The following is a 48,746-nucleotide window of genomic DNA, read 5'->3' as shown; positions in this document are numbered from 1 at the left end:
ACGATAAGTACCTTGCGCTTCCTTAGTGGTTGGTCGATGTGTACCCCCACAGTGGACTTTCACCACCTAGATAGTTGCCATGCCTGGCACACTAAGAAAAAGCCGCCTTAAAGACAGCTCCGATCAAAAGCTAACGCACCCGTTAGTTTAAGTAGAATGTTTCACAATCTTTCTCGAGGATAAAGTTTATGCGTCATAAAATATTCTTCTCCACAGAAAATTTAAAGTTTTAAGTTCCTCAATAGCAGTGAATAAGAAATGCAGTTTTTCAATAAGTACATCCCTAATCATCAATCACTATTTAGCTAAATGATTACTTAGTAACATCACAACGGAGTAGGAGTATTAATTTGTTCGTCAAAATTTAATTCTAAAAGTTGTCCAGCATGAACCAATCCAGATCCAAATCCGTACATAAGAACTCGGTCTCCATTTTTGACTTTTCCCTTACGGATACCAAGATCAAGAGCTAAAGGAATGGTTGCAGCAGAGGTATTTCCAAAGTTGACTAAGCTATAAAGCGTTTTTTCCATTGGGTATGCTAATTTTTCACAAATTGGCTCTATCAACCTTAAGTTAGCACTATGAGGTATAAACCAATCAACTTGGTCTAAACTCGTTTGCGTTTTTTCTAATATCTGTCTTATACTCTCAGGAACATTCCTTACAACCCATCGAAAAACTTCTCTACCATTTTGTACAAGGTATTGAGTATCTATTAACTCAATCCCATTGATTTTTTTTGATAGTCCAGGCCGATATACATGTTGTGCTCCTCTCCCATCACTTCCTAAATGGAATCCAATGAAACTTTTTGATTGTTCATCTCTTTCAACTAATACCGCACCAGCACCATCACCAAATAAAACACATGTATTTCTATCTGTATAATCTGTAATTTTCGAGAGTGTGTCTGCTCCAATAACTAGTACCTTTTTGTGGAGCCCAGAAGAAATTAAACTGTGTGCTGTATGTACTGCATAAACAAACCCTGCGCACGCTGCACTTAAATCTATGGCACCTGTTTGGGATATATTTAATTGGTCCTGTATGATACTTGAGACAGACGGGAATGGTAAATCTGGTGTGCTTGTTGCCACAATAATCATATCTACATCTTTGACTTTTTTATTATATCTGTGCATTAAATCTTTTACTGCAGATACGCATAAATCACTGGTAAATTCATCAGGACGGGTTATTCTTCGTTCATGAATCCCTGTTCTTTGAATAATCCATTCATTATTTGTTTCGACCATTTGCTCAAGTTCAAAGTTTGTTAATTTTTTTTCTGGAACATATGTCCCGATAGCTGTTATTCTCGCCCCTATCATACGCTCACCCCATATATTTATTAGAAGTTAGTATTAATACCTGGTACTAATTATAACAATTTATATTGTTAATAATCAATTGAAATTCCTTTTTTTTCTAAAAAAACACTTACTCCATATTGAAGTAAACTGCCCCGTTAGTCCATTAGAAAAGGAGCTGCTGATCAGCTCCTGGTAATGAAGTAAAGCTCCTAGTTGAACAAGGAACTATTATTTTTCATTCCCATTCCTCAGCGAGTTTTGCGTAAATAATATGGTCTACATAATGATCATATAGCCATTCTGCTTGTCTTAATTTTCCTTCTTCTATAAAACCCTGCCGTTCTGCAAGTGCTCGGCTTTTTTTGTTCTCAACAGCTATGCTAACCTCAATTCGATTTAGCCCAAGTTCTCTAAATCCGTAATCAATAAAAGCCTTAAACGCTTTTGTCATTATGCCCTTTCCCTGAAAACTTTCTCCCAGCCAGTAGCCGATGCTCCCAATCTTACTTGCCTTGTTTATTTCATTAAATCCGATAGTTCCTGCTATTTCACCTCTATAAATGATGGCAACTGACTTTGGATACCCTCCAGTTTCTACTAAGCTCTGTAGTCGAGATTTTATGTTCTCAACAGTGTCCTCTACCTTTTCTACGTAATCAAGCCATCCAAGCCATTCTTTGAGATAAGGTTTTGAACTAATGATCAAATTGAAAAACTCTTCAGCGTCACCCTCATTGAATAACCTCAAAGATACTTCGTCATCGATTTGATGTATTAACAAAAATTCTCCCCCTGACATTGCCTCTATTAATTTCACACAATAATTCCATTTTCCTTCTTCAACTAAACTGCCCCGATAGATTTCTTTCATTTTTTCATTGGATACTTAAATAAATGTCAAATGTATAATAAGTAATGATAAATGATACCCTCAAATTAACTATAAATTTATGCTTTTCTCTTTTATAAATATAATTCAATATTAGAACATTATTTCCTTCTAGAACTGCTCATTGCTCTCCGGCGGTCGTGCAGTACCATCAGGATAATTATTCCCATCATCACTCCCAAGACGCTACCTAACTCGGTGGTTAGTACATATGAAAGTGGGTACTCTAGAGCAGGTTGTGCAAACTGTTTTAGTTTTAATGAATCAGAGGACTTTTCACGAAGATAGATAATCATTTCCCCCATTACGCTCACCATCAATACCCTAAAAACAGCTCTGCTCGCTTTAACTTTAACATAATATTCCAATTGTAAATCACTTATTCTAAAAAATTGCCTCAAAAACACCTCGCAAAACCAAATTTATCGATAAATAAAAAGAATCCATTTTGAAAAAAGCTTGATCAAAATGGATTCATTACTTACAAATTGCTATAGCGATTAAAAAAAGTTTGATGGTTTTGATGATGCTTTTTGTGCTAAGGCACCACTTCAATGGAACTATCATTTTTTCTACTTGTACTATTATTTAGGTATGCCAATTTCTTTTAATGGATAAAATCGAAATTTCACTTCTCCAACAATCGAGTCGTAGGAAATTAATCCGAAACTCCTGCTATCATTACTCTTTAAACGATTATCCCCCATCACAAATAACATGTTTTTAGGCACTTTGGATTCTCCTGTTTTTTCTTGCAATGAAAAGTCCTCTGTCAGTTTAATAAATGGATTATCTTCTTTATTTGCAATTAAATACGGTTCTTCTACGGCTTTTCCATTAATATAGAGCACATCATCTTTCATATCAATACTATCTCCAGGAAGACCTATAACCCTCTTAATATAGTCTTTACCATCAATATCTGGCGCATCGAATACAATCACATCAGATCGTTGAATTTCAGTCGTTTTGCTTATTACTACTCTATCTTTGTCTTGAAAGGTAGGCGACATTGATGCTCCCAATACAGTTGTAGGTGTAAAAAGAAATTGTCTACAAATAAAAGTGATGATGAAAGCAAAGGCAATTGATTTTACCCAAGAATAAATTTCTTTTTTTGTACTTTCTTTCATGGTTTCCCTCCTAATATAATCTTGTATTAATATATTAATTCTATCCTATATCAAGGAACATTAACAAAATTTGGTTTCTTATACAACTATTCTTCCCCGATAGTTGCATAAAGAAAAAGCTTCCATAAAGACAGCTCTAATCTTCAGCCAACGCACCCGTTAGTTATTAAGCCTTTTTTTCTTTACTTCCAGTCTGTCACTTAATTCGTTAAAGGTCTGAACTACCTCCGGCATTGATAACTTTTTTGCTAATAAACTCCCTTTTTCGATTGATTTAGAAGCTTCTTCAAATAAAATTGCTTTAATTTGAGCATCTGCAAGGCAATACCAGTAAAACCACGCATTCATTTTTGAAATTTTATTGTTATAAAACTTTTCGATAACAGGATAGTATTTAGAATATAATTCTTTATCATGAACTAATTTTTCACTATTCCATTTTAATACATCTACTAAATAACTATCAGCAAGATACCTTCGCCAAACCGCCAAACCTTCTTTTTGATTACCATTCAAAAGGTCGATTTTATGATAAAGAACATCTGCAATATTTTTGAATGAGTTATCACTAAACTGAAAAATTTCAAGTTTGTTTCCTGCAGCTGCACCTATTGTAACACCGAATAAATATTCTTTTGTACCATCACCAGTAATATCAGCTAAACCTGAAAAATCCAAACCAACTCCTTGAGCTTTTGTTTCCCAAACTTTTTGCCAATCATCATTAACCTTCTTTAGCACCATTACTCCAAACTGGGAAGGATTAGGTTGTTCTTTTGCTTTGATTTCAAAAGTAGCGATTATTTCTTTTTGCTCATCGTGGTTAAAATCATAAAGTTGAATTGACTGAGTGGAGAAAGGTTTTTCAGGGTTTACAAGTAAAGCATTCGACGGAGTAAATTCTTTAACAATTTTCATAAGCTCATCATTTAGTTTTTCGTCAGCTTGAACAAATATCGGTGAAAGATTTAATGTCGCCAATAGTAAGGTAAATTGCATTATTTTCTTCATCAACTATGTCCCCTTATACGGTATGGAATTATAATTCCCTATTATCGATTTGTATATTATGGACTTTATTTATAAAACAATTATTAAAATAACCTGCCCCTTTAGTTCATTTAAGCATACTTTTTCACTTCAATTTTTGAATGAATAATAATGTAAAGAATCGGACGTTCAAAAGGCCGCCAAATGGCGGCCTTCTTATGGCGATAACGCACCCGTTAGTTTAAGTACATTCCTTCACAATCTCTTTAAATTTAAAACAGACAACCAATTTACTTTAAGGGTGTTGTTCCACAACCTGACCCCAAAAAGAAAATAAGCACTTTGTTACAGGAAAGTGCTAAATAGTTGAACATTAAAACTATTATTATCTCCTACCGATCTTTCTCAACTTATTCACTCGATATAAATATCCCAAATAAGGCATTCCTGTAAAAACCAATCCAATCAATGAAATGCAATACAGAATAGTCAACACAATATCCATAGTTGCCTGAATTCCGTTAAACAAGGTAATTTTGTTAACAAGATAATTGGCGGCTATAAATAAGAGGGAGACAAGAATCATGATGAAAGCTCCCTTTCCCATTGCCTTTTTCTCGGTTTCATATTTTTCGATCGTTGTTTCCCTGTCTGAGTAAATAGGAGCTATTCCTGGAGGTGCACTAAATAAATGTATATAGTCTGCTGAAGAACCAACACGTGTCCAGCCCGCTTCTTCAAAGTATGCGAAGTAATCGCTATCAGCATTTTTGCGGTAATCCAGCGAATACTGAACTTCCTGACTCTCTGCTTTTCTAAGTGTATAGCCCATAAATGCAAAACGGTCAAAAATCCATCCTTTACGAGCCAGTCTTTCCAGCTTTGCCATATCCTTTTCTTCATCAAATGCCAAACCACCGCTCATCACATACTTTGTCTTTTTCATCATGCACCTTCCCCTCTCTGATCCAAAATTTTTTTCGCATGGCTGATCATTGCTTCACGGCGCTGAACATCCTTTCTTAATAAATCAATGCCTTGCTTTGTCGCGATATACGTTTTGCGTTTGTCTTTCTCTTCCCCTAGCTGCTCAATCATTCCTGCAGATAAAAGTTTCTTAATCGTGGTATACATAGAAGCCGGACCAACCGTAAATTGCTGATTTGTCATTTCCTCAATGTTTTTCATAATTAAATAACCGTGTCTCGCCTCCATCAAAGAAAGCAGAATGTAATATGACGCATCCGTTAATTCACCTGTCTCAAGCGAATCATTTCTTGCCATTTTATCACCTACATTTCATTATATCGTTTAATGATATATCATTAAATATAATATATCGTTTAATGATATACACGTCAATAAAAAATGAATTTATGAATGATGAAAATTGTATAACTGATAAATGCAATCTCTTTTCATTAAATCCTTCTTGTTTTTGTATTCTGTTCTCTCTCAACCGTCCTATTGCTTATTATCTTGTACTACACAATCATTTGCCCCATAAAAAAAGACACTTTCCTTATGACGGATAAGCGCCTGATTGCTTAAAATCATTATTTTGTCTTAATGAACTAACGCACCTGTTAGTTTAAGTACAATATTTCACAAACTATTAGTAAAGGAACCATTCAGGGCTACGTTATCTTGATGGTAATTCATTCGATGTTTTCTAAAAATATCTAAATCTGCTGATTTTACTTAACTTGGGTTTAGTCTTTTCCTTATATTCACTAAAAACCAAAAAATGGTAGAACCCCAAAGAGGTGAAATCACTGAAATTTAAGAAGTTTATTATCGACCTATCATCATTATATAATTAAAAAACTACTAGATGCAGGATTTATTCAGTTATTTGAAAATAAGAATGACCGTCGAAAAACATACATAGCAACCCAAAAAGGCAAAATGATGCTAATGAATAAAATTGAAAGAAGAAGAAGAAAAATGGTAGAACATCGAAAATCACCTTTTAGGTGGAGACAGATGATGTTAAAGAATATTAAAAAATTGTAGAAGTTTATTTCTACAATTTTTTATGTAAGTAGAAAAAGAATAATACTCCATCTTCTGTATTGGATACGCCATACTGTACACCATGGAGTTCTAAAATATTCTTAGAAATGGCTAGACCTAATCCTGTTCCACCTTTTGAACGCTGACGAGAAGTGTCCATACGATAAAAGCGTTCCCATATTTTATCTAATAGTTCCGCCTGGATATGAGTACCTTTATTTTCTACACATATCCTTACTTTATCATTTTCCTCTATTGTCGAAATGATAATATCCTCTTTTTCTGGAGTATAACGAATTGCATTGGTAATAAAGTTTATGATAACTTGATCAATGCGATGTTGATTGGCAACTACTTCAATCTGAGAAAGATGTTTGTATACATTTAGTTCCTTTTTAGCTATTTCCAATGATAATTGTTCACATATATTATCAATTATTTGATCAATATAAAAAACATCCATTTGCATTTTATATGTACCAGACTCAAATTTGGCTAGCTCAAGCATATCAACAATTAACATATCCATCTTGTCTACTTCTTTTTCCATTGCCTGAAAGTAATATTCTTTCTTATGGCTAGCAACACCATCTTTTAAAATTGAAATACAACCTTTCATAATACTTAGAGGTGTTTTTAATTCATGCGATACACCTGAAATAAATTCTTTTCGTGTATTTTCCAACCTCCTTTCTTTCTCTATGTCCAGTCTTAGTTGGCCAATATGTGAATGTAATGTGTTGGAAAGCATATTAATATTTTGTGATAAATCACCAATCTCATCTTTTGAAGTAATTGGAATTCTTTCCGAGAAATCTAAATTTGCAATTTTTTTCGTTGTATTGTTTATTTGTAACAAAGGTCTCGCAATTTGTTTGGAATAATAAAAAGAAGCAAGAAAAATAAGCAGCAATACAAATGCAATAATATATACATAATAATCCTGTACCATTTGTATGGCTTCATCAACTGGCTGCAACGATGTCATTGAAAAAATATAGGCTGTCGTACCATTTTTTTCTTTTATCGGCAGTATCAATAATTTATACTTAATATCATTTTGCTCATAATTAAGCTCTTGTAATTGCGAGCTTTTACTTCCTTTATTTAACAACAAATTCACCTGAAATTCTTTGATTCTTTCAATAAATAAATCGTTTGTATACATGAAGTTCGTTAATCCATTCCCTTGAGGAAGTTGCACCTTAGAAACGGTTCCATTTCTTACAACCACATGCGATTCAGCACTAAGTCCTTTTGAATATTTTACTTTCAGATCAATATCGCCTAATTTTTTCTTAATTTGCTTATTTTCCCAATATGAAGTGCCTTCTTCCATCTGAACCTCAAACGGAACGATTGCAGAATCTTTTTCTATTCCGAAAATACGAATTCGCACTCCTGAAGCTAAAGGTAACTTTTGACTTCCAACATCCTCTATATGCATAAGATAGTACAAGGGAACGGTGATGGTAGTATCAGAGAAGTTGTTTTCTTTAACACGATCCAACTTTACTTTTACATAAAAATCTTGTGCGTGCTTTAAGTTCCCATTACTATCTAATGTTGTAATCCATGTATTATGCTCTCGATAAAAATCTTGTTCAAGCTTTTGAATTGCTTCTGTGTTACCTCCGCTATTTAAATAACCTTTTTCAAAAGATTTTATACTTGTTTTAATATCATTCACTTTCCGATTGGCATAATATTGTTTGAAAAATATTGTTTGGCCAATGAAAATGGTTGCTAAGATCAACATACATAAAGCTGTTGTTAGTATAAATAATTTTAATACAATTCCTTTTTTCATACCTAACCCTCAAATTTATAACCAGCTCGAACAACTGTTATAATATATTTTGATTTATCTCGTAATTTATTTCGTAAATTACGGATATGACTATTTACTGTGCGATCATCACCAAAGAATTCATAGCCCCAAACCTTTGTAATTAATTGCTCTCTTGTAATGACAATCCCCTGATTTTTCATTAAATACGTTAAGATTTCAAATTCTGTATGTGTTAGATTAATATCCGCTCCTTCTACTGTGACTGTCCGTGAAGGAAAATGTACTCGAATACCATTACAGAATAACTTATCATCACTTGCTTGTTCACTTAAAGAATATCGACTATCAAGTAATCTTTTCGCTCTTGCTAATAAAATGGGTGGGCTATATGGTTTTGTTACATAATCATCCGCACCTAACTCAAATCCAAGTAATGTATCATCTTCATCCACACGAGCTGTTAACATAATAATAGGCACATTAGATGTCTTACGAATTCGCCGACAAACAGACCAACCATCTACTTCTGGTAACATAATATCAAGAATAACTAAGTGTACCTCTTGTTCTTCGAATAAGGATAGTGCCTCTTTCCCATCTCTTGCTTCGAGTACTTCATATTTTTCATTTAAAAAATAATCTTTAATAATTTCACGCAAAATATCTTCATCTTCAACGATTAGAATTGTTCTTTTCATGTTTACCCCCCAATATATTCAGTATTGCTATAAAAATATAAAACCATAAGGGAAAATAAGGTATCTTTTAACTTAATCGACATGGAGAGTATGATAATGAAAGTCCGTTTTTAATCAGTAGAAATTAACCTAGCTTCAATAATATATCTATTTGGAGCATCGCCTATATAATCAAATGGGTAACAGGTTGTAAGTGTTACTGTAGGTGCATCTTTGTGTACAATGACTGTGCGATCATCGGCATTCGTAATCCATTTTTTCGTGATTTGATATGTGTAAACCTTTTTATCATATTCCACAAGAAGGTTATCATTTCCTTTCAACTTTCCTAGTTCTGTAAATACAGTATCACGATGTCCACTCAGCACTGTATGTCCATGTTCAGAAGGAACTGTTGTAACATTACTGACAAACATACCCACTCCTTTTTTTAAAACGGTATCATCAGCTCCCCAATATACAGAAAACTTTTTTTTCATTTTTGGTATATTTAACGTCGCTACTTTCTCTCCATTTTTATACTGCATTTGGGAAGAAGGAACTTGTGGCTGAACAGAGGCTTTTGTTTCATTTGAAGTATGTTTCTGTAGTATCTTCTCAAAATATTTTACTTCTTCCGTAGTTAAGGATTGGGCAGAACTTTTCCCCTTATACCATTCGGAGAAATGGTATATGCCAATAAAAACACCTATTATAATACAACAGTATCCGAAGCGATTCAGAAGTTTCATTTTTAAATTCCTCCATATAAAAAATGGCAGGAATACCCTGCCATTTTAAATCTATTAGCTTATGCTTTGATTTTACGACGGGTAAATCCAAATACTGAACCTAATGCTACAAGGCATGCACTTACAAGCATCATTGTTACTCCGTTCGATGCGGTATTTGGTAGTTTTTCACCTTGCTGTTGTTTAATTGCCGCTTCTTTTTTCGCTAAATCGCTATCTTGTTGTTGTTTGATTGCTGCTTCTTTTTTCGCTAAATCGTTACTCTGTTGTTCTTTTAGAGCTTCTTCTTTCGTTACTGTTCCAGTAGATGCACTTGCTGTTGATGAATATCCTACAGATAAAAATACTAATGCACAAATTGGTAAAATTACTTTTTTCATTTTGCTTCTCTCCTTAAATATCTTTTACTACCTTTTTGGGTGCATCCATAGGATATAACAATTGTGTAAAGATTAAATGCAGATAAAATGCAGTTTTTTTAAAGATTAGTATGTAAAAAACTAAACTAACATCTTAAACATTAAGCAACTAAGTAATCAGAAGGTGTTATCGTTATTTTTCTTGCTTAGATTTTAAATTATTAAAATTATATATTTTTTTGCCAAGCTACCCCTTCGTTTTAGATCCCCATACTGAAAGAATAGCGCCTTTTCTGTTTTGGGATAGTTTCTTGTTCATTAAAGTGTACTTTTACGAATGGTGGAAACAATGCTATACCGCCCATTTAGGAAATTTTATACGCTAAGAGAACTCCAATCTAAAAAGTCGATCTCAACTACGTTAATGAATCGATTTTTTTTCTTCTTCGCACATTACCTTTACACTACGCTTCTTGAACTATCCTGCCCCTTTAGTTCATTAAGGTTCGTGTAATTATAAATTTTTCTTCATAACTATCCTATGTTCATTAACTACATAATCGTTTTTTCGATAAAATGCTTCTGCAGGCCCACCATTTGCAGTTAATAAATAAAGACTTTTAATCTCTCTCTTTTGTAGTTCGTCTTCTAAAGAATGAAGTATTTTCGAACCATAACCTTTACCTTGTATTTCACTATTCACACAAAGTTCTGCTATATAAAAAGTTAAACCTTGATAAGTCTTCTTACTATTTCCAGCAATAAAACCAACTAGATTGTTATCAATATGAAATAAAAAACCAAGAAATTTAGGAGTATGTAATAAGTCAGTAAGTCTCTCTTTAGCAGTTTCGTAAGCCCAACTTTCATTCCATGGTTCACTATTAAAAATGTTCAAGTAGAGTTCGATACATTGCTCTAAATTCTCTGGTGTAATGGGTAACATTATTTCTGTCATAATCATGCTTCCTTTCAGTTTTTTATAAATTTTTTACTCCGTTATATCTTAATTTTGTTGAGCTGCTGATCAGCTCCTGGTAATGAAGTAAAGCACCCGTTAGTTCATGAAGGATTATTGTAGAGTTGACACAAACTGTGCATTAAAAAAGATAGAGAATAATTACTCTATCTAATAAGCCTATACTATTTAGTAGCATTTTCAGGTTGATTATAATAATTATTTGCAATCTTAATTCCAAATAATTGAAGAAGAATACTAATTGTAATAGCTAAAACCCATAGCTCATTATCAAAAACAGCAAGAAAGATAGCTATCAGAGAGAGAATGAAACTCGGAAGAAAACCTAGTCCAGCTTTATAATGTTTAAAAAAATTCATAATAGTCCCACCCAAATAAAATGTTTAAGTAAATCATAACACAAATTTAATCATTTTTTTCCATTTAACTATGATGAACAGTGCGAAGACACTATGCTTGTTGAACTATCCTGCCCCTTTACATAAGAAAAAGAGCTGATCGTGATCGTCACAGCTCATTAAAGCTATAGCACCTTTTAGTCAAGTAACCTTCTATTGATAAAAACATACACAATTGTTAATAAAAGCAACATAGCAATTATAAGAAGTGTTAATTCATAAGGATAGTCAATAAAACTATTGAAAACTACTAACAATCCTAACGGTTAAATCCTGCTAACAACCATGTTTGTTTTTTTACAGCTACTAAGTACGATACAAGTAAAAGTGCTATACCAATAACCCTGATCAGCTCCTGGTAATGGAAGTAAAGCACCCGTTATTTCATTATTGTTTTTTCCATACCCCACCTGAACAGGGAGTAAAGCCAGAAGTTTCATAAAAGTTTTTATGTTTGGAGTCATACGTCAAAGTAACTATCTCCAATCCATACCGTTTAGATTCTCTTAATAATTCTCTTACTAACTCCATACCAATCCCTATTTTTTGATAATTAGGATGAACAATTATGTCTTCCATATAACCATGTTCTAATCCCATGCCTGCAACATAACCAAATGATATAAGTTTATTAGTTTCGTCTCTTACTCCAGCCCAAAAATTACAACGCTCAAACAATTTAGGGTAATCTTTATCGCGTCTTCCCCATCCAACAAGCTCTCTTAATTCAGGTACTTCATGATTAGATATTGGCATGTTTATTATGACTTTATAATTCATTTAGTTCCCCTTTTCTTCATCTAAATTAGAATTCAAGGTACTAATTTCTATAGGATGAAGTCTAATTCCTTGTTGAACTATCCTGCCCCGTTAGTGCCATAAGAAAAGCGAACCTTATTCAAGAATCCCGCCCGATTGTTGAAGAACAATTAGACGATATTGTTGTTCTCCTTTTTTCCGAATAGTACGGATGTAAAGTAAGTAAATATAGCTGTTAGTAGACCTGCACTAAACAGTATGCTTCCAGTAATTACAAAGTTATTTATATAAGTCTTAACAATCATGTTGTATTGGCCAGTATCAGCGACACCATTTCCTTGGTTAAGAAGCCAAGAATCCCCTAGAGCAGTTCCAAAAGAAATACTTGAAAACATCAGAACTAATCCTGCTATTGCTAATAAAGATGAAATAATACTTAATCCTTTAGTATGTTCATTTAACAAAACAGATCCCCCCTAAACTTTATAAATCCTTAAAGCCGCCTTTTAATGGAATAACTGAGAACTTCCATTAGCTGGTTAGGTTTAAGTACATTTCTTCACAAAACTCACACCTATATTAACATAAATATCCAGTTTTGTTTTGAAGTGTTATTCCATTAAATGGCCCAATTGTTGAACAACTCCATATGTACTCTTAAACTATCCTTTCCCGATAGTTGCATAAAAAAGCTATCTTAAAGATCTTCAGCTAAAGCACCTGTTAGTTTAAGTACAAACCTTCACAATCTCATTTTTCTACTATAGGTAAAATAAGGAGTTGCCTCAACAACTCCTTGTTCAATTCATACACCCTTTAGTTCAATTTTAGATTGTCTTTCCATATCTCACTAAAACGTGCCACAATAGTTTTAATTCCTGAAGTATCTCCTTATAAGTTCCGCGATCACGCCAAGATACTGGATTGCGTTTCAAGTCCATTACAGCAGATCCAATTATGTTCGCATCGATAAAATTATTTTGTGCAATGCGTTTTGCCAAGGAAGTCATTGATGGACCCCTAAAATCCGCAGGAACCTCGTCTACCATAAGTACAAAACCCATGTGCCAATATAGATCAATAGAATACTTAAGGCATATTTGTTCCATTGTTCTCCCTACATGAGTGTCCTTGAATGAAGGATCTGCAACAAGCACTTCCACGTCTTCTTTAAGTGAAATATCCCCATGAACTTGGGCTTCAAGATAGTGGTTAAGATTGCGGTTTGGCTCTTTGTTTGCTGGGTCCGTAAACGGGTTTTCTAGGTTAACCAGTAAATGATTGATTAATCTTGCTGGCGTCAGATTTCTTTCACCGATTGCAAAATCTCTTAAGAACGCCTCTTCCAAGAGTGCAGCCAAAATGATGTCAAACTCTTCATAAGTACCCTTTTCTTTTGGGTCTTGATGCGAATCCAAATACGTGTAGGTGGAACGATATGAGACCTCAGGGGAAAGAATAAAATAGCATGATCCAAAACGTGGAGCAGGCCCATCTGGATGTAACATCAAATTAAGTGCCCCATATTTAGGCCGTTGGTTATTAGTTGTGCCCTCCAATTGATATGCTCCTCCAAAAATTCTCTTCTCCCAAATGTCGCGTTCACCACCAGAGTATGCGGATACGCTGCCATTAGATAAAAATGTTTCAAACTGGCTCTTATATATTCCCTGCTCAAGCAGTGCTTCAGCAACGCTTTTCATAGTCGAATCTGGTCTATCTGGATGAAAATGTAGGCCAATCTTTGCGTGAGTCTTTAAATTAACAACAGCATTTTCAAATACCTTATCCGAGATATTAGACATTTTTAATATGTGATTAATGGTTGCTTTAGCTTGATATTTATGGTTCCTTGCATACTTTGTAAAATGCTCTAAAGCAAATAGTTGTGACATTGATAATTCCATGAACAGATGAGTCTCTCCTTTTATTAAATTGATCCTAATTAATTCAATGAAAAGTTTGTTTTTCCCTTCTAATTCAAATTATCCCCTTTAGTTCATTATTGGTAGTTTTTCACTTGAATATGAATGTATTATTATTGAAAGAATCATACATTTAACTCACTCCCCCCTAAAACGGCAGGCTTTGAAAAAGAGAAATGGTTATAACTAATGTCAATAAAGTTCCTACAGACAGTAAGGTTTTCATTTTTCGCCAATTTATCTCTTTTGAAGGTTTTACAGCCTCTCGGGAAACCGCAATCCATACCACAATAGAAACTATGGCTATTATGGCAATAGCCTCTTTAGACATATTTAATCCCCCCTAATTTGTATTTCATTTAAATTTTAATACGTATTATTTCGTGAAAAGTAAATACACCTTTAATAAAAATTACCACAAATTGGTATGCCAACACTAAACTAGACAACTTTTTTAAGGTGTTCAAGTTTGTAATCAATCGGACTTACATAACCCAGTGTCCCATGAATTCGTATGTGATTAAACCAGTGGACATAATCCTGTAATTCCCTTGTTAATTCTTCTAAACTATCAAAATGTTGACCTTTCACAAACTCCGTTTTGATGATTTTAAACGTTGCTTCAGCTACGGCATTGTCATACGGACAGCCCTTCATGCTTAAAGATCGTTGAATGTTAAAGGTATTTAAAGCATCGTCCATGAGCTTATTTTTAAACTCATTTCCACGATCCGTATGGAAGATCTGGATCTTACGAAGGTCAACATTGATGGAGGCGAATGCACGATAGACAAGTAAAGCATCTTTGTTTGTTCCTGTACTGAAGCCCACGATTTCCCGATTAAAGAGATCGACAAATACACATACGTAATGCCATTTTTTATTGACTCATACGTATGTCAAATCGCTGACGACCACTGTCATTTCTTCTTCCTGGTCGAACGCGCGGTTCAGTTCATTTTTCTGTTCGGATTCATTACATGATTTGGTATGAGGCTTAAATTGAGCTACAGTGTACGATGAGATAAGGCCCTGCTCTTGCATTATACGGCCAATTCTTCGTCTAGAAACGATGAGACCACGTTTCTTTAGTTCTACTTTTATTTTACATGTTCCATAATTTTGACGGCTCGTATGGAAAATATCGATTATATCCGAAGTAATATCATCCTCTGTTGATCTTTCTTTCGCCTCATGATAATAGGTGCTTCTAGGGATTTGCAGGACTTTACACATTGCTGATATCGAGTATTTATGCTGATTATTCTTAATCACATTTACTTTCGTACTAGTATCAGCGCGGCTTGCTTTAAAATGTCATTTTCCATTTCGAGTTGCTTATTTCGCTTTCGGAGTTCCATGAGTTCCTTTTGTTCATCGGTTAGATTATCTTTTTCCTTAAAAGAACCCGAGTTCTGACTCTGACCCACCCACTTATCTAAAGAAGAAGGAGTCAGATCATACTCACGAATAATCTCTTTTCTTGACTTCCCATTTTGGTACAGCTGCACCATCTGTTGTTTGAACTCTTCGGTAAATGTTCGGCGTTCTCTTTTGGTCATGTAGATTCTCCTCAAATGTAGTATCTGTAGTCTACTTGACCTTAAAAATTCTGTCCAACTAAGTGTAGCCTATCCAAATATACTTTTTAACCAATAAGGGTATTTTTTATCTGAATTTGAATGCATGATTCTGGGAAGAATCACACGTTCAAAAGGCCGCCAAATGGCGGCCTTTTTATGGAACTAACGCACCCGTTAGTTGAAGAAGAAAAGTGGCGCTTATTCAACAATCGCGCCCTATAATTGAATATCAACGAATAGCAAAGTGAAGGAAATTAAAAAATCTCATGTAAATAGTCTATTAGTAACCTAAATTCTTGCTCTTGGTTTATTTATGCGATCATTAAAATGATGAGTTAAAGTTTACCACAATGCTTGCATCGTCCTCGTCTCTTTAAATAATAAGCTAGAATTGCTATCCCTAGGGATATTCCCCATGGTAACCAGAACAAAAAAGGAACAAATTGTCCCCAATTTTCACGAGTAATTGAACCATTAACTATCATATATATGATTTGTGGACTGAGCTTTATCCCCGTTATCGTGATAATAGCCGACATCAATGTAGCAGGTACCACAACAAACCAGATTGGAATTTGTTTACCTGCTAGAAATAAACACCACCTTGGAAAAATCACTCCCCATCTCTGAATAAGTACAAGGGTCAGAATTCCACCGCCAATACATAATCCACCCAGTATAGTTTCAACTAATACAATGTCTTCATTCCCAACCACTGATAAGTTGGTTGTCCCTAGAGGAATACCTAAGGCCCACGCCCATCGGACAATACCGTATGGCAACGCCATAACGACGGCTATATAGGTAAACCACTTTCCCCATTCTGCTCCTTTCACTAATGATACTTCGTTAGCGTCATTTCTGCCGCAATTACCGCAAGCATCTTGTGTAAAACGAAAGTATGCTATTGCAGTAGCTCCCCAAATGAACCCACCAACTATACAAAAAACTTGATTAAAAACTTTCCAGTCCAGCAGATCAAAGTGAAGTAGAAACAAATAAGCAAAATTCTGTACAATTCTAGAATCTGGAACTACAAATATAAGTGTCACACTCATTATCCACGCAAAGGAGAGTAATATTGTACGAGGAAAACGACTCCTCCATGTCATTACCATCGCTAGAGCTACTACCGTTCCTACCAATCCAGCTATGGCAATGACTGGACCCCCGACATTAACATTAAAATTGGATAAAAATGATCCCATCATTTCTGCCCTTGGATCGTTTTTACCGTAAGGAAATCCGTTTCCTCCTAATAACCAGTACAACCCGAGTAACCCGTATATTAGGGACCATAGAGCAGCTACATACCCAGTCCACTGGGGCCAGCGTGAAAGCCAGGAAAAATGTGTTGAATTATTGATATTTATTTTCGTTTCCATTTTACCCTCCCTAAAGCTAGTTCATATTTAAAATTAATTAACACTCTAAAAACCATAACTAGCTTTACCATTATATTCCTGACGAATTAACCTCATTATAAGAAAATAGCTTTATTCCTTACTCCAGAATCTGCCCGATTGTTGAACACGGAGTTAAACAACACTCTTCAACTAACCTGCCCCGTTAGTTGATTAAGACAAGCTAACCTTATTCAAGAATCGCGCCCGATTGTTGAAAATTGTCCCGGAACCCAACACTGACCTCATATGTTTCTCATGTTTTAAGCTCAAAAGACATTCTCCCTTCTCGTTTAAGAAATGAAGCCTATTAGTTTTAAAAATTACCTAAAAGTACAAAGTTTCAAAAATCTTCAAATAAGTTCCTCCCTTTATATTCTTATTCAATATTAGAGCCTTTTTATTCTTTATATTTAAGTGAATTACATAATAGGCACGTACAGGTTGGGCTATATATTTGTACCTTATTCAACAACGATGACTTTTCTGGAATAAATTACAATTTCAAGATTTTTCATTCCTTTCTTATTCAAGAATATGGCCCAAGTGTTGAATAAAGATCAAACAGCACTCTTCAACTAAACTGCCCCGTTAGTTGATTAAGAAAAAAGAGACGCTTATTAAACAATTGCACCCGATTCTAGGAGATTAACTTTTACATCACAAAATTAGATTTCTTTTCTTTTTCTTATTGTTCGTGTTATACCCCAAAATAGAAAACGGTATAAAAGTGCAATAAGAAAAAGCATATAAACAAACTCGAAAAGAGAGAAGGGCTCATAATCGATTAAATATGAATTAATAAAAATTAACACTAAAGACAATAGCTCCATTAAAGAGTCTTTAAATCCATTTTTTTCGTACAAGTACCTAATTCTTATGAGGTTAAAGATATCTTTTGGTTCCTCGCTTAAAAACCCTTTGACAAGGCCCAAACCTATTAAATAAATTCCCATAACAGGTCCATACGATATATTCAAAACCTGTGTTATTACACAATAAATTATGGTGAATAAAAGTAAATACACTTTGCCATTCCCCCTTTTTTTATGCCATTAAATGGCCCGATTGTTGAACGCAAGTTAAACAACTCTCTTCAACTAACCTGCCCCGTTAGTGCCATAAGAAAAAGCTGCCTTAGAGACAGCTCCGATATTCAGCTAACGCACCCGTTAGTTCAACAAGAACATTCACAAAGCCCCTCAACGTAGGGGATTAACATAAAAAGAGGAAGTAAAATTATAAGTTTTATTAAACTCTCCAAAATTGTGAACAAATTTAAGCGAACGTTAAGTTCTTGATAATCACCATGATAGATAATATTAAACAGATCATTGCAGGAATAATCATTACAATAGATTGATGCGCTCGCAAAATATGAGAATGTAGGGCTCCTATCATGATAAGTACAAACAATACACCTGATCCAATAGCCAAGTATCTATTCCAGATACCCCCCATCATTCCTATTGCTCCAATAAGTTCAATAAATCCAATTACAGACATGAACCATAATGGATATTGATAATGCTGCCAATGTTCAACCTGAAACGGGATACGTAAAAGTTTTATGAAACCTCCGACTAAAATAAAAACTGCTAAAATTACTTGCATAACAATAGCAATCATCTAACCTCACTCCTTTTAAAAACCTATTTAAGGGTATTCTCTTTTAACGATTGTATGGATATATTTGTATATAATGATTCTATCATTATTAGAATCATTAATAATGCAATAAGGAAGATAAAACCTAAAAAAATTTTGGAGAGATGTAAAAGGACTTTATTCAACCTACACACCACCAATTTGATTTTAGTTATAATTCTAATTTTATTATATTTGGTTACTGCGCAGTACGAATACACTACACTTATTAAACTAAACTGCCCCTTTAGTTCCACAAGAAAAAGGTTGCCGCAGCAACCCTTTGTTAAACTAACGCACCCATTAGTTTCGATTCACATATTTCTTGTATATTCTGGAGTATCACAGAGTGGATATTCTTCATATTGCTTTTCCTTTGCTAGAATAAAGTAAATCCCAAGAACAAAAGTAATTATTAAAGTGACACAAATTACCCAATACATCAAAGGATATTGATATAGTACTGTTTCTGTTGTAACTCCTGAATTCATATCTGTTCTTGTTATTTTTGTCTTAACAGGATCATAAAGCATGTCCACAATTAAGTCTGTTAGTAAAGATGAAAGAGTAAGAAATACTCCTATCGCACGTTTCAGTATTTTCACCTCCTAAAAGAAGAAAATATCATTCTTATATATGGTAGCTAAGAAGATTTTGCTCACAAAAATACTCACTGTTTTTTCCTTTTTGAGTTCCCAAAGAAACCAAATGCAACACCTATTGCAATAGCTATAATGATCCAGATATTTGTACTCACCATTCCCACCACCTTATTTAGACTTCTGCCTCCTATACGATATACAATAATAATGTTTCATTAAACCACCGATAATACTTAGAAAAAAGCCATCCCACTTAAAAATGAGTGTCCGTTAAACTGTATACAGTTTAACTAAAAACAAAATCCTTCTTCCACTATCCTGCCCCGATAGTTCCATTAGAAAAAGCTGCCTAAATGACAGCTCTGATCTTCAGCTAAACTAGCTAATAGGATGTCAATACCTTTCTCTAAAATTTTCATTTCCCTTATACAGGCAGCGATTACCACTTTGGCAGTTCTGGTTATTAATGATTTATTAAAGAGAAAAGAAATGTTCCTAGATTTAGACTAATTAACGGTTTTGGGACACAGGGAAAAAATTCCTTCTAAAAGGGTTTTGGAGAGTTATTTGGCATGGCCAAAGCCCATCAAGTCATACAATTATAAAACCCCTTTTTATAATTAACCAATCGTCTTCAGAACATTTTTTAATTGTACGATATTGTTCTGTTCGCCGTCGTTCATCTTAAAAACGAAAACGGTATTAATGACATTTTTAAAGCTTAAATTGTAGTAGTGAATGTTTGTATAGTTATATAAGTCAATAAGCTTAGTATTCAATACTGCAATGGTATTGCTGATTTGCAAAAAATCTTGGATACTGCTGATTGATTTTATTTCCTTTAATTTATATGGTATTTGATTATTCATAAGCCATTCGGTCACAGCTCTTGTATACATACAGCCTATACTCAATACGAGCAATGTAATAGGTGTTTTCCAATCAAAATTGATGATATGGTCTTTACTTGAAATGATCTCGAATGTTTCAGTTGCAACGATGTCATAAGTTAAGTCGGGATATTTCTTAATAGGTTCACTAATAAGTGCACAATCTAATTCGGAATTGTGCACTTTTTGGTTTATGGCATTACTGGAATCTACAGCGAAATCCACATCCATTTGAATGTCGTTCATATTCAAAGTGTTCGCGATGTGGGCACCATAGATTTTCAAGGTTGTATGTGATGTGCCAAAATCCACTTTAGAGTTAGTTTGAAAGGCACCAATTTTTTGTAAAAATTCTTCGTACTCTTTTAAAATAAGTTGAAGATAGTTTTTATACTGTAATCCTACACTAGTGATTTTCAATCCTTGGGGCGTGCGTTTAAAAACAAGTTTGCCAATTTCCGACTCTATTTTTTTCACTTTAGCCGTAAGGGCGGATTGAGTATAGTTCGTGATTTCTGCAGACTTACTTAAATTTTGACGGTTTAATATTTCAATTTTCAATGCTATTTCTTTGATGTTCATATTGTTGGCACACCCTATAAAAAATTTTTATGAACCCTATCATTTTCCTCCATTTTACGCTTCTGGGCAGGCAGAGTAAACTCTAGTTAGCTTAATAAGTAAGGGAGACTAAATAATGTTAGAAGCTAATAATAAGAATATACCCCACCGAATTCTTATTGAACGATACATCAAACATAGGGGGAGCATTAATGCATACATATTATAAATGGTTAATCGTATTGGTGGCCACGTTATCCCAAACTGCAGCAACCTTTGTGACATATGGCATGGGACCCATCGCTGCATTTTATCAAATTGAATGGAATCTAACACCGCTTCAAACAGGCTTCATTGTTTCAGCGGTCAATATTGGTCCGATGTTTTCAATGCTGGCGTTCGGCTACTTGATGGATAAAAAAGGGGAAAAACACATTATCGGGTGGGGGACCATTTTATTGGGGCTCTCAGCTTTAACGCTAGTTTTTGTTAATGATTATATTGTATTGCTGCTTTTATTATTGTTGGTTGGTATATGGTATGGAAGTGCTCAAACCGGTGGAAGCACGGCCATCGTAAAATGGTTTCCAAACGAACATAGAGGGCTGGCTCTAGGGATAAGACAGACGGGAATACCGATTGGAGGATCTTTAGCCTCTGCAGTTTTATCCTATACATATTATCATTACAATTTGTCATCAGTTCATTTAGTACAAGGGGTCGTAGCGATAGTGGGAGGACTGATCTTCCTATTATTATATAACGAACCAAAAAGAACGAGTGAAACGGGATCAACCTCGGTCGGGTTCAAGGAGAAAATGAATGTCATCAAAAATAATAAAGAGTTATATCCGATGTATATAGTAGGTATTGTGATGATGTCATTACAGATGATTATCATTGCGCATTTTATGAGTTATTTACATAACGAAGGTAGCTATCCATTAACAGAGGCAGGAAAATATTTAAGCGTCGTTTTAATAGGTGGTATGGTTGGACGGGTAGTCATCGCATGGGCGAGTGATCAATTCTTTGAAGGTAAAAGGGAAAGATTATTGCTTATTGTGATGGCTGTCACCGTAATTCTTACAGTGATGCTCCCACTCATCATAACTGTTGAAATGGAAATCCTGATGCTATTATTTTGTTTTATTTTGGGTTTTGTAGCCATTGGTTGGTATTCCATTTTTATTGCTTGTATCACAGAGCAATCGGATTCAAGTTTTATAGGCTTAACGGTGAGTTCAGCATTGACATTAAATCAATTATTCATTGTCATAGCACCTTCTTTATTCGGATTAGTCGTTAATCTATTGAACAGTTATCAACAAGCCCTAAATTTGGTCGGACTATCTGTAGCTTTGGGAGCGATTAATTTATACAGAGCAAAAATAAAAAAAAAGACTGGATCATGGACTCACCAAAAAGTTTGATCAAATTAATACAAGAAACCTTGATAAATGAATAAATAGAAAGGGCATGTTTTAAAAAAAGATGAAACAACACATGCCCTTATACTATTTAATGGATGATTCTTTTATAAAAAGATTGATCATTTTTGTGTTCCTTAATCAATTAACGTAAAAGCTGCCTAAAAAAGACAACTCTGATCTTAAGTTAACTCACCCGTTACTTTAAATTTCACAATCTGTTCTTTGTCCAAAATGATATTTTCCTTTTTAAGACTATTTTAGCCATAATAATCGACGGAGTTTAAGATTATAACGCCAATGATGGTAAAAATTAATCCTCCAGCTATTATTAAGACGAATGTTCTGATTTTTTTCGTATCAAACCACGCAATTAACCCCGTTAGAATTGTGAAAATAATTCCGAAAAATATTGATGCATAAGGATTAGTTGGTTGAATCCAATCATACCAATTTAAAAAATCCATTAAATCTCCCCTATTTAGGTTACGTTTCGTATTAAAAGCACTACATTCCTAGATTAATTCAGTTCTAAAAACAACCTGGATTTCCTCTCTGATCATTTGATAAGCAGACATTTCGCCTTGAATGTAACCACTTCTAAAATCTATTTCATCTTCTTTAAATTTATTTTTTAACATTCCAGAAATTTTTTTATATTTTGCTAAGTTTCTTTCTATTTGAGCTATCTTGTCATTATCGGTAGATTCCAACAGTAATTCCAAGTCAATAACAATTTTTTCATAACCAAGAGCCATTCCTTCAAATAAACCTCTTTGTAAATCTTGAGGAACTTTAGCTATTTCTTCCTTAGCTTCTTCAGGTATATCGTCATAGTACATTCCATTTACTAGGTCCAAGACGTTATTTTTACTTTGCTCTTTTGCTTCGGAAGCTCTTCTTTTTAACGAACTAATTAAATCTTTTACTTTTGTATTCACAATATCTCCTCCTTTGAAATAATCAAATTCTCTTACTAGTCGATTAACAATCAGACGATACGCTTTACTCATCCCTAACAATAATTGTCTTTCCTGCTCATCAGCAGTTTCAAGCGTTCTACTAAGTTCTTTTTCCATATCTATAAAATCTAAAATGCAATCTTCAATCTTTGCTCCTCGAAACATTTTCTTTCTATAATCAGACACTTTAAACACCCCTTAAAATAAAACTACCATTTTTGTAAACAAATGTATACAATAATTGTTTACATTTGTTTACAAAAAAACGACTGAAATTTTTATCAGTCGTTTAAACTTATATTCATCTTCAACTATCCTGCGATAGTTCCATAAAGAAAAAGCTTCCTTAAAAACAGCTCTGATCTTCAGCTATACGTTAGTTCCATAAAAATATTTAAGTTCATTTTTTTCTACCTATATAAAGCAAGTGAGTTGATATTCCGAGAATATAAGGGTCTGCTGCTCTTTCTTTAATTAATTTTATAATTTTCCCTACCTCTTGTTCGCCTTTGCCTCTCCAATAATTCCAACTTTCATTGTTTAAAATAGCTCCTACATTTGAACCTATTAATTTCAAACTTTCAAATCCTTGTTCTTCCATAAAAGGATTAATGTCTTCAATATTAAAATAATACGCACCTGTAAAACGCCCTTCATCTGCGTGGTTAAAGCAACCTGATTGAGAAAATTGCAGAATTGTATCCATACTATCATTTGGTTTCCAATTTTCAGGAGATAAAAGCGATGTAAATATGTGTCTAATTCTAGGCATAAAGGCTACAAAAACAAGACCATTCTTTTTTGTAACTCTATGTAATTCTTTAACAGCCTTAATACGATCTTTTTCTTCCTGTAAATGATACATAGGACCAAGCATTAATGATGCATCGTACTGTTCATCTTTAATCATATTAAGTTCTCTTGCATCAGCTGCATAAAAACCATTAAATTGTCCTTCTAAATGAAGTTCATTTGCCTTATTTTCTGCAATCTCAACTAATTTTGGCGTTAAATCGGTTAATGTTACCTTATAGCCTTCTTTAGCAAGCTCCATAGAGTATTTTCCTGGTCCAGCACCATTATCCAGCACATATCCCGTTTTTGGGATATATTTTTTTATATAGTACCAATTTACTTGGAATTCTATCGGTTCACGATCAAGCCTTCCCCACTCATCAAATTGATTGTAATAGCTAATTATCTCACTCATTAATTCCACCTATATTTCTATGTTTTTTACTCCTTAAACTCGATTAAAAAATCTTTAAATCCTTCTTAAACTCCCTCGATAGTTGAAGAAGAGTTAAGTATTTTGCAAAATAAATAGAGAGAATTCAAAATCAATCACGGTTTTTCAGCTTATATATAGTATTTTTCTTTAATGTTAGTGTTACTTTACCTAATTTAACTCCCACAATTAAAAGAAGCAAAGGTATTAAAAATAGCAGATGCCCGATTCCAGAAGCAAATAATGTTACCGTAGACAAAGGGCCAATTAATATAGGGAATCCAATTAAAATAATCAACGGCAGCAGCCAGTTAAATACTAATATAGACAACCTATTTACTATCCTACGGAATGTTGTTACTTTACGATTTCTAGGTTTGAAAATTCTGTAAGCTGACCCAACAATTAAAGCAACGATTGCCAGTAAAATCAAATCAATAATTATATATTTCATAAATGGATTGCTATCATATATAGAAGGTTCTTCATTATGTAGCAGCTCGTTTATCCCACTTATGATGGCATCATATTCATTAAGATTGAAATAATCCATTGAATTGATCTGCAGGCTGATGCCATACTCCCCATCTAACACAACTTTTGAGTATGTGTTTTCTGTCCATCCATTATGGGAGATTCCTTCAATCCCTTCAACCATTTGGCTTTCGGCCCGCCATCTAACTGTCTACGCTTAAAGACTAGAGTTACCTTTAGTCCTCCAAGACTCGCTACGAGCGAATAGCTAGTTCTTACTCGGCGGGAATCCCACCCGCTATATGATACGACCTAGGCTCGGCCGCACACCTGCCACGTTAGTTACGTAAGAAAAAAAGGTTGCCGTAGCAACCTTAATTATTAAAAAAGCACCAGGTAGTTGAAAAACTCATATCCTTCCTTAGTTTCTCAAATATACGACATCGCCGCTTCTTACTACTTGAAAATTTAAATCATCCTTAATATTAAGCATATAATAACCAGCATCTTTATAATTCTCAGATTCAAAAGATATACCATATCCATTATTCTCAGGATAACCATATAAATAGCAGACCACTTTTCCATCTTTCAAAAATACAATTTGATTCATTCCTTCATTTACAGTTTCACTAATAGTATCCCATTTATAACCTACCGTTTCATATATATCATCTTTCGGGGTATATGGTTCAAAGGAATATACTACATCCCAGTCAAACGGTGTTACATCTAATAAATTTATTGTTTCAACGGAATGTTCAATTGATAACACTTCTTCTTTTAATAACTCTTCGTTTAAATCCCATAAATCCTTCTTTAATAGATTTATGAAGATAGCTATACATATTATACCGAAAGCAATAATCACTACTGTCTTTTTAGATTTCATATCTATCCTCCACCTTGAACAGCCACCTTCCTACAAAATTAGTCATTTCATTATAACAACAATTCCCAAAATAGGTGTGAATTCCTAACGAACTAATTGCCCCGATAGTTGCATAAGGAAAAAAGCTGCCTTAAAGACAGCTCCGATCTTCAGATAAAGCCGCCGTTAGTGAAGTAACTCTTTTTTTAATTTCACTTCGTATAGTCGCATGGCACTTAAATCCCCTCGATATTCGAACTTTTCTTTTGAAATTAAATCACGGAGTCGATATTCTATCCATTCATCTCCAGTGTATTGCTGCATATGACCAATGACTTCACCAATCAAACGTGCCGACTTCATAAAATCATTTGTACCTTGTTCTTTATGTAATTTCTTTGCACAATAAATGATAAAATCATCACCTCGTTCAATATTTGAATCCCTAAGCTCACCATGCTCCCATGTTCTCAAATGATTTTCAATCAGCATTAAATTCTGTCCTTCGTCACTGAGAGCATTACGTTTTGCAAAATTCATTGGTCTAAGCTCAAATTGTTCATAAAATTGAAGCAGTTTTTCGGGAGTCAATTCTCCTGATGAACGAGGAAACTGTTCCTCTTCTAACATAGGATATGCAAAGAACTCGTGAAATGCTTTAAACGTATTGAGTTCGAACACATCATTGACTTTATTTTGCAATAAATAAAGGACAATACGCAGACCTGTTTGCTCAGCAGCGTTCTCACATGTCCAAATAATCACCTTTTGATAAGGTGGTATCGCTTTTATTTTCTCGATTGCTTTTAACATACCTTGTTTATATTCTTCAAGATTTTTGAAGTCATCACGATAGTTTTCCTTAAACCATTGAAAACGATTTTCTATCCCTTCTTTTGTTTGAAGTGATTCAATTGGACCAACCGATAAAATATCGGGTAGCACAATGATTTCTTCTGTTTTTGCATAAGTAGTTTTACGAAATGCGAATTTTAAGCTACCTGCAGTCGAATCACCAAATACAATATGTACCGTTTGTGGATGTTCTTTTTTCTCTTCATTTCTCGAAACTTGAATCAATGATTTTTTCATTGATTGTAAAGTTCGAATCATTTCATCTTCTTCACATTGTTCAGAACGTATAAATATTAAATTTAGAAGAGCCTTTACCTCACGTTCATCAAGTTTTGAAATAGCTCGTTTTAACTGATTAATATTCTCCATTATCTGTCCCCTTTTTACCTTAATGATAGCTCATTATTTTAATAAACAATCCTGGATATTTGTAACCTTTTTTAAGTAAACTGCCCCGATAGTTGCATAAAAAAAGCTCCCTTAAAGACAGCTCCGATCTTCAGATAACGCGCCTGTTAGTTGAAGAAATAATAGTCAATAGCTATCCAATAAAAGAGTAATGCACTAATAAACCAAATTAAGTAGTCCTTACTCTTTTTTTCTCTAACTATAAAATTTTCTATGCCAATTAATAGGACTCCTGTTCCAAGCATAAGGTACATAATTGCTGAATAGCTCCAGTTATTAATATTATTCCTCCCTAAAAACCAAGCAATTACTACACCAACAAATACTGTTGATTGTGCATACATAAGAGGTTTAACTCTACGTTCAGCTTTTTCAAAGAACAAGCTCAAAGTTTTTTTAAAAAAAGAATTCATATATTTGCCCCCGAAGACCATTTTTATTTACGCTTTCTCATGAAAATTCTAACATTAATTATTACATGCATAGAAGGTATATGTACCTCTTATGCAACTAACCTGCCCCTTTAGTTCCATAAGGCTTATTGTAGATATGACACAAACTACATAAAAAAAGACGGATTTACCGTCTAATGAATTGTATAAGATTTTTTTGGTTTCATTACCTGTAGCTATTTTAGGAATTTAGGAATTATTTTTTGTCCTGTAAATAATTAAACTGTTTATAAGTTGTGTAATGGCTCCTAACCCTAAATAAACAAAACCTGATATGGAAACAGCCATTCCTTCAAAACCGCCTACAATAAAAGGGCCAGAAACGATACTAATAATGCCTAAAAAGATGAAAATAAGTGGACAAACAATTGCTATTCCTTTTTTGTTCTTTCTAAGAGCTATTACAAAAGTTACTAGAAGAATAAAGGTAATCACGTAGCTTGCATAAGGAGAGAATAAAATATCCATTAAACCGCCTCGTTCATAACAACATTTAAAAATCTACTTTACCATAAAAACCCAGAAAAATGGGTTTAAAAATCATTTTTCTTTTTTCATTGTTTAGTATTTATTGTACAGTTCGAATACAATATGCTTGTTAAACTATCCTGCCCCTTTAGCTCCAAAAGAAAAAGAGCTGCCAAAGCAACTCCCTTATTTAGTGAGAAACACCAATCGAATCCTCACTTGAATTAAAGTGTGACAATAATCGGACCATTTTTAGTAAGGATAATCGTATGTTCCACTTGAGCTACATAGCTTTTTTCTGTAGCATAAGTCCAACCGTCTTCTTTTTGCAATACTTCTTCTTCAAAGGTTGAGATAAATGGTTCGAATGCGATAACCATCCCTTCCTTTAATATATCATTATCCCATGGATCATAATAATTACAAATATGGTCAGGTGCTTCGTGTATTCTACGTCCAACACCATGTCCTGTTAGGTTTTTGATAACAGTGAATCCATGCTGTCTCGCTGTTTCGAATACTGCTTTTCCGATTCTGCTTTTTTTGGAACCGGGTTTTGCTTTCTTAAGACCTGCTTCAAATGCCTTTTTAGCAACTTCACATAGTTTCGTTAATACTTCTTCTCCTTCTCCTACTACAAATGAGATTCCTGTATCTGCAAAATAACCGTTCTTTGAAGCGGATACATCTATATTTACTAGATCCCCTTCATGAATAACCCGATGACCCGGAATACCATGTGCCACTTCTTGATTAACACTAATGCAAGTATAGCCAGGAAAATCATATTCACCTTTTGGAGCTGAAACTGCACCTGCTTTTTCTAAAAGTTCTCCGGCTATGTCATCAAGTTCTTTGGTCGTTATACCAGGAATTGTTCTTTGTACCAATTCATCTCTAATGGAGGCAATAATTTTGCCAATTTCCTTCAAACCATTAAAATCTTCTTCTGTTTTTGCAATCATTTTTTCACCTCATTATCTTTTTTCATCAATAAACTATATACGTATTAATTGTACCTTTATTTCCTCGAAAAATAAAAGCAATGTAAATTTTTTGGTACATACCCCTCAGCGGAATTTTTCTTCGATCAAGAAATAGATTTAGGTGGAGTTAGTTTTTATAAAAAAGATTGATCATTTTGTGAACCTTAATGAACTAACGCACCTGTTGATTAAGGATATTTTATTTTCAAAAATATTATTTAACTCTTTGATTCTTTTTTTGTTTATTAAAATAATAGAACAAAGAAAGAATAGGATAAATTAATCCGAAAATAGAAAAATCCCTAAGCAATTCGTTTTCTATAACAACTGAAAAGATAATACTACAAATTAAAAAAAATATTAGTATTACAAATAGTGTAAAATATATTTTTTTATATGCGCTCAAACAAAATCCTCCTTAAAATAAATTATGGCTGTTTTCGTATATTTTTTTAACTGTTTATTTAAAAATACAAGAAATACTCTTTGAGATTTTTCCCTTTTTATAATTCTTTTTACACGTATTGTACTTTGTAAATACTGCCTAACATTTCTATTTACAAAAAACAATCGATGATATTTTTTCATCTTCGTATATATCTTTAAACCAAGTATGATTCTTCAGGATTTCTATATTTCGATCAATTTTTCGAGTATCCAAAGAATTATCACCGAATCCTGCTGAAAGAATGCCTAAAAGAAAATCTAACATAGCTTAATTATCTCCCAGCTATTAAAGCACCCGTTAGCTTAAGAAGAAAGTAGCCCGAACAATCTTAATAATGAGTACAAAATAAAGCTCACACCAATAAATATAATTAAAAATCTCATTATCCAAGGTAATTTAGGAGGAGGGAAAAACGCAGTAATGCCAACGGTTAGAAAAAGAACACCCACAACAAAACTAAATAAAACTTCCAAACAATTCACTTCCCCATTTAATCTTACATATTATATACGATTTACCAATAAAACCGTTTCACTATTAAACTAACCTGCCCCGATAGTTACATAAAAAAAAAAGCCGCCTTATTGAAATTATCGTCAACAAACCTCTTCATTTTATCAGTACAAGAACGCTAAGTTTCCAGGTTAGTAATTTTTCCGAAAAGTAATGCATCATAATACTTACCCTCTATAAAATAGTGGTCTTTTAATCGTCCTTCTAACTCATACCTGTTCTTTTCAAGTATTCGTGCAGAGCCAATATTGGCATGCACTACCATAGCATGGAGCTTATGAAGATTAAGTGATTTAAATGCAAAATCACTTATCAATGCAACAATCTCTGTTCCATATCCCTTATCCCAATGATGTTTATGCAACACATAACCAATTTCTGCTTGGTTTGCTTCTTGGTCAAAATTGAAAATTATGGCTGTTCCTATTATTGCTCGAGTTAATTTTTCAACAATGGAGGAATATAAATGAGTTCCTGCCGACTCACGTTTTAACATTATTTCAACGAACTGACGAGTTTCCTCCAAAGTACTCATCAAATTCCAGCCAATAAATCGTGAAACCTCTTGATCTGACGCATAATGATGTATCTCTTGAACATCCTCTATCCTTAGTGCCTTGAAGTAGATTTTTTCACCCTCTAATGAATGAAATAAAACAGCCTGCTTCTTCATTTTTACCTCCTCTAACTACGCTTTGTTAATGAACTTCCGATGGTAACGAAAATGTCACCAATTAAGGTTAAACATCATCGCACTCATCTTAATATATCCTTTTAAATAATTTTCAATGAAATAACATGACTGACGTTCTAATTTCATATAGAGGGTAGACCCCTTAGTGAAAAATAATCAAACATATTTTAAACTTATCCTCCCTACGGTCCGGTACCCTTGACAGACGCTGTATTTTGCTTTCTCTCCTTTACCAGACATTAAATCTAGTTAATTAAAAAAACTTATATATCAATGGTTAACTTACTAAAATTGGTTAACCATTGATTCTTAGAATAAAAAAAGGCTATGGGATCTTTGCATAGTCTAAGCAAAATAACCCGAAGGATTTATATACCTAATACACTATAAAATTACATCTTATTTTTTTTCTTATTATTTAACAATATTATTAATCCAATTAGTGCTACAAACAAAATCAATATATCTATATTAAAGACAGAAAATAAATTTTGATCTGCATTTAAAACAGAATATATCCTTATTACAAATCCTAAACAAATAGAGATAAATACAACCCACAAAGTATTAGAAGAATTTTCCCTTTTTACCATAGTTATTTAAAATCTCCCACAATCCTTTATATATTGTTGGAATATACTAAATTTTCAGAATGAATAAAGGGGTGTTATTTTGAGTAAAATGAAAAAGTCTTTATTTTCAATATTAACAGTAGAATTATTATTTGCTGCAGATGAGTCAATAAAGGGAGTAACTCCTTCTACAACAGCAGTAAACCCAATTGTTGAAGTCAATTTATTTAGTGAAGAAATACAACCAAGAGCAAAAAACCATTTTTCTTAATGAACTAAAGCACCCGTTAGTTCATTAAGAAAAGTAGGCTTCCAACATCTCCTAATAATGAAATAAATCGCTCCTTAGTGAAATTATTACAAATGCATTGAAATCTCCAGACCTGTGGGTTTGTCCCCAAAAGGAAAGCTATATTCTCTAAAAACTAAATCAAGTCCTGAAATATCGTCAGGTAACGGCGGAGACACGATAAAACTGTATACGAATTGTCCTGTTGAACCACTTCCAGTATCCCATCGACAATCATATTGTTCTCCTAAAAACAATTCGAAAAAATTGTGTTGGTATCGATCGCCTGGTGAATCCTTCGTCGAATCCCAATCGATATTAAGATGAACCACGCTTGCATTCTCGTACTGCCGAATAAAGGTTACCGTATATAAATATTCACCTTTATCAATTGATTTTAAGATGGGTAAATGCCGTCTAAAATCTTTTGGTTCAACACGTGGTCTAAATTCTTCATCATTTCTCAATGTACCGAATACTGAATTTAAAAAATCCTCGTACAGTCCGAACCTTTTTGCCCAATTTGAGATATTTTTATGAGGTGGAAAACCTGGATCATTGTTTGAAATTTCCTTACGTTGTTTTAGTAATGCACAAAGTTGTTCATCTATTGAAAAAACCTTTTCATCATAATGGTCGGTTGGTTGTTCGAATGGCATTCGTTTCATTGTATTCCTCCTCATTTTTATTTCAAACGCAAATCATTAGCCATCTCTATATTAACAAATAATGGATTTATTAGAAATAATGTTCTTCAACTATCCTGTCCCGTTAGCGCCATAAGAAAAAGGCTGCCGCAGAAACCCCTGTTAATAAACTAAAGCACCCGTTAGTTTAAGTACATTCTTTCACAATCTCAATAGTGTAGAGCCTTTTTAGACACAATCCAATCACCTACAAAATAGAGTTCATAGAAAAAGATATAAACAAAAAAGGATTTTAAAAGGATTTTAAAGAAATTGCCGGTCAATATACTCCTACTACACAGAAATTATCGGTGTTAACATAAATAAAATCCAAGAAGCTCTAAATAAATAAAAAAAATTAGGTCCTCTTTTTATTTAACTTCATCATAAACAGTTCCATCTGCATCCTTAACAACAACGTTTTTACCAAGTTTGTCTAAAAGGATAATAATAGTTGGATTCCTTTCTGTTGAATGATTTTCAAAGGTTCTAATATTAATTAACGTCCTATCACCTTGTTTTTCTATACTGGCAACTTCTATATTGTTCCCTTTCTTTTCTTCTCCTAAAGAAAGAACAATCTCTTTTTCATCATCATTCGGTTCAAACCTTTTAAAACCTTGTATATTTGTATTCGTTTGCAGCTGATCGTAATATTTTTTTAGGTAAGGATCTAAATTTTCATTTTTAGCAGCTACAGTAAAATTGTTGCCATACAATTTATCTATACCAGCATACATAAATACAGCTAATGGTACCAATACAACTAAGGCTAAAACAACATTTCTTATCATTGGGTTATTTCCGGCAACCAATAGCAAGATGGAAACAGTTAAGATACCAATCCCTATGATAGAAATAGGCATTCCTTCGAATCCTCCAACAATCAACCCACCGATTACCGTCAGAATTCCGATTACAACAGTGAAAAGATTTCTTTTTTTATCATCTAAATTCTTCAAAAGATAGCTTAAAGCTATAAGAGCAACTCCAATTAATAATCCAGTAGCATACACAATAAAAAGTCCCATTAAAATAATCCTCCTTATAAAAGTCAATATGAGGAATTATATCAAAGTAATTAACACCTTTGTTAAAAAAAACCTTAATTGGTATAGAGGGGAAGCGTCCAGGAAATACGGTTATAAAACGTTAAGGGGTACCACCAACAATTTTTTATTTGTGTTAATGAACTAACGCACCCGTTAGTTCTATAAGAAAAGCGATTCTTTAATAAAAATCGCTAAGCTAAAAAATGATTATTTTGGTTATTACGCTCATGAATTCTTGAACTATTCCCCAAGGATGGTATCCGTCACCTATATAAGTGAACTATATAATAACTTTTATATTTTCTACATCACAACGTAGTTTATAAAAATATTGAATAAGTTCATGCTCTTTTAAAATTGTTTCTTCCATCTTGAGTAATGTTCTTTTTCCTATACGACGATCTAATAGACAAAGAATTCTAATCAAAGTATCCGAAGACTTTAATAATTCCTCAATTGGAGAGTTAAAGTATTTTTCTAATGCAAAGAAAAAATCATATTGACCATAAATTCCATCTGCTTTAAGCATTTTATGAGCTTGATCTTGTAAAGCTAGATTTTCGGTTACATCATCATAGTTATACTGATTAGATTTGGCTCGTATGTCACATTCTCTATAAAATTCTTCTCTTTCAGCTGTAATTGTACACATGCTCAATATTTCCACTTTATCAACGGTAATTACAGCTCTGCCTAATTGATCATGAGCTTTACGGTAATTGATAACTTGAAAATCCACTCTAGAACGCAATGGCTCACATAGAAAATTCGATAAACGTTTTTTTGCTTTACTCCATTTTGGACTATATAACAAATTACACCCCCAAATATTTTGCCCTTTAGTTCCATAAGAACCGTTAGTTCAACAGAAATGGGTGCTCCTGTTGCTCTCTTATATCTTACTGTCGTATAAATAAGCCATTTTCTTCAATAATCTCCTTAAACTTCTGAAAACCTATTGTCGTCTTAGAATAAACAGGAAAAGACAAATCCCAATTCCCGATTATCACTGTATCAAGAGAAGGAAAGAAAAAATTTGTAAAATACAACTCATTCACGGAAAGTTTCGTTAAAAAGATAAGGGCTTCAACGTCACCTATTTTGTAAATACCCTTGTTGCTGGAAAACAACTTTCGAAAAAACTTTGCCTCTTTTCGATTTAAACAGCTTAATATACGCCTGAACTCTGCTTTTACCAAACCTTTTTTATAAATGTGTACATACACTTCATTCTCTTCTATATGAAAAGATTCGTAAAGGTACTAACGAATTTTGGACCGTACTTTAAATTATGACTTCTCCCCAATAACTCACTTGCCTCTTCTTCAGTGAGAACTCGATTATATACATCCATAATACCGATATGATTGTATAACTTACTTGGTTCTTCAACAAGATGAGTATTGAATTTTTTAAACTTTGAATGCAGCATATTAATTTCTTCATTCGTTACCAATTCTAACTTCATATTTTTCCCCCGTTGTTAATTTTGTTCTAATAATATTTTATCATCTTCTTTAACTAACCTGCCCCAATAGTTGCATAAAGAAAAAGCCGCCTTAAAGACAGCTCTGATCATAAGCTAACGCACCCGTTACTTTAACTACATTTATTCACATACAAGGCCCATATATTTTTAAAAGGATTTATTAAGGTTGTGGTCTTTCGAAAATTAGTTCATAGTAAGTACCCACCGCAACCCCAGAAGTTACAAAATCAGGAGCGAAGATTTGAATAAATCTCCAACCTTCTTTTGCGTGATTTTTAATTACTTCTCGATAATCTTCAGTAGGTTTGCCCGATATTCTTTTAAATTCAACTTTAACAAACTTATATTCGTACATTTTTAACCCTCCTATTACTTTTTAAAAGTAATTTACGGATAATAGAAGGTAAAAGTTTCAAAAAAACGCACTTTATAACCATCTTAATAACACTTGAGTCAATAGAAAATTATTTAAGTCCAACTATGTTTTGTAACACCTCTTATTCAACTATCCTGCCCCTTTAGTTCTATAAGAAAAGGAGCTGTTTCCAGCCCCATATAGAAGTAATGCACCCTTTTGTTTAATTATGTGCTTGTTAGTAATATCAGAAAGTTAACTAGTTATTTCCTTTTAAGACTGTTTATTAAGAAATGAATAATGCCAACAATCAGAAAAATATAACCAAATCCAATTGACAATTCAGGATTATTCATTTGCGTAGTAAGTTCTTCTAATAGATCTTGAGCAAAACTTGAATAACCAATTGCTAAAAATAGTCCTCCTCCTAATAGATAAAGAATTGCTACACCGTATTTTTTCAATCTGAAGCTTCCTCTCAATTTACAATTTTCAACATTAAAAATTCATTATATTTCATCTTGTATTTCCTTAATGAACTATCCTGCCCCGTTAGTTCCCTAAGAAAAAGCTGCCTAAATACAGCTTCGATCTTCAGCTAACCCACCCGTTAGCCATCCATGAAGCGCAAAAATCAGCGCTTCACCACAGAGAATGAAAATTGGTTTCTATGTCGATAATGTTTTAATGGCTGGCGAAGAAGGTCGTTGAACTATGGTGCCTTTGAGCCCATCCGTTAGTCTGACTCCGACGACCAAGGTGTACCACCGACTGTCGCGCCCTTTTTGGGTAGCACTCATGGGAGATTAATCCTTTTTTTGTCGTCGCGCTAGCCTCTACTTAATTTGCTATGATTGGAGGTTTTTGTTTAACGATTTACCAAACTCAATCAGATCACTCATAAGGCTCAGCCTTTTTTAAAAAAGCGTTTTTACTGTTGTGGTTTTTTCTGGATTTTGAGCTTTTTTAATTTTCATGGGAGTTCATTAAGGAACCCTTTATGGAAACAAAGAAAAGAAATAAAGAGACAATAATGCACATATTCCCCCCAAATCCTTTTCTGTTTTTTTGACTATTTTTGTTAACTTATATGCTTATAGCTTTTTCCACTTTTAAACACAAAAAATAGCAAAGAAACAAAAAATAAAACATTAGACAAATTCACAAACAATTTTATTCCTTCATTAAGATCTTTTAATCCAAATAAAATATCAACAATTGTGACAATTCCTGTAATAACCACCAATATCAAAAAAGTTAAATACATCTTTTACTCACTTCCCAATTATATAGATAATATTAAATTAAATAAAAGCCTATGACCAAAACAAAAAGGTAAATAAACATAGAGTATAAAGTTAAGATGTATTCTTTTTCTTCTCTTTTATATTTCCATTCCATGAAAGTACGAAAACTTAATGAAATAAGAAAGTAGCCAATAAGCCAGGAGATAGGATTATCAACAAACCATATTGATATAAGAAATGCTATTATCATAGCCATTTCAGTCCATCTCTGAAATCGATTGACACCTTTATAAAAAGACCCCTTTCTTTCAATCTTCAACTTATTCTTCAACCAACGTTCAAATACTATTGCAATAATAAAAAAAGCTATAATAAAAATGATGTAATTTAACAAAAAACTCACCCGCCCTGACTACCAATTATAAACAATTTAATGACCTGAATTATTTACCTTGTTCCTTTTTTCAAGCGAAAACCCAGCAGCTAATAAAGATACTGTCGCTAAACCAACTCCAATAATCATAGAATAGTCGAAATAATTTTTAAGTGCCATACCACTAGAAATAGCTACAATAAACAAAAGTAAAAAGAAAACCGTATAATTCTTTTTCATAATTCCTTACCACCCTTTATCGATATTACAAAAAAAAGCAAATGAATTGTTGATCTAACCTGCCCGTTAGTTTAAGTACATTTCTTCACAATCTTTATAGTGATATTAGCATAAATATCCAATAAAAAATCATCTCACCTCTAAGAAACCTATAGAGGTGAGATGATTTTAATCAAACTTTATTACAAATTATCAATCTTTATTATAAATAATCAAACTGCTTTACAAAGCTACACTAGTACATATGACTATTCTATTAATTGGATTTTACCCTTTAGAGCTATCCTGCCCCTATAAAAATAAAAATAGTGCCAATTTCTTTATAGAAATCGGCACTTCGTTTATTCGCTATACGTTATCGTGTCGCTTTAGGCGGTTGGCATACGTCACATTTACGTTGTTTATTATTTTTAAATTTCGTAAATGTTTTTTCAAAGTTGCTACCACATGTACATTTAAATAGTAACTTTTGAGAAAAACCGTGATATTCCGTCGTTAGCAACTTACTTTCTGAATTTTTCTCAACAAATTCTTTAATTTTACCAATCGTCCATTGTTTATTCATTCTCTTACACCTCCATATTTTATCGCTATGCGGAGGCTTTTCTTGGCATCCGTACAATTATAGTAATTATTCTAAGTTATCCATTATAACATGAGCTGGCACTCAATTAAACAGATGGAAGGTATCTTAATAAACTAAACCTCCCTTTAGTTCCATAAAGTAAAAGTTGCCTTAAAGAGATCTTAAGCTAACGTACCTTAGTTGTAGAAGGTTTTTGCCAAAAATGCAAATGCATGGACTTTACATATCCCTACTTATAGGGGCTTTTTCAGGAGTACAGGTCAGGTATTCTCGGGATACAGCATTAAAATATCCTACATCAATAATTGCTTTTTCTCCTTTATCAGGGCATTGAATATGCGTCAGCTGAAGTAATTCATTGATGATGACCAAGTCTATTGCGTCCAATTCTTTTTTGCAGCACGAACATTTTACAGGTAGTAAGTTATCTTTCTCCATTAAAGAAGCCCCCTTTTTGATAAATAGGTATTCTTTATTTCTAGTTGTTAATCCTACCTGTTCACATAACCGTCAAAAATTCCTTTTTCCATTACATATTCAGTTGGTGTCTATATAGGTCAAGAAACTAATCTGAATTATCATTCCGATTTTCACCACAAATTCTTTTTAATTGTATATCAGCTGGGAATTTTCTGTACTTATTTCATTTTAACTTCCATACTTTATGTATGTAGTATATTCTTATCAATTACTTTAACTTCAGAACTCTGCTAATGAATAAGCAAGTTAATAATTGTACTTGAAAATGGAGTGATACGATGAATAAGACGTATGATGTCATCATTACCGGTGCTAGATGTGCCGGCTCTACCCTGGCAATTTATCTTGCTAAGGCCGGTTTCCATGTGTTGTTGGTGGACCGATCGACTTTTCCAAGGGACACATTATCAACCCATACCTTTTTCAATAATACTGTCGCTCTTCTTCGAGAAATAGGCGTCCTGGACAAGTTATTGGAAACAAAAGCACCACCGGTACGGGATATTAAATTTCAATTTGAGGATACCGTGATAGAAGGTCTCATCCCTGAGGTTTCTGGAGAGGACAGTTGTTATTGCATTAGAAGAACTTATCTCGATCATATCCTACTGGAACAAGCAAAATCTCAAATGAATGTAACCGTTTTGGAAGGGTTCCGTGTGACGGATGTCATCCGTGATGACGAAACAGTAATAGGCGTGAAAGGTTTAGACGGCAACAACGAGAAACAAGAATTTTTAGCTCGCCTTGTTGTCGGGGCAGACGGCCGATCCTCTACTATTCGCAAGCTGGTAAACAGTGAACTCAAAATAAGCATTCCAGCAAAAGTCGGCATTTATTTCGGGTATTTCTCTGGATTTCGCCACGATAATGTCCCTAAATTTGAAGTATACAAGATAAAAGATAACACAGCCATTCTCTTTCCGACGAATGATGATTTATATGTTATTGCCGGCATTTTCCCATTAGAAAATAAGGAATTGATAGAACGGTTGAAATTAAATCCAGAAAGCAGTCTACGCAATCTCTTAACAGATAACTTTTCGAATACAACAATTGGGTCGCGCTTGAAAAATGCAGAACTAGTAGAACCAGTCAAAGGTATCCTCGGATATGATAATTACTGGTATAAAGGAATGGGAAAAGGATGGGCATTGGTTGGAGATGCAGTTTGTTTTAAAGATCCTGGCATGGCGCAGGGTATCCATGATGCTATATGTGGAGCACGTATATTATCCAATATTCTATCAAAATATAAGGGACAATCCGATCAATCAAATCAAATGTCTGAAGAATATCAAAAGGCAATAGAAGATGAGTTTATGGTTCGGTTTCACATGGGATGCCAAATTTCGAAGAATGAACAAATATCTGAACAACAGGATGCTGTCAACAAGCTAATCAGTTCCCATCCAGAGGCTATAGAGAAGTTTTTAGGGATTTACAATTACGCAAACGAGCCGGCTGTTTTAGAAAAAGAACTCGCACGAATTATGCAGTCGATCCAGCAATGATTTTTAGAAATTAAGTGATTCAAGCACAAAAATAAGATTGGACAACTGACTCAAACAAATTATAAATCAGTTCAACCTCATTTTGGATAGTGTTCCCTCTTTGGTAAAGTTGCCCGATTACACAATACAGCTTAAACTATTGAGCTGATACTTAGTATAGGGGTTCAAGAAGATCGTTTGATCAATCTTTACGAAATAGCAAAAGGCATTTCCTAACGTCAGGAAATGCCTTTTTTTGCTGAGATTTGCTTAGCGTACCAAAAACCGAAATTTTGTGAGGCGCCCCTTCTATATGTCTTTTTCGATGACAAAAAAACGACACAACAAATTAAAAGTAATAATAATAATAATAATATACATCCAAAATAGCACTTAAAATAAGTGTAAATTATCAATAGGCAACTCCACAGGAGCAACGGTTTTTCCCAAATAGCAGGTGATATGATGCGGGGAATTCCTGATTGACTCGTTGAACTTCATATACAAACTCCTTATCATCCTTTGGTACGGGCGAAAGTGCATCCGCTTTTTCTTGAGAATCAATATTAGCCCCAGGTGGTACAAACCTGCCAGGTGGAATTCGAACGCCATTTGTTACTACTGCATTATAAGAAATAAATGAGCCTTTCCCTACAATTGCGGTATAAACAATCGAATTAAAACCAACAAATACTTTGTCTGCTATATAACAAGGACCATGTACAAGGGCACCATGAGCAATGGTCACTTCATTTCCAATGAATATAGAATATCTCTCTTTTCCAGATGAGACCCTTTTATTTATTAAACCATGTAGAACCACTCCGTCCTGGATATTTGTATTAGACCCTATATAAAAAGGGGTTCCTTCATCCGCACGTATACTTACATTAGGAGCTACATAAACATTGTTTCTAATGGTAACATCCCCTATGACACTGGAAAACTGACTTATAAAAGCTGTTTTATCAATTTCAGGAAAACGTTGAACAGGGTTAAATGAAGTAACAGGGTTGGAACTTATGAATGGTTCAAAACAGTGAGAATGGTTATTAGAGGAGTTTGATCCTTTTTTTTCTCCCAAGCAATCACCTCCTTCATAATCTAATGGCGTTTAATTAGTTTATGCAGGAAGATTGGGTGAGGAATGGGCTATCATTAAAACAGTAATAAGATCAGGTTACTATCCCTTTCCATGCAGCAGAACTGGATCACATTGGATAGAGTTTTTTGTTCTTCCCACTATCCTGCCCCTTTAGTAGCATAAAGAAAAAGCTACCTTAAAAGTCTTGATATCTTTTGATTATCTTAAAATATCAAACTTATGTATTGGTGACTCATTTCTTGTTGAACTATCCTGCCCCTTTAGTTCATTAAGAAAAGCTGCCTTAAAAGACAGCCCAGATCTTCAGCTAACGCACTCGTTAGTTCTATAAGAAAAAACTGACCGCACAACCCACTTATTAGCACCTAGTTAAAAAAAGACATCCTAATGAATGAATTTCCAGTTGTTAAAATGAGTAATACACCAATTCCGATGAACAATATCCGCCAGAACCAATAGCTACTTATGAAAGGAAAAAAATCAATTTTTCCTTCTTCAATCTCTTTTATACTCTTATCCATCCACTTGTACTGAAACAAACCAAAATACAGGAAAATTACTCCCGTTACAAAAACAAATAAACCACCTATCATTTCCTCCACTTCATCGAACTCCCTACTTTTTCATCCTACCATTATCTTAGTATATATTACTCTTCAAAAACGCTATAAGCCCTGATATAAAAGGGTTTATAGCGTTTTGGAATTTCTATATGTTTATATTTTAATCTTGAGATAAATAAATCCAATTTCTTTCATCAAATTCTTCAATAATATAATTTGAACCTATATTTTGTAAAATTTTATTAAAAGATTTTATATCATCTTCATTATCATACAAATCTTCTAGAATATATTCCTTAATAATAAAATTTGTTAAATTTGTATTATTAACAAAATCCGAAAAGTACGATCTTAGGAGAATTGAATCTTCTTCATTTAATTTTTCATCATTAATTAATGAAATCCTAAAAACATTTAAAATCTTGTTAATATCTTCTTCGTCCATATAACATAATGGTTCTAGTTTTTTATCTTCTTCTGTAAATGGATTTCTAGTATCTTCAATTACTACATAAGATAAAATATTTCCATTTTTTAATACATGAAAAATTTCTAAATCACGCAATTTTAAAATTCTATGAAGCGATATCATAATTTCCTCCTACCCAAATATTAATTTAGGAAATGTTAATAATTTAGCTACTGTTAAACCTACTAAAGCTGCCATTTGGAGTTAGTATAGTTTCATGGACACATTTTAGTTAAGTCCTTTATAGTCCGTCGGGTCGATTTGTATAAAACATTGATAGCCGTAATTAGGTTAAATAGCTTTTCTGATTAACCAGTTTTGATAAAGAAAATAAAAATAACTAATAAAATACAAACCAATTAAAAAGAAAAAAGAAACCTTATTCATATAACCTAGCAATGCTAAAAATAATAAACCAATACCAAATAAAATGGACATAAAATCAAAGGCTTTAGACTTTGCAAATTGATTGATTTTTATATTACGCTCATCATTTTCTTCGATCTTTTGTGCTTTAGTTTTAAATCTTTCAGTTGAAATAGATGTTACTCCAGAAAAGGTGAGAAAGACCCCAGTAAAAATAATAGCTATGGAAACTAGATCCGGACGGATAAATATGGAACGAATCTCATTTGCCACAGGGAAAGTTACGAATATTCCAAATGATATTAAAACAATTCCACTGAAGGTTAAAATCCAAAGTGCCTTATTTTTCATTATTTTTTTCCTCCTCGTAGATAAAAATTTCTTCAATGCTTAAATTAAAATAACGTGCAATCTTAAAAGCTAGAATTATTGAAGGGTTATATCGCCCATTTTCTAAAGACCCAATCGTTTGTCTAGATACCTCTAAGGCTGCGGCAAGTTCCTCCTGTTTAACTCCATGCTGTTTTCGGATTATTTCTAGCTTATTTTTCAACTAACCACCTCTAATACGGAAAGTAAACTTTCCATAAAGTTAACATAAAAAGGTAAATGTGTAAAATTCACTTTCCATAAATAACAAATAACTTAATCACTCTTAAAGGAACCCATCAAAAATAAAACCTCTTGGCGGCCAAGGGGTTTTCTCATCTTCGAAATTATCGTTTATGCTGTAGCTTTAAATCAAAGTTTGATCATTTTTGTGTTCCTAAATGAACTAACGCACCCGTTAGTTCATTTAGAAAAGTAGGCTTCCAACATCTCCTAATAATGAAATAAATCGCTCCTTAGTGAAATTATTACAAATGCATTGAAATCTCCACCACATATTTTATGGGCAAATTACATTAAAATTAACATTAAAAATTAGTAAAAACATAGTAATATGCAAAAATATAAGCAATATTTAATGCTATTGCAATAATTGATTTGATAAAAGGTTCTTTTAAAACAATTGCACCTATCCCTAAAAGAACTCCGCAAAATGTCACCATTTGTGGCAAGAAGAAGATACCAATACTTAAAATTCGAAAAAGAAAAACATCAAAATTGCTAGCCAAAAAGCTCATTATACTCAACATTATATTGAAGGCTACGCAAAGAAATGACATTTTATATACAGTCAATAGAATTCCCCCAAACAAAGAATCAATTTTCACCTATATATTACCATAAAACATTATCTCCTTATTGCACTAACCTGCCCCGATAGTTTAAGTACTATCATTCACAATCTCAATAGAGTAGAGCCTTTTTAGACACAATCCAATCACCTACAAAATAGAGTTCATAATGTCCATATGACTTGTATCAGAATGCTTATCGTTGTAAATAAGCATTCTGATACAAGTCATACCCATCAAGCTAACAACATAAATTACAAGATGCGAGTTGATCCTTGTTTTAAAACAAACGAGTAATGAAAAGTTGACATAATAAAAAAGCCTATTAAAATGCGATTTTTTTGCTAGGCAGCTTTTCTATTTTTCACCGTTTTTTCATATGCAACTCCAAGAATATCCAAGACAGTCATCTTCTTATACCGATGACATTTACGACCATTCTTTTTAAACAGCTGATAGAGGCGATGCAGAATTTTCAAAAGTTCTTCTGTGCCAACTGTCATCGCTTGAAACAGTAACGGGAAGTAATCTTTAATCATATAAATTGCTTTCGTATTCACTCAATTCCTTCTTTTTCTTTTCAAGAAGTAACTGTCGCATTTGAAACATGGTAGAAGAACAGAGGAGAATGCCAATTAGTTGGCCATAAATCAATTCCTTAAATTCCCTTCGGTCAGACATTTACCATTGACATCCGCCATGTTTGGTTGTTCTCCCTGGGCTACCACCAATGGCGGTAGCCCTATAAGTATTTTATCAAGACCTAAATCGTAAAAAATCATAAAAAATAAGAAGTGAAACATATTAGTCATGTATAATATGTTTCACTCCTTTTACTTTTTGTTCAACAATCGCGCCCGTTTGCTGAATAAGGGTATTGGTCACTTCACCCCAGATAAATAACTTATTTTTCCTGTTAGGGCATTTAGTGAAGGTTACCGTCTAACTTTTAATAGTAAAATAACTTCAATTTCCTCTAACAACTCGCCTGTGTTTACGAATCCAAGTGACTCATAGAATCGAAGTGCCGAATAATTATCTGGCTCTGTTGAAAGACCAATATAATGACAGTCATCATTCTTTTTGAGCATATCTATGACTTGTTTCATCGCCTCTTTCCCGTATCCCTTTCTTTGATAAGAGACATCTATCATAAACCTAGGAATCCAATACTTCCTCTCTTCAATCTCGTTTGAATTATATTCCGTCATCACAAATCCTATAACTTCCTCATCCAAATGTATCGCGTACGGTGTAAAACTGGGATCTACCTTAGACTCTGCAATGGAATAAACATTAGGAGCAATTCGATCAACTTGATCCTCTGCTAACTTTAGGTTTAGGCATTTATAAATATTTTTCACAGTTAATTCCTGAATTGATATTTGATCCATAATAGTTTTTGCCATTTTTTCAAAATTCATCAATCTCACTCCTAAGTATATTTTTATTACTTTCTTGTTTAACAAAAAAAAATCCCACCCCCAAGACTTGAAGTCTTAGGGACGAGATTTATCATCTCGGTGCCACCCTAGTTTATTAATATGTCGCCATATTAACCTTATTAGATACGGCATTTAAAAATGCTTATACCTTAGCTCTATAACGGGAGCTCCCGTCACATCACCCCCTCCTAAAAGGTTCCGAAGTGCTGCTCTGAGGCTTGCTTCAATAAAGAAATTCTAACCCTTTTTCAGCTACCAGGGTTCTCTGTATAGAATTCACTTTATTTACTCTTCTCTTCGTCGCATTTATTTTTTATATAATATCACCTATTGGTATCTGTGTAAATATCTGGAATTTTTTTATAATGAAAAAATAATCCATTAAGATATATGATTCTCATCTAACAACTAAAAAAAGAAAAATACTTCAGAGCAAAAATCATTTGCAACTTTAATACAAAGTCGTTTTTTTTTCGATTTGGGGGTACTATAAAATTTTAGCTTGATGGCGATGTGATGCTACCCCTATTAGGATAAAAAAGATTGGCAATCACCAATAACCACTTACGGTATATTTACAGTAAATGATAGACTCACTAAGGGGATATTCACTCCTACATCAACTTTTTTTAGGCCCTTAATAACTGCGTATCCAACAAGACCAGCACCCCAGGGTCCCGCAGCAGCAATTTGCTTTACGTACCAGCCAACATACCCTGCTGCAAATGCACCTGCTACTACAGCGGACATTGCTCTAACTTTCGGTCCTAAATTGAGGTGTAACCTACAAAAACCTGAAGTTGTTGTTGTTCTCCTTCGGTTATAGTTAAATCATCTGAACTAATTGAAGTCATTAGTTCAGCATCACTTTCTGAAATTCCCATTTGAATAAGAGTTTCTTTATCTGCAGTAAAATTAATGTTTACATCTGCATCTTCTTTAGTTGGATAGATTTTCTGCCATTTGAATCTGGTTTTTATCTACATTAATATCATTAGCATTAACAATCCCAGATTCCAAGACAGATTCCCAATCAGTCGAGTTTTCATTTCCACCAAAGCTAACTCCGCTACTAGCACGACTGGTCGTAAAAGAAAAACAAAAAGCAACGGCAACAATGGTTAACACAGTAAGAAACTTTTTAAACATACGAAACCTCCTAGTTTTTTTAAATTGGAAGCCTGTTCGTGATGTTTATTATATAAAGTATACTATTAGATTAAAGAGAAAGGAGAATATTCAAAAAAGTGTATTTACTTTTATTCACCATAATTTATTGTGTTATAACACAGGTTTTGAATATAGGCTATATACCTGCTATGGGAGTTTATTTAATAGGTTTAAGCCTTATCAAGGGATTTTTTAGTGAGGAATTAAAAGATGTCTTTAACTTCAAAAAGACTAAATATTTGTACGAAAAAAACGGATTTAAAGCCTCCTTAATGGAGCTATTGTCTTTAATGTTAATTTTTATTAATTCATATTTAATTGATTATGAGCCCTTATCTCTTTTTGAATTTGTTTATTTGTTATTTCTTATTGCACTTGTATACCGCTTTCTATTTTGGGGTATAACACGGACAATCGCGGAAAAATTTAGCTCTAAGGTGTAATTCAGATGAGTCCTGGAATGGTCAATATCCTGATTTCCATAAGTCTTATTTCCCCTTTGATTATGTCTTTGAATGGCTCTTGTGGCATTTTCACTTTTTACTTTTTCAACTCGGAAAATGGAATAACTCATTATGGGGTAGCGTCAGGAAAATGCGGATATATAACGTTAAGGGGTACCACCAACAATTTTAAATCAAAAAATCGATTTCCTGTACATTAAGAAATCGATTTTTTATTTGTCTTAATCAACTAACGCACCCTATAGTTTAAGTACAATATTTCACAAACTTCTAACTAATAAAAAAAGACGGTGACTTACATAAGTCATCGCCCCGATATTACTAATTATTCAATGCATTAGTAGAATTCCACTCGTCAACTATATGGTCCCTAAAATGAGCTACTTTAATTGTTTATTCATTCCCCACTGGAAGTACAACAGTAAATGGTTTTAATTCCTTAGTTGGGACAAAGCTTGAAAAATCAAATAGCAACATTGTATTTTCCAGCTTAAAATTCTCAATCCTTTCTTCTCCGTTTAAGTCAAAAGTAGATTGGAAGTGTGCTGTTGCCTTATCAATCATTTTTAATTTATTAAAGGAAATACCGTGGTTTTTAGGAGGCCATGGATTTTCCGGGTCGATCTTAGTTAAATATTCCTTATCAACCAACCAGAAAAGGTATTTCAAATTATGGTTAATTGTTTCAAGTTTACCTTTACTCAAATTCTTCGGAAGACCTGTAAGTTGATAATCTATTACCAATTTCTCACCTTTTTGAGTAACATCATTTACCTGCAGACCTAAATTGAACCGTGTGCTTTTTAAGGTGAAAGATTTAATATTCAAAAGCTGTTGTACTTTTAGATCTGCTACAGATAACTGAGGATAAAAGGTAAGTGAAGTAATATTTGAATTGAGCTTGGTCATTTCTCTTCTCATGGTACTTTGATATCCATCTTCTTGTTCTGACTCATCAAGTAAAGTTTCATTTCCAAACTTATACACTTTTCCTTTATTATCAACTGCTTTTATATAAATATCATCACCTTTGTATTTCTCAACGGTCTCATATATAAGTGAAGATGATGCCTTTGCAGTGAGTATCTCTTTAATACGGATTTTGACCTCATCTTCCGGATATCCTTGCTCCTGGTTAATAGCAAATGTACGACTTTTTTCTTGTTTAATTGGAATATCAAAATTCCATTCGCCTTTTATCCCGTTGATATTATGAATAGTAATAGGGAGAGTAGAATTCTCCTTAAATGATTTATATGGATATTCCATTTTCCATTGAAAGTTATATCCATTTTCTACCTTATTAATTGCTCTTGATCCATTTAACCAAGGATCATTATCCCCTTTATTGTGTTCGAAATTCATATCAAAGCTTACTTCTCCTTTTTCGTTATGCCCTTTTTCAACATCTTCATCTACAAATCCTGTAATTGATACCACATTGCCATCAAAATAAGCGCTGGTGAGTTTTACAGTCACTCCATTTTTAGTTAAGGATTGATTTAATTCTGTAACTGCATCTTGATTCGCTAGTTCAACGCCCATTGAATCATTGAATTCTTGAAAAATCCCGCCTATTAAAGGGGTTTTAGCCAATACTTTATTCATTGTAGGATTAACAAATCCAGAAGCAATGGTGATTCCAAGAAGAGCAGCTGCAGCAGCTGAACCTGTAAGAACTTTCTTTTTCTTTATTTTCCTACCTTGTCCTGACATTTTTAAGCCTTTATCAATAGCACTAAACACTTTTTCTTTTGGTACAACTATTTTTTCAATAGCACTTTTTACTTCTTTGTTATCCATTGCATTTGCCCTCCTCTTCTTTATAGGACTTTTTTAATTCGGCCTTCCCCCTGCTTAAATAAGTTTTTACAGTCCCTTCGGGGGTCTCCATGATTTCACTAATGGTTTTAATAGAATAATCATAGTAGTAAAACAAAATAATGGCGGATCTATAATTCCCTTTTAACTGTCCGATCGCATTTAATAGATCTATTGCTTCTTCATGACCTGAATGATAGGTTACCGGTAAATTAGACAATACTTCTTCTGTTAGCCGGACAATATTATTTCTTTTCTTAAGGATTTGGCCAGCACAGCGGATAATGATTTTTGTAAGCCAAGTCATAAAATATTCCGAATGCTTTAACGAATGAATACTCGTAAAAGCTTGATACGCTGCCTCTTGAACGACATCTAATGCATCCTCTTCGTTATGTACATAAAGATAAGCAGTCCGGTAGATCTGTTCATAGTGCTGCTTTATGAGTTGTTCAAAAGCTTTTTTATTGCCCCTGATTGCTTTTTTAACCATCTTATCATTCTCAAATTCCATCTCTCTCTCAACTCCTTTCAACTATTAGTGGAATATATCTTCAGAAAAAGTTTCAAAAAGTTAAAGTATTTTTTTTAAAAATAAACAGAAACCACTTTGCGATTTCTGCTTATTTAAACTGTTGCTTTTTTTTGATAGCTTTTGAATTTGTTGAGAGTATTCTGCAACTCAAAGGTGTTGTGAGTTTACACTTTATTCTACAAAATCGCTTATGGAACTATCCTGCCCCGTTAGTTCCAATCGAGTAGAGGGAAAATAAATGTATTATTTTCGCCCCTCTCACAACACCGTACGTACGGTTCGCGTATACGGCGTTTCAATTTATA

At 33.5% G+C, this 48,746-nt stretch carries 53 protein-coding genes, 2 pseudogenes and 1 other annotated feature; of the genes and pseudogenes, 3 read left to right on the top strand and 52 right to left on the bottom strand.

Annotated elements, in window-relative coordinates; translation table 11 throughout:
- Positions 1-326: 326 nt before the first annotated feature.
- From ACQKKK_RS24650 to ACQKKK_RS24555, 20 genes and pseudogenes are all read right to left on the bottom strand, one after another.
- Positions 327-1,334 carry a ketoacyl-ACP synthase III gene (locus ACQKKK_RS24650; protein WP_427619762.1) on the bottom strand — a complete coding sequence of 336 codons (1,008 nt, stop codon included), beginning with the start codon at positions 1,332-1,334 and terminating at the stop codon, positions 327-329.
- Between the two features lie 217 nt (positions 1,335-1,551).
- On the bottom strand, positions 1,552-2,097 hold the full coding sequence (locus ACQKKK_RS24645; RefSeq protein WP_427619761.1) for a GNAT family N-acetyltransferase: 546 nt from the start codon (positions 2,095-2,097) through the stop codon (positions 1,552-1,554).
- Positions 2,098-2,789: 692 nt separating this feature from the next.
- Complete coding sequence (gene lepB / locus ACQKKK_RS24640) at positions 2,790-3,338, bottom strand: signal peptidase I (RefSeq protein WP_427619760.1); 549 nt, start codon at positions 3,336-3,338, stop codon at positions 2,790-2,792.
- A 159-nt stretch (positions 3,339-3,497) separates the two neighbouring features.
- On the bottom strand, positions 3,498-4,349 hold the full coding sequence (locus ACQKKK_RS24635; RefSeq protein WP_427619759.1) for a hypothetical protein: 852 nt from the start codon (positions 4,347-4,349) through the stop codon (positions 3,498-3,500).
- Positions 4,350-4,713: 364 nt separating this feature from the next.
- On the bottom strand, positions 4,714-5,277 hold the full coding sequence (locus ACQKKK_RS24630) for a DUF2812 domain-containing protein (RefSeq protein ID WP_427619758.1): 564 nt from the start codon (positions 5,275-5,277) through the stop codon (positions 4,714-4,716).
- Positions 5,274-5,612, bottom strand: coding sequence for a PadR family transcriptional regulator (locus ACQKKK_RS24625; protein ID WP_289338234.1), 339 nt, complete (start codon positions 5,610-5,612; stop codon positions 5,274-5,276). Before ACQKKK_RS24625 ends, ACQKKK_RS24630 begins: the two co-directional genes overlap by 4 nt.
- Before the next feature lie 742 nt (positions 5,613-6,354).
- The gene (locus ACQKKK_RS24620) at positions 6,355-8,154 is read right to left on the bottom strand and encodes a sensor histidine kinase (protein ID WP_427619757.1); all 1,800 of its coding nucleotides are present in this window, start codon (positions 8,152-8,154) and stop codon (positions 6,355-6,357) included.
- Between the two features lie 2 nt (positions 8,155-8,156).
- Entirely contained in the window at positions 8,157-8,834 is a 678-nt protein-coding gene (locus ACQKKK_RS24615; RefSeq protein ID WP_427619756.1) for a response regulator transcription factor, read from the bottom strand.
- Between the two features lie 110 nt (positions 8,835-8,944).
- The gene (locus ACQKKK_RS24610; protein ID WP_427619755.1) at positions 8,945-9,565 is read right to left on the bottom strand and encodes a class D sortase; all 621 of its coding nucleotides are present in this window, start codon (positions 9,563-9,565) and stop codon (positions 8,945-8,947) included.
- Between the two features lie 59 nt (positions 9,566-9,624).
- Positions 9,625-9,945 (bottom strand): LPXTG cell wall anchor domain-containing protein, encoded by a 321-nt coding sequence (locus ACQKKK_RS24605; protein WP_427619754.1) that lies wholly within the window; start codon positions 9,943-9,945, stop codon positions 9,625-9,627.
- Positions 9,946-10,438: 493 nt separating this feature from the next.
- Positions 10,439-10,882 carry a GNAT family N-acetyltransferase gene (locus tag ACQKKK_RS24600; protein ID WP_427619753.1) on the bottom strand — a complete coding sequence of 148 codons (444 nt, stop codon included), beginning with the start codon at positions 10,880-10,882 and terminating at the stop codon, positions 10,439-10,441.
- 185 nt (positions 10,883-11,067) lie between these two features.
- Entirely contained in the window at positions 11,068-11,262 is a 195-nt protein-coding gene (locus ACQKKK_RS24595) for a hypothetical protein (RefSeq protein ID WP_427619752.1), read from the bottom strand.
- Positions 11,263-11,688: 426 nt separating this feature from the next.
- Positions 11,689-12,081, bottom strand: a complete 393-nt coding sequence (locus ACQKKK_RS24590; protein WP_427619751.1) for a GNAT family N-acetyltransferase — start codon at positions 12,079-12,081, stop codon at positions 11,689-11,691.
- A gap of 149 nt (positions 12,082-12,230) precedes the next feature.
- The gene (locus ACQKKK_RS24585; RefSeq protein ID WP_427619750.1) at positions 12,231-12,524 is read right to left on the bottom strand and encodes a hypothetical protein; all 294 of its coding nucleotides are present in this window, start codon (positions 12,522-12,524) and stop codon (positions 12,231-12,233) included.
- 363 nt (positions 12,525-12,887) lie between these two features.
- A complete protein-coding gene (locus ACQKKK_RS24580) occupies positions 12,888-13,967 on the bottom strand; it encodes a DUF3626 domain-containing protein (protein WP_427619749.1) in 1,080 nt (359 codons plus the stop codon).
- 166 nt (positions 13,968-14,133) lie between these two features.
- Positions 14,134-14,316, bottom strand: coding sequence for a hypothetical protein (locus ACQKKK_RS24575; RefSeq protein ID WP_427619748.1), 183 nt, complete (start codon positions 14,314-14,316; stop codon positions 14,134-14,136).
- A gap of 110 nt (positions 14,317-14,426) precedes the next feature.
- Positions 14,427-15,547 (bottom strand): annotated as a pseudogene (locus ACQKKK_RS24570) (IS3 family transposase).
- 356 nt (positions 15,548-15,903) lie between these two features.
- Positions 15,904-16,953: a hypothetical protein gene (locus tag ACQKKK_RS24565; protein WP_427619747.1), complete on the bottom strand. Its 1,050-nt coding sequence runs from the start codon at positions 16,951-16,953 to the stop codon at positions 15,904-15,906.
- Positions 16,954-18,249: 1,296 nt separating this feature from the next.
- The gene (locus ACQKKK_RS24560; RefSeq protein ID WP_427619746.1) at positions 18,250-18,600 is read right to left on the bottom strand and encodes a DoxX family protein; all 351 of its coding nucleotides are present in this window, start codon (positions 18,598-18,600) and stop codon (positions 18,250-18,252) included.
- A 1,240-nt stretch (positions 18,601-19,840) separates the two neighbouring features.
- Positions 19,841-20,692 carry a LysR family transcriptional regulator gene (locus ACQKKK_RS24555; protein WP_427619745.1) on the bottom strand — a complete coding sequence of 284 codons (852 nt, stop codon included), beginning with the start codon at positions 20,690-20,692 and terminating at the stop codon, positions 19,841-19,843.
- A 191-nt stretch (positions 20,693-20,883) separates the two neighbouring features.
- On the opposite strand from ACQKKK_RS24555, the gene ACQKKK_RS24550 reads away from it, so the two are divergent.
- Positions 20,884-22,104: an MFS transporter gene (locus tag ACQKKK_RS24550; protein WP_427619744.1), complete on the top strand. Its 1,221-nt coding sequence runs from the start codon at positions 20,884-20,886 to the stop codon at positions 22,102-22,104.
- A gap of 257 nt (positions 22,105-22,361) precedes the next feature.
- Here the strand turns inward: ACQKKK_RS24550 and ACQKKK_RS24545 are convergent, their stop codons facing one another.
- From ACQKKK_RS24545 to ACQKKK_RS24500, 10 genes are all read right to left on the bottom strand, one after another.
- Complete coding sequence (locus ACQKKK_RS24545) at positions 22,362-22,568, bottom strand: hypothetical protein (protein ID WP_427619743.1); 207 nt, start codon at positions 22,566-22,568, stop codon at positions 22,362-22,364.
- Positions 22,569-22,616: 48 nt separating this feature from the next.
- Entirely contained in the window at positions 22,617-23,249 is a 633-nt protein-coding gene (locus ACQKKK_RS24540) for a hypothetical protein (protein ID WP_427619742.1), read from the bottom strand.
- A 214-nt stretch (positions 23,250-23,463) separates the two neighbouring features.
- Positions 23,464-24,273 carry a class I SAM-dependent methyltransferase gene (locus ACQKKK_RS24535; protein WP_427619741.1) on the bottom strand — a complete coding sequence of 270 codons (810 nt, stop codon included), beginning with the start codon at positions 24,271-24,273 and terminating at the stop codon, positions 23,464-23,466.
- Positions 24,274-24,403: 130 nt separating this feature from the next.
- Positions 24,404-24,949: a hypothetical protein gene (locus ACQKKK_RS24530; RefSeq protein WP_427619740.1), complete on the bottom strand. Its 546-nt coding sequence runs from the start codon at positions 24,947-24,949 to the stop codon at positions 24,404-24,406.
- 237 nt (positions 24,950-25,186) lie between these two features.
- Positions 25,187-25,657: a hypothetical protein gene (locus tag ACQKKK_RS24525; RefSeq protein WP_427619739.1), complete on the bottom strand. Its 471-nt coding sequence runs from the start codon at positions 25,655-25,657 to the stop codon at positions 25,187-25,189.
- 165 nt (positions 25,658-25,822) lie between these two features.
- A complete protein-coding gene (locus ACQKKK_RS24520) occupies positions 25,823-26,860 on the bottom strand; it encodes a DUF1835 domain-containing protein (RefSeq protein ID WP_427619738.1) in 1,038 nt (345 codons plus the stop codon).
- Between the two features lie 146 nt (positions 26,861-27,006).
- Positions 27,007-27,312, bottom strand: a complete 306-nt coding sequence (locus tag ACQKKK_RS24515; RefSeq protein ID WP_427619737.1) for a hypothetical protein — start codon at positions 27,310-27,312, stop codon at positions 27,007-27,009.
- 228 nt (positions 27,313-27,540) lie between these two features.
- Positions 27,541-27,819 carry a YesK family protein gene (locus ACQKKK_RS24510; protein ID WP_427619736.1) on the bottom strand — a complete coding sequence of 93 codons (279 nt, stop codon included), beginning with the start codon at positions 27,817-27,819 and terminating at the stop codon, positions 27,541-27,543.
- Positions 27,820-28,043: 224 nt separating this feature from the next.
- Positions 28,044-28,784 carry a type I methionyl aminopeptidase gene (map, locus tag ACQKKK_RS24505; RefSeq protein WP_427619735.1) on the bottom strand — a complete coding sequence of 247 codons (741 nt, stop codon included), beginning with the start codon at positions 28,782-28,784 and terminating at the stop codon, positions 28,044-28,046.
- Between the two features lie 1,100 nt (positions 28,785-29,884).
- The gene (locus tag ACQKKK_RS24500) at positions 29,885-30,439 is read right to left on the bottom strand and encodes a GNAT family N-acetyltransferase (protein ID WP_427619734.1); all 555 of its coding nucleotides are present in this window, start codon (positions 30,437-30,439) and stop codon (positions 29,885-29,887) included.
- A 693-nt stretch (positions 30,440-31,132) separates the two neighbouring features.
- Here ACQKKK_RS24500 and ACQKKK_RS24495 point away from each other — a divergent pair.
- Positions 31,133-31,303: a hypothetical protein gene (locus tag ACQKKK_RS24495; RefSeq protein WP_427619733.1), complete on the top strand. Its 171-nt coding sequence runs from the start codon at positions 31,133-31,135 to the stop codon at positions 31,301-31,303.
- A gap of 86 nt (positions 31,304-31,389) precedes the next feature.
- Here the strand turns inward: ACQKKK_RS24495 and ACQKKK_RS24490 are convergent, their stop codons facing one another.
- The 10 genes from ACQKKK_RS24490 to ACQKKK_RS24445 all read right to left on the bottom strand — a co-directional run bounded on the left by ACQKKK_RS24490 (position 31,390) and on the right by ACQKKK_RS24445 (position 37,787).
- Positions 31,390-31,989, bottom strand: a complete 600-nt coding sequence (locus tag ACQKKK_RS24490) for a hypothetical protein (RefSeq protein WP_427619732.1) — start codon at positions 31,987-31,989, stop codon at positions 31,390-31,392.
- 389 nt (positions 31,990-32,378) lie between these two features.
- Entirely contained in the window at positions 32,379-33,038 is a 660-nt protein-coding gene (locus tag ACQKKK_RS24485) for a hypothetical protein (RefSeq protein ID WP_427619731.1), read from the bottom strand.
- 301 nt (positions 33,039-33,339) lie between these two features.
- The gene (locus tag ACQKKK_RS24480; RefSeq protein ID WP_427619730.1) at positions 33,340-33,873 is read right to left on the bottom strand and encodes an SF0329 family protein; all 534 of its coding nucleotides are present in this window, start codon (positions 33,871-33,873) and stop codon (positions 33,340-33,342) included.
- Between the two features lie 423 nt (positions 33,874-34,296).
- On the bottom strand, positions 34,297-34,527 hold the full coding sequence (locus tag ACQKKK_RS24475) for a hypothetical protein (protein WP_427619729.1): 231 nt from the start codon (positions 34,525-34,527) through the stop codon (positions 34,297-34,299).
- A 181-nt stretch (positions 34,528-34,708) separates the two neighbouring features.
- A complete protein-coding gene (locus ACQKKK_RS24470; RefSeq protein WP_427619728.1) occupies positions 34,709-34,903 on the bottom strand; it encodes a DUF4177 domain-containing protein in 195 nt (64 codons plus the stop codon).
- 263 nt (positions 34,904-35,166) lie between these two features.
- Entirely contained in the window at positions 35,167-35,367 is a 201-nt protein-coding gene (locus ACQKKK_RS24465) for a hypothetical protein (RefSeq protein ID WP_427618628.1), read from the bottom strand.
- 835 nt (positions 35,368-36,202) lie between these two features.
- Positions 36,203-36,553, bottom strand: a complete 351-nt coding sequence (locus ACQKKK_RS24460) for a DUF4181 domain-containing protein (RefSeq protein ID WP_427619727.1) — start codon at positions 36,551-36,553, stop codon at positions 36,203-36,205.
- A 27-nt stretch (positions 36,554-36,580) separates the two neighbouring features.
- Positions 36,581-36,763 (bottom strand): hypothetical protein, encoded by a 183-nt coding sequence (locus tag ACQKKK_RS24455; RefSeq protein WP_427619726.1) that lies wholly within the window; start codon positions 36,761-36,763, stop codon positions 36,581-36,583.
- Between the two features lie 355 nt (positions 36,764-37,118).
- On the bottom strand, positions 37,119-37,328 hold the full coding sequence (locus ACQKKK_RS24450; protein ID WP_125162900.1) for a hypothetical protein: 210 nt from the start codon (positions 37,326-37,328) through the stop codon (positions 37,119-37,121).
- 240 nt (positions 37,329-37,568) lie between these two features.
- Positions 37,569-37,787, bottom strand: a complete 219-nt coding sequence (locus ACQKKK_RS24445) for a hypothetical protein (protein WP_427619725.1) — start codon at positions 37,785-37,787, stop codon at positions 37,569-37,571.
- Between the two features lie 320 nt (positions 37,788-38,107).
- Between ACQKKK_RS24445 and ACQKKK_RS24440 the strand changes: the two genes are divergently transcribed.
- On the top strand, positions 38,108-39,343 hold the full coding sequence (locus tag ACQKKK_RS24440; protein WP_427619724.1) for an NAD(P)/FAD-dependent oxidoreductase: 1,236 nt from the start codon (positions 38,108-38,110) through the stop codon (positions 39,341-39,343).
- Positions 39,344-39,734: 391 nt separating this feature from the next.
- Here the strand turns inward: ACQKKK_RS24440 and ACQKKK_RS24435 are convergent, their stop codons facing one another.
- The 12 genes and pseudogenes from ACQKKK_RS24435 to ACQKKK_RS24380 all read right to left on the bottom strand — a co-directional run bounded on the left by ACQKKK_RS24435 (position 39,735) and on the right by ACQKKK_RS24380 (position 48,420).
- Positions 39,735-40,406, bottom strand: a complete 672-nt coding sequence (locus tag ACQKKK_RS24435; RefSeq protein WP_427619723.1) for a carbonate dehydratase — start codon at positions 40,404-40,406, stop codon at positions 39,735-39,737.
- Between the two features lie 744 nt (positions 40,407-41,150).
- The gene (locus ACQKKK_RS24430; protein WP_427619722.1) at positions 41,151-41,582 is read right to left on the bottom strand and encodes a terpene synthase; all 432 of its coding nucleotides are present in this window, start codon (positions 41,580-41,582) and stop codon (positions 41,151-41,153) included.
- A gap of 168 nt (positions 41,583-41,750) precedes the next feature.
- A complete protein-coding gene (locus tag ACQKKK_RS24425; protein ID WP_427619721.1) occupies positions 41,751-42,176 on the bottom strand; it encodes a hypothetical protein in 426 nt (141 codons plus the stop codon).
- Positions 42,166-42,378 (bottom strand): helix-turn-helix transcriptional regulator, encoded by a 213-nt coding sequence (locus ACQKKK_RS24420; RefSeq protein ID WP_427619720.1) that lies wholly within the window; start codon positions 42,376-42,378, stop codon positions 42,166-42,168. Before ACQKKK_RS24420 ends, ACQKKK_RS24425 begins: the two co-directional genes overlap by 11 nt.
- A gap of 364 nt (positions 42,379-42,742) precedes the next feature.
- Positions 42,743-43,009 (bottom strand): hypothetical protein, encoded by a 267-nt coding sequence (locus ACQKKK_RS24415; protein WP_427619719.1) that lies wholly within the window; start codon positions 43,007-43,009, stop codon positions 42,743-42,745.
- A gap of 341 nt (positions 43,010-43,350) precedes the next feature.
- Positions 43,351-43,657: pseudogene (locus ACQKKK_RS24410) on the bottom strand (IS4 family transposase); the annotation flags it as partial.
- 284 nt (positions 43,658-43,941) lie between these two features.
- On the bottom strand, positions 43,942-44,430 hold the full coding sequence (locus tag ACQKKK_RS24405; protein WP_427619718.1) for a GNAT family N-acetyltransferase: 489 nt from the start codon (positions 44,428-44,430) through the stop codon (positions 43,942-43,944).
- Between the two features lie 74 nt (positions 44,431-44,504).
- Positions 44,505-44,761, bottom strand: a binding site (T-box leader).
- A 254-nt stretch (positions 44,762-45,015) separates the two neighbouring features.
- Entirely contained in the window at positions 45,016-45,201 is a 186-nt protein-coding gene (locus ACQKKK_RS24400) for a hypothetical protein (RefSeq protein ID WP_427619717.1), read from the bottom strand.
- A gap of 189 nt (positions 45,202-45,390) precedes the next feature.
- Positions 45,391-45,600, bottom strand: a complete 210-nt coding sequence (locus tag ACQKKK_RS24395; protein ID WP_427619716.1) for a hypothetical protein — start codon at positions 45,598-45,600, stop codon at positions 45,391-45,393.
- A gap of 373 nt (positions 45,601-45,973) precedes the next feature.
- On the bottom strand, positions 45,974-46,195 hold the full coding sequence (locus ACQKKK_RS24390) for a plasmid recombination protein (protein WP_427619715.1): 222 nt from the start codon (positions 46,193-46,195) through the stop codon (positions 45,974-45,976).
- Between the two features lie 283 nt (positions 46,196-46,478).
- Positions 46,479-47,888: a DUF4179 domain-containing protein gene (locus ACQKKK_RS24385; protein ID WP_427619714.1), complete on the bottom strand. Its 1,410-nt coding sequence runs from the start codon at positions 47,886-47,888 to the stop codon at positions 46,479-46,481.
- A complete protein-coding gene (locus ACQKKK_RS24380) occupies positions 47,881-48,420 on the bottom strand; it encodes a sigma-70 family RNA polymerase sigma factor (protein WP_427619713.1) in 540 nt (179 codons plus the stop codon). The genes ACQKKK_RS24385 and ACQKKK_RS24380 overlap by 8 nt, the downstream gene beginning before the upstream one ends.
- Positions 48,421-48,746: the final 326 nt, after the last annotated feature.

Source organism: Peribacillus sp. NPDC006672, assembly GCF_050274955.1.
GTDB lineage: Bacteria > Bacillota > Bacilli > Bacillales > DSM-1321 > Peribacillus.
The sequence above is the reverse complement of the archived record's forward strand: the minus strand, read 5'-3'. Positions and strand labels throughout refer to the sequence as shown.

What these genes read in the sequence shown, in the direction of transcription:
- ACQKKK_RS24515 (WP_427619737.1), bottom strand. Translation starts at nt 27,312, where the DNA reads ATGAATTCTTTTTTTAAAAAAACTTTGAGCTTGTTCTTTGAAAAAGCT.
- ACQKKK_RS24470 (WP_427619728.1), bottom strand. Translation starts at nt 34,903, where the DNA reads ATGTACGAATATAAGTTTGTTAAAGTTGAATTTAAAAGAATATCGGGC.
- ACQKKK_RS24580 (WP_427619749.1), bottom strand. Translation starts at nt 13,967, where the DNA reads ATGGAATTATCAATGTCACAACTATTTGCTTTAGAGCATTTTACAAAG.
- ACQKKK_RS24535 (WP_427619741.1), bottom strand. Translation starts at nt 24,273, where the DNA reads ATGAGTGAGATAATTAGCTATTACAATCAATTTGATGAGTGGGGAAGG.
- ACQKKK_RS24400 (WP_427619717.1), bottom strand. Translation starts at nt 45,201, where the DNA reads ATGTCCGCTGTAGTAGCAGGTGCATTTGCAGCAGGGTATGTTGGCTGG.
- lepB (WP_427619760.1), bottom strand. Translation starts at nt 3,338, where the DNA reads ATGAAAGAAAGTACAAAAAAAGAAATTTATTCTTGGGTAAAATCAATT.
- ACQKKK_RS24520 (WP_427619738.1), bottom strand. Translation starts at nt 26,860, where the DNA reads ATGGAGAATATTAATCAGTTAAAACGAGCTATTTCAAAACTTGATGAA.
- ACQKKK_RS24485 (WP_427619731.1), bottom strand. Translation starts at nt 33,038, where the DNA reads ATGGGACTTTTTATTGTGTATGCTACTGGATTATTAATTGGAGTTGCT.
- ACQKKK_RS24550 (WP_427619744.1), top strand. Translation starts at nt 20,884, where the DNA reads ATGCATACATATTATAAATGGTTAATCGTATTGGTGGCCACGTTATCC.
- ACQKKK_RS24440 (WP_427619724.1), top strand. Translation starts at nt 38,108, where the DNA reads ATGAATAAGACGTATGATGTCATCATTACCGGTGCTAGATGTGCCGGC.
- ACQKKK_RS24405 (WP_427619718.1), bottom strand. Translation starts at nt 44,430, where the DNA reads ATGAATTTTGAAAAAATGGCAAAAACTATTATGGATCAAATATCAATT.
- ACQKKK_RS24650 (WP_427619762.1), bottom strand. Translation starts at nt 1,334, where the DNA reads ATGATAGGGGCGAGAATAACAGCTATCGGGACATATGTTCCAGAAAAA.
- ACQKKK_RS24430 (WP_427619722.1), bottom strand. Translation starts at nt 41,582, where the DNA reads ATGATATCGCTTCATAGAATTTTAAAATTGCGTGATTTAGAAATTTTT.
- ACQKKK_RS24590 (WP_427619751.1), bottom strand. Translation starts at nt 12,081, where the DNA reads ATGAATTATAAAGTCATAATAAACATGCCAATATCTAATCATGAAGTA.
- ACQKKK_RS24615 (WP_427619756.1), bottom strand. Translation starts at nt 8,834, where the DNA reads ATGAAAAGAACAATTCTAATCGTTGAAGATGAAGATATTTTGCGTGAA.
- ACQKKK_RS24425 (WP_427619721.1), bottom strand. Translation starts at nt 42,176, where the DNA reads ATGAAAAATAAGGCACTTTGGATTTTAACCTTCAGTGGAATTGTTTTA.
- ACQKKK_RS24530 (WP_427619740.1), bottom strand. Translation starts at nt 24,949, where the DNA reads ATGGTTGAAGGGATTGAAGGAATCTCCCATAATGGATGGACAGAAAAC.
- ACQKKK_RS24395 (WP_427619716.1), bottom strand. Translation starts at nt 45,600, where the DNA reads ATGTTTAAAAAGTTTCTTACTGTGTTAACCATTGTTGCCGTTGCTTTT.
- ACQKKK_RS24525 (WP_427619739.1), bottom strand. Translation starts at nt 25,657, where the DNA reads ATGAAATCTAAAAAGACAGTAGTGATTATTGCTTTCGGTATAATATGT.
- ACQKKK_RS24500 (WP_427619734.1), bottom strand. Translation starts at nt 30,439, where the DNA reads ATGAAGAAGCAGGCTGTTTTATTTCATTCATTAGAGGGTGAAAAAATC.
- ACQKKK_RS24450 (WP_125162900.1), bottom strand. Translation starts at nt 37,328, where the DNA reads ATGAATAAACAATGGACGATTGGTAAAATTAAAGAATTTGTTGAGAAA.
- ACQKKK_RS24380 (WP_427619713.1), bottom strand. Translation starts at nt 48,420, where the DNA reads ATGGAATTTGAGAATGATAAGATGGTTAAAAAAGCAATCAGGGGCAAT.
- ACQKKK_RS24620 (WP_427619757.1), bottom strand. Translation starts at nt 8,154, where the DNA reads ATGAAAAAAGGAATTGTATTAAAATTATTTATACTAACAACAGCTTTA.
- ACQKKK_RS24555 (WP_427619745.1), bottom strand. Translation starts at nt 20,692, where the DNA reads ATGAACATCAAAGAAATAGCATTGAAAATTGAAATATTAAACCGTCAA.
- ACQKKK_RS24385 (WP_427619714.1), bottom strand. Translation starts at nt 47,888, where the DNA reads ATGGATAACAAAGAAGTAAAAAGTGCTATTGAAAAAATAGTTGTACCA.
- ACQKKK_RS24445 (WP_427619725.1), bottom strand. Translation starts at nt 37,787, where the DNA reads ATGGAGAAAGATAACTTACTACCTGTAAAATGTTCGTGCTGCAAAAAA.
- ACQKKK_RS24635 (WP_427619759.1), bottom strand. Translation starts at nt 4,349, where the DNA reads ATGAAGAAAATAATGCAATTTACCTTACTATTGGCGACATTAAATCTT.
- ACQKKK_RS24565 (WP_427619747.1), bottom strand. Translation starts at nt 16,953, where the DNA reads ATGGAAACGAAAATAAATATCAATAATTCAACACATTTTTCCTGGCTT.
- ACQKKK_RS24630 (WP_427619758.1), bottom strand. Translation starts at nt 5,277, where the DNA reads ATGATGAAAAAGACAAAGTATGTGATGAGCGGTGGTTTGGCATTTGAT.
- ACQKKK_RS24545 (WP_427619743.1), bottom strand. Translation starts at nt 22,568, where the DNA reads ATGGATTTTTTAAATTGGTATGATTGGATTCAACCAACTAATCCTTAT.
- ACQKKK_RS24600 (WP_427619753.1), bottom strand. Translation starts at nt 10,882, where the DNA reads ATGACAGAAATAATGTTACCCATTACACCAGAGAATTTAGAGCAATGT.
- ACQKKK_RS24625 (WP_289338234.1), bottom strand. Translation starts at nt 5,612, where the DNA reads ATGGCAAGAAATGATTCGCTTGAGACAGGTGAATTAACGGATGCGTCA.
- ACQKKK_RS24455 (WP_427619726.1), bottom strand. Translation starts at nt 36,763, where the DNA reads ATGAAAAAGAATTATACGGTTTTCTTTTTACTTTTGTTTATTGTAGCT.
- ACQKKK_RS24510 (WP_427619736.1), bottom strand. Translation starts at nt 27,819, where the DNA reads ATGGATATTTTATTCTCTCCTTATGCAAGCTACGTGATTACCTTTATT.
- ACQKKK_RS24575 (WP_427619748.1), bottom strand. Translation starts at nt 14,316, where the DNA reads ATGTCTAAAGAGGCTATTGCCATAATAGCCATAGTTTCTATTGTGGTA.
- ACQKKK_RS24610 (WP_427619755.1), bottom strand. Translation starts at nt 9,565, where the DNA reads ATGAAACTTCTGAATCGCTTCGGATACTGTTGTATTATAATAGGTGTT.
- ACQKKK_RS24560 (WP_427619746.1), bottom strand. Translation starts at nt 18,600, where the DNA reads ATGATTGCTATTGTTATGCAAGTAATTTTAGCAGTTTTTATTTTAGTC.
- ACQKKK_RS24595 (WP_427619752.1), bottom strand. Translation starts at nt 11,262, where the DNA reads ATGAATTTTTTTAAACATTATAAAGCTGGACTAGGTTTTCTTCCGAGT.
- ACQKKK_RS24475 (WP_427619729.1), bottom strand. Translation starts at nt 34,527, where the DNA reads ATGAAGTTAGAATTGGTAACGAATGAAGAAATTAATATGCTGCATTCA.
- ACQKKK_RS24390 (WP_427619715.1), bottom strand. Translation starts at nt 46,195, where the DNA reads ATGAGTTATTCCATTTTCCGAGTTGAAAAAGTAAAAAGTGAAAATGCC.
- map (WP_427619735.1), bottom strand. Translation starts at nt 28,784, where the DNA reads ATGATTGCAAAAACAGAAGAAGATTTTAATGGTTTGAAGGAAATTGGC.
- ACQKKK_RS24490 (WP_427619732.1), bottom strand. Translation starts at nt 31,989, where the DNA reads ATGAAACGAATGCCATTCGAACAACCAACCGACCATTATGATGAAAAG.
- ACQKKK_RS24605 (WP_427619754.1), bottom strand. Translation starts at nt 9,945, where the DNA reads ATGAAAAAAGTAATTTTACCAATTTGTGCATTAGTATTTTTATCTGTA.